The sequence below is a fragment of the Aeromonas media genome (genome assembly GCF_020423125.1).
Taxonomy (GTDB): Bacteria; Pseudomonadota; Gammaproteobacteria; order Enterobacterales; family Aeromonadaceae; genus Aeromonas; species Aeromonas media.
The window spans coordinates 1,742,959-1,800,629 of record NZ_CP075564.1 but is presented as its reverse complement, the minus strand read 5'-3'; the positions used below and the strand labels follow the sequence as shown (position 1 = coordinate 1,800,629).

Sequence of the window (57,671 nt, the reverse complement as noted above, 5' to 3'; positions counted from 1 at the left end):
AGATCCTGTCGTTGACCGCATGACGGCCAAATTCACGGCGGATCAGCGCCGTCATCTGCTCATGGGCCGGGGTGCCGACGGCGGGCGCATAGGAGGAGGAGTTGAGCCGCCCCAGCACGCCGTCCAGATCGAACAGCTGGCGGTTCTCGAAGCGATCGAGCCGATACTCCCCTTCGAAGAAGGCACGAAAATCGTGCTCGCCGAGGTTGCGATGATTGACCTCCTCGTAATCCCCCGAATAGGCGTGCAGCCCCTCCTCGTAAGCCTTGAGAAAATCGGTGTTCGTCAGCCGATCGTTCCAGATCAGGGCGACCCGGCCACCGGGTCTGAGCAGGCGCTGGCACTCCTGCCGAAAGGCCGCGCGATCGAACCAGTGAAACGCCTGGGCAACCGTGATCAGATCCACCGAGCCCGTCGGCAGGCCGGTGGCCTCCGCACTGCCGTGGGACCAACCTATGTTGCCCATATCCGCCAGCAGCCGTCTGGCGGCGCCACGCATCTCATCGTTGGGCTCTACCGCCCAGACCCGCGCCACCCGGGGGGCGAGCAGGGTAGTCAGAATGCCGGTGCCCGCCCCTATGTCGGCCACCTGGGCCTCGGGCACCATGGCAAGCTCGTCAGCCAGAAAGTCCAGCATGGCCGCCGGATAACCGGGGCGGAACTTCACATAAGCCTCGACCCGGGTCGAGAATCGCTGGGTACTGTCCATCGCGCACACCTCTCTTGTCAGTGACGGGCACCATCTGCCCGCATCCCGTTTCCCTTCCTGCCGCTTTGCACGCCAGACCGGGCGGGCCGGATCCCTATGCCACTACACTTGACGACATCATGCAACTCCCCGGCTGGCAACAGAGGGCGCCAGGTAGCAACCAATGGGGCAAGAGAAAGGGAGGGGCACAGGATGACAGCAACCGGCAGGAGCCACGAGATGATGACAACCGCAAAGAACAGGATCTGCCTCTGGTATGACGGGGATGCCGAGGAGGCGGCACGGTTTTACGCAAGCCTCTTCCCCGACTCTGCCGTCGATGCCGTGCACCGCGCCCCGGCCGACTACCCCGCCGGCAAGCGGGGGGACGTACTGACTGTCGAGTTCAGGGTGATGGGGATCCCCTGCCTCGGCCTCAACGGCGGCCCCGGGGTCAGCCACAACTGGGCCTTCTCGTTTCAAGTCGCAACGACGACCCAGGCCGAGACGGATCTCTACTGGCACGCCATCATCGAGAACGGCGGCCAGGCGAGCGAGTGCGGCTGGTGCCAGGACAGGTGGGGCATCTCCTGGCAGATCACCCCCCTGGCCCTCACCGAGGCGATCAGCGATCCCGACCCCGAGGCTGCCAAGCGCGCCTTCGAAGCCATGATGCAGATGGGCAAGATTGATATCGCCGCCATCGAGGCGGCACGCCGCGGCTGATCACGAGATCGAGGGCGCCAGAAACGACAAGGCCACCCGCAGGGGTGGCCTTGTACTTATGGGCTGTCAGCCCTTTCGGGCGCCACGATTACTTGGCGTAATCCGCGGTCGGGATGCAGGAGCAGAACACCGCCGTAAACGTCGTCGATGCGGTTGACCGACGGCCACAGCTTGGCGGCGCGCACGGCGTCGGACGGGAAGACGACTTTGGCGCGGTTGTAGCCACGGTTCCACTAGCCGTCTGTCAGGTCAACTTGGCTCTCAGCACTCAGTTACCGCGATAGGTTGAGAAGCCGTAAGGGCTGAGCAGCAACGGAATATGGTAATGTGGCACGCTACCATCGGCTTCAAAAATCACCGGCACCTCTGGAAAGAAGGTGGCCGTTGTGTGCTGCTTAAACCAGTCACCGGTCTTAAAAGTCACGCGATAAGTGCCTTTCTCCAGCTCTTTACCTGCTGGATACAGTTCAGTAATACGCCCCTGCTCATTGGTAGATCCGCTGTTTAGCGTGTTCCAAGTCTCACCGTTCTTCTTTTCCAAGGTGACGCTAACCCCTGGTGACGGCAAGCCATCTTGCAGGTTAAGCACGTGGACACTCAGCGGATTGGCTGCAGCCAGAGCAACTGTCGATATGCTGCACAAAGCAGCACCGGCGATCAGGGTTTTCAGAATGTTCATCATATTCTCCAAGTTATTTGAGGGTAGGTAACACGTGTGAGATTGCTTGCTGCGCACAACCTTCATCGAACTGAGCGCCACCAGCGCCAGCAACACCGATAGCGCCAATGACCTGATCGCCCACTTTTAGCGGAACACCGCCGCCTAGCAGCAATAACTCTGCAACTGTGTTGAGGTTTGCCGCGTCAGGATTACTGCGTGACCGTTCAGCTAACAGGCCGGTGGCCGTTTTCGTTGATAAAGCAGTGAACGCTTTACGCTGGGCTGCCAACGTATTGTGCGGTCCGACGTTGTCATCCCGCTGCAGTGCCACCAGATGACCGCCACGATCGACCACTGCTGCAACGCCGGTGCGCCCCTCTGCGTGGCAGGCAGCCAACGTCGCTTGCACCAACTGATTGGCCATCGACAAGGTCACATCTGAGCGTTGGGCAACTAGCGGGGTTTCCGCCCACACCACGCTGGAGCTCAGTGCCAACACCATGGCTGATAAGGCGTAATTTTTTCGGATAAGCATCAATCCTCCCATTGGACGCTCCCTTGAGCGGTTCTTCGCCATAGTGCATAAACGTGGCGCTCAGACTGATTGCCTTGAGATGACAAATTTGTAATGGGACGTTCGACGATATAGCTCTAAAGTAGAGGGCTGTGATGGGAGGGGATGATGCGGATATTGATTGTGGAAGATGAGGTGAAAACAGCAGATTACCTGTGCAAAGGGCTGAGCGAATCGGGCTTCTTGGTTGAGGTGGCATTGAATGGCCTCGATGGCCAACATCTGGTACAGGAAAGTGAATTTGACCTGATCATCCTTGACGTCATGCTGCCCAAGCTGGACGGTTGGCAGCTATTACAGATCATTCGGCGCAAATGGCAGACGCCGGTACTGTTTTTAACCGCTCGTGATGCTATCGAAGATAGGGTCAAGGGGTTGGAGCTCGGGGCCGATGATTATCTGGTAAAACCCTTTTCTTACGCCGAGTTGCTTGCCCGAATACGGACACTGCTACGGCGCGGCCCACCGCGTGAAGCCGAACGTTATCAGATCGCCGATTTGCATCTGGACCTGCTCACACGCAAGGTCACTCGTAATGGCGAACGCTTAACCCTGACCAACAAGGAGTTTGCGTTACTGCATCTCTTGCTCAGTCGTGAAGGTGAAGTGTTGTCACGAACCTTGATCGCCTCACATGTCTGACAGATGAATTTTGATAGCGACACCAATGTGGTTGATGTGGCAATTCGTCGCTTGCGGGCCAAGGTCGATGATCCTTACTCAAGCAAGTTGATTCACACCATCCGTGGCATTGGCTACAGGCTGGATGTTCAACCATGAGCTGGTGGCCACGCACATTGAGCCTTCGCCTGGCGATGATGTTCGCCTTGGTTAGCGTGCTGTTGCTCGGGGCGGTGGGATTTTATTTATATCAATCACTGCAACGTGAGCTTGTCTGGCGCGATGATCAAGCATTGCTAGGCCGCCTGGAGCGGATGCAGGCACTGATCCATGACAGTGCCAGTATCGATACCCTACGCACTCGCCCCCAGCTTTACGACAGCATGTTGGGCAATCGGGACAGCCTGCTCTGGATTGTCGATGACCATGACCAATTACAGATCGATATTAATCCGCTTGCCCTGCCACGTCCCATCTTGCCTGCAGCACCAGAACCGAGGCTGTCAGATAGTTCGCAGACCCCATTATTGCGTCTGGCCTGGTTGGATGTGGTCACGGCGCAACACCGCCTGACCTTGATTACGGGCAAATACCTCGGTGAACGCGAACAGATGCTCAACGCCTATCGGCTAAAAGTGCTAGCAGCGTTGGCCATCGGCGCCTTGCTAGCCTTTTTACTCGGCTGGTTGGTCAGCCTGCGCGGCTTGAAACCAGTTCGTCAACTGGCGATGCATGCTGCCGCCATTGATGTACAGCACCTGCATCTGCGCTTGTCTGAGTTTGAAGAGTTGAACGAACTGAGTGCACTCAGTCGTGCGCTGAATCAAATGCTTACACGCTTGGAACAGGGCTTCACTCAGCTATCACGTTTTTCCGAAGATCTGGCCCACGAGATGCGCACCCCGCTCAGTAATTTGACAGGGCAAACCCAGCAAGCACTGAGCCGTGACCGCTCAATAGCGGAGTATCAGAATCTGCTGGTATCGAACCAAGAAGAGTACGAACGCTTGGCCCGGATGGTCGACAGCATGTTGTTCTTGGCTCGTACCGAGCAGCCCAACAAAACGCTGCGACATGAGACGATGGCACTCCACAGCCTGGTGGAGCAACTGTGTGAATATTTCGAGGGAATGGGACAAGAGCGAGGGATTACGCTAGTAGTAATGCCTTTTGGCCACGGCGATCATGTACCTCGATATACAGATAGGTCACCTGTGTTCTGTTAATAACAAACTCGTTGCCATGGTGATCCGTATAACCACCATGTTCTATCGTCTGTGGGATCTGCCTGCAAATCTGCTTTACCATCGTGGACTTTCCACGTCCACTCAGCCCCAGCAGTAACAGGCTGTATTGAACTGACAACTCCAGTTCCAATACATGCGCAGCCTTCCACGGTTCAGCCTTATCACGATCAATCGCAGCTAATATCCGACGAACATCAGCCCCAACCGGATTGCGTCGAATATATCCGGCCTCGATCATCCGCCGCATCTGGTCGTATAAACGGTATGCCTCATCTGGAGATGTATAAACCGTCGCCAGTTGGTCAATGGCTGTACGGATAAAATATGAATGTAGCGATTCATCTACCCCGCCCAGATCTAAATCATAGTGAAAAGGGATCTCACAGTTCGCATAAAACTGTGTCGAAGAGAGTGGCAGACCTAACCCCTCAATATAGGGATTACCACGATAATTCACATTGGGGTGTACAAAGTATTTCGGTTCCGCCATGGTTATTTTTCCTGAACTGTGAATATTGTTGGATCAGTGAGATCTTGCGCTGGTACCGACTTCGCTTGAACATGAGGTATATTTGACTGAGCAATAGGAGCCAAATCAGTAACAATGGCCATCACTTCTTGGTGGCGCTGTAACTGGCCCTCTAGACGTTTGTGGGTCTTCATGCCTGGTTGTATACTTTTGGCAATGGATTTTTTTAGTCCACGATTTTCCTGACGAATCAAGTCATCACATTCACGCAGGTCCATTTCTAATTCTGCCCGCGCGTTAAATCGCTTTTCATCCAGTTCTGCCAATTGATTTTTAACGAGTTCCAAGCGGTGTATGACATTCGCCCAAATCTGATTGCGGTATGCCTCACTGCGATCCGTCAGTTCTAATTGATAAACCTCATCACTGTCATCAGCTTTGCACCACACCTGATTGGTACAAGTATCTATATATCTAACCTGTATTTTATAGCGGCCAAAATTTTTAGCCTGATCCAGCCACTGCATCTGCACAATGTGATTACTGCTGTAGTAAAGGCCCCTGAAAAATATCCCCTCAGCCCGCACCGTCGCCTCGGCCTCGGGCAACAGAGCAAAACGGAGACGATCTACCGCAACAGGAGCCACCATTACCGAATTTTCCAGCCCCCAATTCCAGACATCACGTGGAGTAAATCCCACCCCGTCACGTGACATCTCGAAATTATGTGAGCTCACCCGTTGGCGATTATTGTTTGAGTAAATAATGATAATAATCAGTCGCTTCATGAATTGCTCATAGGTTAGCAAAGGGCGACGAGATGCATGTTGATCCTCCATATGTGGGTATTTAACAACCTTACCTGCCTCAAATGGAATTGCTAGAGTCTGAATGATATCGAAGTTTTTTTCGATTGTTCCCTTCATGTCACCACGGTGATACGCATTAAAATTTCCAACAGTGACACCAATGAGCCCACGTAACAGACTGGAAATATTTTTATCTGTATTCTCAGAACCCCGGTCAAATGTCAACTCGCGGCATGGCAGTTGACAGGGCCAGTCCGCTTCTGTGATATTCACGCCATACCGCTGACAGAAGGCAACTTTACTGTTCATCGCATTAAATAATGCCTGACTGGCTCCATGCCAGCATGGCGATTCGAAACCAACATGCAAGCCGACAATCATGCCACTAAGAGTATCGATGACAAAATATATTACTGGCCGACCGGTACTCAACAATTCGTCCTTACTGTAAGGATATCGAATATAAACATCAGCAACAGTACTATCGATTTCATAACGTGATGTGGGTCCACGTAGGCCTGCACGAGCGAGTCCTGGTTTGCCTGCATGGTCACGGGCATAATTGATGGCGCCAACTCGCTTTTTTAAGAAGGTTAGGTTACTCACAAATTTTTTCAGATGCATTTTGAAACTTCTGGGTGAAATAAGCTGCATTCTGGGGAATATAATGCGTGTTGGTTCTGCAATGTCGCAATCCTCGGCACCCGTTGGACGTATCTCAACTGATGCGTATTTCATACAATAATCCAGATGCAACTCAGAAAATTTAACACCCACACCCGACCGAATGGTTTTAGAAAATTGCTCAATTTGTTTAATATCTTGTTGAGTTACGCCACGGTATGGAGTGCCATAGCGAGTTTCAGGTCCAGACTTTGATTTAATACAAACTGTCCCCTCCCGTATCACTGGCTCTATGGGCAACTGATTGTTTTTACCACATTTGAAATAATGGGGTAATAGTGAATTTTTAATACCACCAAAATAGAAATAACGATTTAATCGACTGGCAATATATTTTTTGCTCAGGCCAGAAGATTCAATGAGTTTCTGCAAAATCCCGCGCTTGTCACCAAAAAGATAGCGGTGCAGCAATTCTGGTTCCTTCAACAGGGGTCTGATGGCCTCAAGAGCTTTATCGCGAGCCTTAATCCAGCCTGGATCCAGCTGTGTATCTGGCGTCAAGAGAATTTTCGGAAAATCATGATCGACAATTTTTTGATACCCACTACGAATAGCAGCTTCTATTTCAGTAATCGATACAACAAAGGGGCGCAAGGGAACCTTAGCCAACAAATCGCTTACGGCCAAAAGGCCGGTATCCCAGCATATGGCAACAATCAATAATTCTGATTTTTCGTCAGTATTTGAAACCAGTTTTTGGTTAATCCGCATAATCCACCTCAACATATGGCACTGGCTTGTATAATTCTAGTCGTTGTGTCAGGTCGACTTTCAGTCGATTGATATAAACAGCATGTTGAAAAACTGATAACACCTGTATATCAGATAGGTTCAATTCCTGAGCCACATGCTGGATCAGCATTAGCAATGTACTGGATGGTAAAATATTAAGATGGTGTTTGATTCGGCCATACACGATGCTGTAAACATCCGAAGAGCTCTGAATAAACTCAGGCTTATCGAAACATTCACGCATAAATATTACATTGTAAATATAGTCTTCGTTGAAATTATTTTCTGTTATCAGCACATGATCGACATTTAGAGTACGCCAATATTCAAGGGCAATTTTCTCTTTTGCTCGTGTTCGATTAACGACTCGGGGATTGGTGATCGCAGGATCCAGTGCATCGGAGTATTTATAGCTGTACGCTGTCAATCGCGCGTTGTCACTATCGGATTGCCTCAACACTAAAAAATCCTGAGTCATGGTTTTGGCTGGAATACGACCACCATGATTGCCCCTCTCTTTGTAATTACCTGGATGGACAATGTTCAGAGAGGCAGAAATTTCTAGAGTTTTATGCAGGGGAAGCGGGTACTGTTCCAGAATATCGATAACCGTTGGGTCATGTTCGAAGTGAAAAAATGGGAGTCGCTCACCACGGCTGAGCAGATGGTGCTCACGTTTGGTCTTGTGACTATACACAATCTGACCCTGCCCATAGGTATGGGACTGTCGCACTGTGACCCAGGGCCGATACCCCCGAGCTTGGATGTCTCGGTTGTATCGCTCTATTTTGGCGATTTCTGCATCTGTGATAATTGGCTGCTTAACCATCTTTTGCTTCATGACCGCTCCTATCTGACTTGCATACAACCTAGTCAGCAGGCAGGGGATCGTCAACAACACGAATGAACGTAAGGTGTTGTTTTTGCTTATTTATTTTTTTAAATATTAACTAGTAATGCTGCTGTGGTGAAAACTCCACACGTATTGAATTATTGTATTTTTCATTTAAAAACAAAAACTTACTTATATGCGCATAAATACACACAACAGTGCATATTTATTTTTATAAATAATAAGTACAAGTTTTTTATTCCAATTTAGATATAAGAGGGCAGCTGATATAGAGCATGATTCTGAGGCTATCGATTGTTCTGCACAGAAAAAATGGCCTTTTCGGCCATGAGAGGGATCCTTTGAGGATCAGTAGGCGACATCAGTACTAAAGAAACAGCCCAGCAAGGGTACCCTGCCGGGCTGTGGGAGTGACTGACGATCAGATAACTTACGCCAACAATCGAGCCGCCATCCCATCCAATCGCTCTTTGGTCTTTTCCCAACCCGGCATCACCTGGCTCATCAGCCGGTAAAAGTGCTCGCTGTGGTTGTGCTCGGCGATGTGGCAGAGCTCGTGCAGGATGACGTAATCAATGCTCTCGCTGGACGCTTTGACGAGGTGCGGGTTAAGCGTGATCCGGCCATGGGGGGAACAACTCCCCCACTGGGTCTGCATAGTCAGGATACGCAGCGGCGGACGACCGGTAATCCAGATGGCTTGATCCAGCATGGCGTTGAGGCGTCTGGCAAACACCTCTTTGGCACGGGCCTTGTACCAGTCTGCCAGCAGCTCACGGACTTTCTCGGCGCTACGTTGTCGAACCGACACCTCCAGTTTGCCGCGCAGCAGCTTTACCCCCTGCATTGCATCAGGTGCCTCTATCACCTTGAGCAAGTACTGTTTGCCAAGGTAATAGTGGCTTTCACCGCTGATGTACTGGCGTGGGGTGACATGCTCCAACTGCTCACGAAAATCGCGTAACTGCTCGTAGATCCAGCGTCCGCGCTGCTTAACCGCCGAGAGCACAGCATCGTTGTCTGCCTCAAGCGGCGCAGAGACGACGACACGGCAATCGGGATGTACCTTGATCAACACCTTGCCGCAGGCCTGTGGCCGCTCTACCCGCTCGAAGGCGATCAACTCATCGCCGTAGCGAAAGTGAAAAGATGGAGCTGGAGCCTGGGCCTGAGCATCACCTTTAGCCCGAATAGGCACATTCATTCCGATCAGACTCCACTCAAGCCGACGCGGGTGATCTGCACCACCATCTCGACGATCTTCTTGGCCTGCTCCATGCCGCTGCCGATGGCCTTGCACTCCTGGAACATGCGCGGAAGCAACTGCTTGCGGATGCCTGCTTCGATGTTCTGCGGGTTGATGGAGTGCTCAGCCACCGAGGCATCCACGATAGTGTCTATCTCGAAGGCCAGCGCTATCCATTTGTCCTGTACTTGGCTGTCGGTGATGGCAAACACCTCCGGCAGCACCTTCTTGAACACCCCAAAGTAGGCTTGCGCATGGCGATGACCGGCAAAGGCATCGGGCATGTCACTCAGACGACGATCCTGCACCTGCTCTTCGAACTCACGAAACAGCATGTACTGCTTGAGCGGGTGATCGAAGAGCTTCTCCGCCTCCTCGATGGCCTGGCGCAGCAGCTTGGAGAAGGCTTCCTGGGCGTAAGGGTCGTCGCGTAGCTCCTGCTCAATCATACGGGTGACCCGAGTCTTGATGATATCGGTCTCGTTGCGGGTCTTGTTCTCGTTCCACTCTTCTGGCTGCTGCTGGCCCATCTTGCCGACTTCATAGACGCCACCCGGCTCTTTGACCTCTACACCGACCACATGCTTATCCAGCAGCTTCTTCACCTGCTCGGCATATTCGTCGTAGTCCACCTTCTCACCTGCATCCAGCTGCACCAGTTGGCGCAGGCTGGAGAGCTGTTTCACCGTCTCCTTGTAGTGACGGCGATCCGCCTCGCTAAAGGCGCTGTCCTCGAAGAAAGAGGCCGACTGCAACGCCACTTTCAGGCAACTGGCAAACGCCGTGATCGCCTCGTAGAAGTCTTCTCGCACCTTGAGGTTCACATCCACCAGTTCGCCGTCCAGATCCTCCATCTTGGGCACCAGCACTTGGCGCAGTTGCTCGATATCCTGCTTGTTCTTCACCCCGGCGAAGATACCCCACAGGGTCTGGTAGAGCTGCGGCAAGCGCTTGTACTCGGTGCCCATCTGGTTGTAGAGACCTTTGAGGTCGTCAACGTCATAGCCGCCCTGGGTGCGAGAAGCGAGATCCTGGTACTTGCCGATGGTGATATCCAGCTCGGATAAGATGCCCCGATAGTCGATAAGCAGACCAAATTTCTTCTTCGGGTGCAGCCGGTTGACCCGCGCAATCGCCTGGATCAGGTTGTGCTCTTTCAACGGCTTGTCGATATAAAGCACGGTGTTCTTTGGCTCATCGAAGCCGGTCAGCAACTTGTCTACCACGATCAGCAGCTTGAGGTCGTCATCCTGGTCGAAACGGCTCACGACCTGTTTGCTGTACTCCTGCTCATCCTGAGTGCCGACATTATCCTTCCACCACTGGGTGACCAGCGGCGTGGTCGATTCATCCACCTCGGTGTTGCCTTCACGGCTGTCGGGTGGGCTCATCACCACCGCCGATTCGAATTTTCCCACCTCGTCGAGGTACTTTTTATAAAGCACCGCCGAGGCCTTGCTGTCACAGGCCAGCTGGCCCTTGAGCCCCTCGTCGATGTTGGTGGCGAAGTGGTTGGCAATATCGAACGCGATGAGCTTAATCCGGTCTTCCGCGCTGTAAATCTCGCCCTTGCGGGCAAATTTGCGTTTCAGATCGGCCTGCTGCTGCTCGCTTAACCCCTGGGTGATGCGCTCAAACCAGCTGTCGATGGCCCGCTCGTTCACCTCCAGATCGGGGATGCGCTCCTCATAGAGCAGCGGCGTCACCGTCTTGTCCTCGACCGCCCGCTGCATGGTGTAGGCATGGACGATGGGGCCGAACTTGTTGGTGGTCTTGTCATCCTTGAGCAAGGGCGTGCCGGTAAAGGCGACGAAGGCGGCGTTGGGCAGCGCCTGTTTCATGCGGATATGATTCTCGCCCCCCTGGCTGCGGTGACCCTCATCGATCAGCACGATGAGATCCGGGCTCTTGTTGATGCACTCCGGCAGCTTGGTGGCGGTATTGAACTTCTGAATAAGCGAGAAGATGATGCGCTCGCTGCCCTTGCCGATCTGCTGCGCAAGCCGCTTGCCCGAGGTGGCCATGGCCGCCTCTTTGTCTTTCTTGCCAGCGAGCTCACCGCTGGAGGCAAAGGTCTTGCTGAGCTGGCTCTCCAGATCCACCCGGTCGGTCACCACCAGAATGCGGCACTGTTTCAAACTTTCGTGCAGGATCAGCGCCTTGCTGAGGAACACCATAGTGAACGACTTGCCCGAGCCGGTGGTGTGCCAGATCACCCCGCCCTCACGCCCGCCACCCGCATTTTTAAGGTTGATACGCTCGATCAACCGCTTGATGCCAAACACCTGCTGGTAGCGGGCCACGATCTTGCCCGCCTTCTTGTCAAACAGGGTGAACAGGCGGGTCATCTCCAACAGCCGGTCAGGTGAAAGCAGGCTTACCAACAGCCGATCCTGCTCGCTGACGGCCAGCTCCCTGGCGACCAAGGACTGATACCAGTCCAGATCGGCGGCGGGCCTATGGCTAAACAGGGCTGAAATCTGCTCGGGCAAGAGAGGCTTATTTTTGATAGCCGTCATAGCACCATCGCCGATGTCCTCCTCGCGCCAAGCGGCCCAGAACTTCTCCGGCGTGCCGCAGGTGCCGTATCGCCCCTCGATACCGTTGATGGAGAGCAGCAACTGGCTATAGGCAAACAGCAGCGGGATCTCGTCAGGCCGCTGGTTGCGCAGGCTCTGGGAGATCCCCTCCTTGATGGTTGGGCCTTTTTTGGTATGGCCATCCGGGCGCTTGGCCTCAATCACCACCAAGGGCAAGCCATTGACGAAGCAGACGATATCCGGGCGGCGCGATTCAATCCCGCCAGAACGAGTAACTCTGAATTCTTCGGTAAAGGTGAAGCGGTTGTTGTGTGGGTTATGCCAGTCGATCAGCGGGATGGTGGGGCTGACCTTCTTGCCATCGACAAACTCGGTGACCGACATGCCGTAGAGCAGGTGGTTATAGAGCCGCTCGTTGGCCGCTTGCAAACCTTCATTCAGGGCCGGACTGCACAGCTCGCTCACCAGATTGTCCACCGACTTGGGCGACAGCGGATGGGTTTTGCCCGCAAACACAAAGGTGCGCTCGGCCAACACCGAACGCAGGATCTGGCGCAGCACCACCTGATCGGGCTTGTTATCCCGCGCAGCCAGCGCCTCTTCGGGGGAGAGGAAAGTCCAGCCCAACTGGGTCAGCAGCGTCAGGGCCGGGATCTTGGCGCTGTACTCTTCTTGAAATTTCGGCAGGGCTTTCATACCGGGAGTACCTCGAACTTGTTGTCAATTTTCTGCTGAAAGCCGATCAGCTCATGAATAGTGCTCGTCGTCGGGTTGTATACCCACTCATGATCAAAGAGACTCTTTAGCCTCTGAACCATATAGGCAGAGCCGACCACCAGGGAGTAAAAGCGATTACCTTCACCACGCTGTTTCTCGATATTTGCCAAGGTAGCCGGTGGCAGATCAGCCATGATGAAGTCAGAAATGATCAGCAGGTCAGCCTTTTGATAGGTCTCTGCTGCCATGGTTTTCAATGCATGACCAAGGGCTGGCGCAGCATCAGTACCACCATGAAATGACATTTTCAGAAAGCCGATTATCGCAGCAAGGCCCCATTTTCCGGTCAACTCCAGCGTCTCGATACTCGTCGAAAAGTTAATCAGATAACAGGGGCGTTGCTCCTCTCTCGCTTTGGTCGCCAGAAACAGTGTCATCGCTTTGGCGATTGTCTCAGGCGCCCCGTTCATTGAGCCACTGGTATCAACGCAGAGGATCATGGGGCCGCGCTTATCCTCCTCGTTGACCTGTCTGTCCTCTTCTCTTGCAACATGCAGGTGTTGAGTCTGAATGCCTGCCATATCGAAGCTCATCAGTCGTGACTCGACGAATTTCAGATCAAACAGCAGCGCTGTCTCTGCATCTGCCAGCAGGGCTTTCTCGCTGGGCAATACATACTCCAGATCTCGCCCCAACCGAATACCCACAATCTCCTCTCGGGAATTGATATCAGGCAGATAGACATCCAGGGCGTGGTTGATTTTCACTCGCTCGATCTTCTCGGACAATTCAATCTGCCGGATCTTGCCGAGCAAGTCGCATAGCGCGTGCAACCCCTTGTCGTTTGCCAGATAGCTGGCCCAATGCTGGAACTGGACCAGATCCTGAGTAGCGAGGTGGCCACTGGAGAGATCAACTAATAGCCCCGGATCCAGCCCCAACCCTTCAAGTAACGGTTGCAACTGCTGCAACAGCTTGAGCATGGTCTCCAATCGTTCCATTAACTGGCGGCGCAATTGCTCGATCTTGGTCAGCTCCCAGCCAGTGCGGGCTTTATCCAGCACTTTTAGCCATTCAGCACCCAGCAGTTGGCAACTGATAGCCTTATCCTCTTTCGGCACATCCGCGTTCTGATCGAAAGTCTCTACAACCTGCTTTTGCCAAAACGGCGGATCGGCTGGATGCTGGCTGGCTTTACAGAGCGCGAGAAAATCTTTCACAGCCCCTTGAAAAGAGGCCTTGGATATCTCGCCAACCGCATTTTCTCTTAGCCAATGGTTCAACTTGTGGGCATGCTCAGCGAATGGACATTCGTTGGCCAACATTGCCTGGGCATCGCTCTTCCACCCCTCGACATACTGCGTGACCTGACTGGCCAGCGAGTCAGAGTGCTCCAGCAGCCCGGCATAGCTGTCGTGGAGCTCTCTTTGGATGAAAAGCGCAGCACTCTCCACTTGGCTTATTTGCATAAGGCTTCCAGCCGTTCGCAATCTTTGATACGCAGTTTGAGCCGATCTATCTGCTCGACAACGCCATCGATAGCCAGCGCCCGCTGCTTGGCGGGTACGAAAATGGATGCCAGTTTTTTCTCATAGCCTTGGCGCTGGGTTTCTATCTTGTCCAGAGTGGCTATAAGCTGCTCTCTGGTTTTTGCCACTGACGCAGCCAATGAGGTGATAAGCCGTTTGTTGACATGAGGTTTTTTATCGCCTTTATGGAAAAGAACTTCTGGTTTGAAATTATAATTATTGTAGCGATTTGATATTCGGCAGCTACCTTGCCCATCAAATTTGCAGTAGACACCACTAATTTCGTTACCATGTTGGTCTACCGGATGAAACTCATTATCTTTCTTAAGGTTCCCCGATGAAATAAATATGGAAGACTTAACCCTAGTGTTGTTAAATGGATTTTCTACTTCGAAAAAACCCTCCCCATTTATTGTCTCCGTATCGTAAACATCAGTGAAGTGGAAAAGTTCGTTATTTATTTCTTTATCCAAAGCTTCTTTTTCTGCATCAATTTGCGCAAGATTTACGCCACTGTCAAAACCGGTATCCTTGACTGCCTGCTCGACGATTTCGTTGACGGCAATGCGGTTATCTTCACGGGTCCACAAACAGTGCCGCAATAGCAAGGCATCGCTATGGTTGGTTTCGCTGCGGCAATTAAAGAGCGCGGCAGCCTTCATCAGCTGTACCGCACGCTGCCAGCGGCGGTCGGAAACATAGACCTTCAATTCGTCATATCTGGTGGAGAGTTCACCGCGGATCAGGTGAATAATGGTCAGTGTTTCAGGTGACAAGCGCACCTCATGCAGCTTCTCACGCCATTCAGCCCACTCATAGGCGTTCACAATAAGCGAGTCATCAACCCGGATCACCGCCTCGGTCGGTTTGCACGCCAGCAATCGTTCAAAATTATCAGACTGCGCGATAGGCCCGACCATCAGGCGGATGATAAAGCGATCGTACAGCGCCTCCAGCCCCTGACTGGCATCGGGCGTTTCATTCGATGCTGCCACCAGCGCTTTAAGCGGGGCCTGCTCGATCTGTTCACCGTTGCGAAAAGTGTGCTCATTGATGAGTGTCAGCAGGGTATTGAGGATCGCCGGGCTCGATTTCCATATCTCGTCCAGAAACGCGAAATCAGCTTGGGGCAGATAATGCTCGGTTTTACGAACATACCGATCCTCTTTGAGCGCCTTTATCGAGATGGGGCCAAAGACCTCCTCAGGGGTACTGAACCGGTTCATCAGGTACTCGAAGTAGGCAGGATTGGCAAAGGCACAGGTGATGCGACGGGAGATCAGGCTTTTGGCCGTGCCGGGTGGGCCGTAAAGAAAGGTATTCTGACCACATAAGGCACCAAGTAGCGCCACCGAGATCACCTCTTCCCGCTCGAACATTCCTTCACATACCGCTTTTACCAGCAGTTCCATCCGTTGCTGTAATTTCATGTTTATCCCTAACTGATTGTTTATTTTATTTAAATTTTTTCTGGCAATACGGATGCTGCCAATGCTCGCCATTCGCCGTGGCCGTCATGCTCCCTGAGGTGACGGCCACGGGCGAGAGCCAAATCAGTGCAGACAGCACTGCTTGAACTTCTTGCCGCTGCCACAGGGGCATGACTCATTGCGCCCGACCTTGGCGGCCGCTCTGACCGGCGTTGTTGCTGGTGCTGCTACAGGTGCCGTATTCGGCCCCCGCTGTGCCAGAAAATGAGCGTGTAGCCGCAAGGCGGCGGGGCCGACCTCGGCCACGCTCTGCTGATGTTCTTCGAGGGAGAGGCTGGCAAGCTGCGGGGCTTGGTCCTCGTTGCCATGCAGGCGAATGACTTCGAGCCAGGTATCCAGATCTTCGGGCAGGGTCGGCCAGTTGCCGAGTGCCACCCCGCGCAGATAGCCGAAACACCACTCCTCGGCGATCTCGACCGGGGGCTGGGCATAGGAATTGATCATCAGCAGTGGCTCGAAATGTTCTGGCTGATAGCATAGGGTGTGGGCCAGCAGATTCATATGACCGAGGATCAGCTCAATGGCTCGCTTCATCTCTCGATCCGATTGCCACTTTGGCTCAACACCACCGCCCCACAACGTCGGCCACCAACGGCTTATCGGCACGAGTTCGGAACCGGTGACGATGGCGGTCAGAAAGCCGTCCAGTTCCGACAGCGTCAGCACCGAATCATCATCGCCATAATCCAGCAGTCGCTGCTCCAGCCACTCGGTCTCGCTCTCGGTCAGGGGATGAATGGTGATTTTTTTCATGCCGCCACCTCTACCTTGACCCGACGCTTGCCGGTCAGCAGTTGTTGCATCAGGGCTTGCTTCTCCTGCTTTAGAGCATCGAGATTCTTTTGCAGAGCATTGATTTCCTGAGCAGCGGTGGAGAGTACAGTGGCAATTTTTTGTTGCTCGTCTATTGGTGGCAACATAAATGGAAAGCCGCACAAAGCATCGAATCCAACAGAATCACGTACAGATCCCTGCGTACTTCCTACAATTCGTTGCCTAGGGAAGGTGCGAATAAGCGGGGAAATTCTTCTCGGCTGACTCAGTCATTTCATTTTTTCAGTTTGAGCCGATCTTTTCTCCCGTAAATGCCTTGAATCAGCCTATTTAGACCGTTTCTTCGCCATTTAAGGCGTTATTCCCAGTTTTTAGTGAGATCTCTCCCACTGACGTATCATTTGGTCCGCCCGAAACAGGTTGGCCAGCGTGAATAACATCGCCAGTTGGTTATCGTTTTTCAGCAACCCCTTGTATCTGGCTTTCACGAAGCCGAACTGTCGCTTGATGATGCGAAATGGGTGCTCCACCTTGGCCCGGATGCTGGCTTTCATGTATTCGATGTTGATGGCCGTTTTGTTCTTGCGTGGATGCTGTTTCAAGGTTCTTACCTTGCCGGGGCGCTCGGCGATCAGCCAGTCCACATCCACCTCAGCCAGCTCCTCGCGCTGTGGCGCCCCTTGGTAGCCGGCATCGGCTGAGACAAATTGCTCCTCTCCATGCAGCAGATTACCCAGCTGATTGAGGTCATGCTCGTTGGCAGCGGTGGTGACTAGGCTGTGGGTCAGGCCACTCTTGGCATCGACACCAATGTGGGCCTTCATGCCAAAGTGCCACTGATTGCCTTTCTTGGTCTGATGCATCTGCGGATCGCGTTGCTGCTCTTTGTTCTTGGTCGAGCTGGGTGCCTCAATGATGGTGGCATCGACCAAGGTGCCTTGAGTCATCATGACGCCTGCTTCGGCCAGCCAGCGATTGATGGTCTTGAACAATTGGCGGGCCAGTTGATGCTGCTCCAGCAGGTGGCGGAAATTCATGATGGTGGTGCGGTCCGGCAAGGCGCTATCCAGGGATAACCGCGCAAACAGACGCATGGAGGCGATTTCGTACAGAGCATCTTCCATCGCGCCATCGCTCAGGTTGTACCAATGCTGCATGCAGTGAATGCGCAGCATGGTTTCCAGCGGATAGGGCCGACGACCATTACCGGCTTTGGGATAAAACGGCTCGATGACTTCCACCATGTTTTGCCATGGCAGAATCTGCTCCATGCGGGACAAGAAAATCTCTTTTCTGGTCTGACGGCGCTTACTGCTGAATTCACTGTCGGCGAAGGTAAGTTGATGACTCATGATGAACCCTGTTCCATGGCTCCAGATGACAAACATGATCTCATATCAGGGACTTGTTCGCACCTTCCCTAGCCTCGTTGGAACTCATCCAATTCAGAAAATAATCACTATTAAGAAGTTTTTCGTCAACGCTGAATACCACATAAATTGGACTCAGCAGACCTTCTGCATAATTATCTAGGCGAGCAAATGAACCAACATTCAAGCGTGAAGGGTTATAGCCAAATTGACCCATTTTCACTACTTTATAGTTGCTAACATCATCACTAGCTACGCGCTTTGAGAACTGTTCTTCCGGTAAAACAAAGCCACTGTGATTTGTAACGCTTAGAACCCTTGCAATAGAGTTGTTCTTGTTACGCGCCTTTTCTTCACATAATAACGCCTTTAAACGAACATCCTTCCACTTCCCACTAAATCTCACACCGTTGTTATCCAGCAGGTGCTTTTTGCCGGTAAGAAGTTGCTGCATCAGGACCATTTTGTGCTGCTGGCTATTGGCAAGTAGTTGCTCGATGGTGATGATCGCCTTATCCCAAGTGGAGAGGATTTTGGCGATTTTCTTTTGTTCGTGATAGGGAGGTATTGGCGCTACAAGTTCATGCACCTGTTTTGCAGACAAATTTGCTTGTTTAGTACCACCAGGGAATGAATATAAGCGTGAAAGAATTATTTCACTTCGCAGCAAATTGAGAAGATAGCCAGCACTTGTTTGTTTATTAGGAACAAACTTCATCACTCGCTGATTCAATAGTGAATCAGGTGCATCCAATGGTATTTCTACTGTAAATCCATAGTCTCGCTTCCCCATAGTACCCGTCATAGACATGACCAGATCACCAGGTTTCACCAGGTTTCACCAGAAATCTTGCATAGTCATCCTTGAATGACTCAGGAAGATATTCTGGATTTCGTTCAAAATCTAAAGTGTTTTGATATAAATTACCCATCCTTAGCAAGGGAATACCCGCTGGAGTAAAGTCACTACTTTTAAACGCGAACCCCATAACGGTATCTGCTAAGTCACTTAATGTACCGATCGTCCATCCCTTAGGCACCATAGCCGAGCTCCTCCAGATACTTGGCCATCTCAGTTTCCAGCTCGGTCAGCTGGGCTTTCAGTTGCTCCCGTTCGGCGCGCACCGCCAGCAGATCGATCTCCTCTTCCTCCTCGAAGGTATCCACATAGCGGGGAATATTGAGGTTGTAGTCGTTGTCCTTTATCTCTTGCAGCGAAGCGAGGTAGGCGTATTTATCGACATTGTCGCCATTGCGGTAGGTAGCAACGATGCGAGCAATGTTCTCTTCGGTCAGCAGGTTCTGGTTCTTGCCCGCCTTGAAGTCGCGGCTGGCGTCGATAAACAGCACGTTGTCGTCCAGCTTCTCCTTCTTGAAAATCAGGATGGCGGCGGGGATACCGGTGCCGTAGAACAGCTTTTCCGGCAGGCCGATCACCGCATCGAGCAGGTTTTCGTCGATCAGTTGCTGGCGGATTTTGCCCTCGCTGGACCCCCTGAACAGTACGCCGTGGGGCACCACGACCCCCATGCGACCGCTCTTGGGTTTTAGCGTCTCGATCATATGGAGAATAAAGGCGTAATCGCCCTTAGTCTTGGGCGGAATCCCGCGTTTGAAGCGGCCGAACTTATCGTGCTCGGCCTCGTCATGACCCCATTTGTCCAGGCTAAACGGCGGGTTAGCGGTGACGATATCGAAGCGCAGCAGGTTGCCGTTGCCATCGAGCAGCTTGGGGTTGCGGATGGTGTCGCCCCATTCGATCTTGTGGTTGTCTTCCCCGTGCAGAAACATGTTCATCTTGGCCAGCGACCAGGTGGAGCCGATGGCCTCCTGCCCGTAGAGGGCGTAGTGCTTCTGACCGTGGGCTTGCACCACCTTGCGACCGCACTTCATCAGCAGTGACCCCGAGCCACAGGCCGGATCGCAGATGGTGTCGCCCGGCAGCGGCTCCAGCAGCTCGGCGATGAGATCGGAGACCTCGGGCGGGGTGTAGAACTCGCCCGCCTTCTGGCCACCGCTGGCGGCGAAGTTCTTGATGAGGTACTCGTAGGCGTTGCCGATCACATCCAGGGTGCCGACCCGGCTGGGCTTGAGGTTGAGCTCGTCCTTGGCGAAGTCTTCCAAGAGGTGGCGCAGTATGGTGTTCTTCTGCTTCTCTTCGCCGAGCCGGTCGGTGTTGAAGCTGATGTCCTGGAACACGCTCTTGCCCGCGTCTTTGAGCTTGGTGCCGTTGGATTCTTCGATGGCGTGCAGGGCCTGGTCTATCCGCTCGCCGTTGCCCGGCTCGTGGCGACGCTCAAACAGTCTGTAGAAGCTGGCCTGTTTGGGCAGCACGAAGCGCTCGTTCTTCATCATCTCTTCTATTAGCTCGGGCTCGTCACCATACTCGGCCTTGTAGCCGTCGTAGTGATCCTGCCAGACATCGGAGATGTATTTCAGGAACAACATGGTGAGCACGAAGTCTTTATAGGTATCGGCGCTGATGGTACCCCGGAAGGTATCGCAAGCGGACCAGAGTGCTTTATTGATGTCGTCCTGGCTTATCGGGTCGGTCATGAATCGTTATTCCTTGAGTTTGAAATTGTCAGTGAGCTTGTCTAGCTGGCAAGTCGGATTATTCGAGCAGACTGGCGGCAATGCTATGCATCATCTGCTCGCCGTTGCGTTGCAGTTGCTGCATCAAATGCCGCTCTTCACGCAGGCTGTGAGCCATGTTCATGATGGCGGCTTGTCTCGCCAGGGATGGGATGCCGATGGGGGTCTCCTCCAACACCTGACGGCGAATACTTTTCGCTGCGCTGCCTTCGGCGTGCAGCTCGAAGTAACGTTGGCAGGGGGGCTGGTTGAGCTGCCAGACCAGAAATTCGGGGCTGAGCGCCTCGCTGTGCAAGCGCACCACATAGAAGTGGGGCGCTGCCACGGCGGGCAACGGGGTGCTGCTGGTATCGACCAATACGGCGTAATTCTGGTTGCCACGGGCAGCTACCAGAATGTCACCCGTTTGCAGCCAGTCGGGCTCCTTCTTGCTCGTCGGCTCAGTGCGAAGGCAAATAGACCAGTCAACCCCCCCTTCCGGCGTGGTGTCTCTCATCTGCACCACGGCCAGGCTGCCGGAATCTACCTCCGGGATCTTGCCTCGAAACGGATGTCCCGCGCTGATGGTGGCAATCTGGTTTAGGGTCACAAAAAAATCTCTTCATCGCTAATGATGCTATATCGGCAGTGTGTTACATCTGACGCTACTGAGTCAATATCAACGCTCAGTATTTTTCGCATCAATCTAAATGATGCTTTTCATGTGCCATTGGCTGAATGCCGACCCTGACCTACCTAAAAGATCCAAATAGGATCATTTTTTTGTAATTAAATTACAGTTAATCTCCGTGAAAAATGAAAAGGCCCTGCTTATGCAGGGCCTTTTAGTTTCCAACTCAATTGTCGGTTTCCAACTCCAATGTCACGGTTTCCAACTTAGTTGTCCGTGATCAGCCCCGCTATTACTTGGCGTAATCCTCGGTCGGAACGCAGGAGCAGAACAGGTTGCGATCCCCGTAAACGTCGTCGATGCGGTTCACCGAGGGCCACAGCTTGCTGGCGCGCACGGCGTCGGACGGGAAGACCGCCTCGGCGCGGGTGTAACCGCGGCTCCACTGCTCGTCCATGACGTCATCCTGGGTGTGCGGTGCATGGACCAAGGGGTTGTCGGTCAGGCTCCAGTGGCCGTCCTGCACCCGGGCAATCTCGGCGCGGATGGCGGTCATGGCCTCCACGAAGCGATCCAGCTCGCGCTTGGATTCGGATTCGGTCGGCTCAACCATCAGGGTACCCGCTACCGGGAAGCTCATGGTCGGCGCGTGGAAGCCGTAGTCCATCAGGCGCTTGGCCACGTCCATCTCGCTGATGCCGGAGGCCTCTTTGAGCGGACGTATGTCCAGGATGCACTCGTGGGCCACCCGGCCGTTGCGCCCGGTGTAGAGCACGGGGAAGGACTCGCCGAGCTTCTTGGCCAGGTAGTTGGCGTTGAGGATGGCGACCTGAGTGGATTTCTTGAGCCCCTCGTCCCCCAGCATGGCGATGTACATCCAGCTGATGGGCAGTATGCTGGCCGAGCCGAACGGGGCGGCAGACACGGCGCCGTTGTCACGGCTCTCTTTCTCTGTCTTGACCACGGCGTGACCGGCCACGAAGGGCGCCAAGTGTTTCTTCACGCCGATGGGACCCATGCCCGGGCCGCCACCGCCATGAGGAATGGCGAAGGTCTTGTGCAGGTTGAGGTGAGAGACGTCAGCACCGATAAAGCCTGGCGCCGTCAGCCCGACCTGTGCGTTCATGTTGGCGCCGTCCAGATAGACCTGACCGCCATACTGGTGAACGATGTCGCACACCTCCTTGATGGTCTCCTCGTACACCCCGTGGGTGGAGGGGTAGGTCACCATCAGGCAGGAGAGCTGGTCCCCCACCTCCGCAGCCTTGGCGCGCAGGTCGTCCAGATCCACGTTGCCGGACTTGTCGCAGGCGGTGACGATGACTTTGAGGCCCGCCATCTGGGCGGAGGCCGGGTTGGTGCCGTGGGCCGAGGCCGGGATCAGGCAGACGTCGCGATGCCCCTCGCCGCGGGACTCGTGGTACTTCTTGATGGCCAAGAGGCCCGCGTATTCCCCCTGAGCGCCGGAGTTCGGCTGCATGCAGACGGCGTCATAACCTGTCACCTTCACCAGCCAGTCCTCGAGGTCTGCCAGCAGCAGCTGGTAACCCTGGGTCTGAGCCAGCGGCGCGAAGGGGTGCAGCTTGCCGAACTCGGGCCAGGTCACCGGGATCATCTCGGCGGTGGCGTTGAGCTTCATGGTGCAGGAGCCCAAGGAGATCATGGCGTAGTTCAGGGCCAGATCTTTCGCTTCGAGACGGTGGATGTAGCGCAGCATCTCGGTCTCGGAGTGGTACTTGTTGAACACCTCGTGGGTCAGCACGGCGTCGGTGCGCAGCAGATCCTGCGGGATGGCGTGGTGAGCCTGGGCCTTGGCATCCAGGGCCGCGACATCGAGCCCGTGGCCTTGGCCGAGGAACAGATCAAACAGCTCGGCCACGTCATCACGGGTGGTGGTCTCGGAGAGAGACACACCGACCGCACCGTCCAGATCCGCGCGCAGGTTGATGCCCAGCCCTTCGGCCTTGGCGACCAGCTCTGATTTGCCTGCGGTCAGCACGGTGAGGGTGTCGAACCAGCTGTCGTGCTTGAGGGTCACGCCCTTGGCCTTGAGACCGAGTGCCAGGATGCTGGTCAGGCGATGGACGCGGGAGGCGATGGTCTTCAGCCCCACAGGGCCGTGGTAGACGGCGTAGAAGCTCGCCATGTTGGCCAGCAGCACCTGGGCGGTACAGATGTTGGAGTTCGCCTTCTCGCGGCGGATGTGCTGCTCGCGGGTCTGCATCGCCATGCGCAGGGCATTCTTGCCACGGGCATCCTTGGAGACGCCGATGATGCGGCCCGGCATGGAGCGCTTGTAGGCATCGCGGGTGGCGAAGAAGGCCGCGTGGGGGCCACCGTAACCCATGGGCACGCCGAAGCGCTGGGCAGAGCCGAACACCACGTCGGCCCCCAGTTCACCCGGGGATTTGAGCAGCAGCAGGGCGAGCATGTCGGTCCCGACGCAGGCCAGCCCCTTCTGGGCCTGGACCGCAGCGATCAGGGAACGCAGATCGGTCACGTTGCCGGTGGTGCCCGGGTGCTGGAACATGGCACCGAACACCTCTTCGCTCACCGCGTCAGAGGCCGGGCCCACGGCCACGTCGAAACCGAAGTGCACCGCGCGCTCCTTGACCACGTCGATCACCTGGGGGTGAACATCGTCGGCCACGAAGAAGAGGTTGGACTTGGACTTGGCCATGCGCTTGGCCAGCGCCATGGCTTCGGCGGCGGCGGTAGCCTCATCCAGCAGGGAGGCGCTTGCCAGATCCATGCCGGTGAGATCCAACGTCAGCTGCTGGAAGTTCAGCAGAGCTTCGAGGCGGCCCTGGGCCAGCTCCGGCTGATAGGGGGTATAGGCGGTATACCAGCCCGGGTTTTCCAAGACGTTGCGCAAGATGACGTGGGGCACGTGGGTGTCGTGATAGCCCATGCCGATGTAGCTCTTGGCGACCTGGTTCTTGGCCGCATAGCCCTTGAGCTTGGCCAGGGCTTCCACTTCGGTCATGGGGGCGCCGATGCCGAGCGGGCCCGGGCGACGGATGGCGGCGGGGACCGTCTGCTCAATCAGATCGTCCAGGCTCTCGGCCCCCACGGTGGCGAGCAGGGCCCGCACTTCTTCCTCACCCGGGCCGATGTGACGGCGGATGAAATCGGTTTTTTGCTCGAGTTCAAACAGTGACTGGGTCATTTCCCTATTCCTGGTATTAAGTCCTGATAGCCAGGACCTGATGTTCCTGATAGCCGGCGAATACCGGCTCCACTCATGTTCTGTGTCCGCCGCAGGCAGACGGGGAATGCGGCAAGGGCATCCCGAAGGCGCAAAGGCTGCACCCTTCCTGCAACCGCCATGGCCGCAGGATGGCAGTCATACAAAAGGGCCCTGCTGTGTTGGCAGGGCCCGGGGGCATTACTCTTCGTCCACCACGTTCTGGTAGCCTTCGGCATCCAGCAGGTTGGCGAGCTCGCCCGCATCGTCCAGCTTGATGCGGAACAGCCAGCCGGCACCGTAGGGGTCGGAGTTGACCAGCTCGGGGCTGCCTTCCAGCTCTTCGTTGATGGCCAGGATCTCGCCGCTCACCGGGCTGTAGATGTCGGAGGCGGCCTTGACCGACTCTGCCACGGCGCAATCTTCGCCGGCACTCACCTGTTTGCCCACTTCCGGCAGGTCGACGAACACCATGTCTCCCAGCAGATCCTGGGCGTGCTCGGTGATGCCGACCACGGCTTCGCCGTTGGCTTCAACACGGACCCACTCGTGGGAGGTGGCATATTTCAGTTCGCTCGGGATATGGCTCATTTGTGCTTCCTTTATGCTCTTGGATCGCTTCAACAAAAATGGGTCGGCGAAGGGGCTCCACTTCGCCGCAATCAATCATTACACCAGGGGCTGGCCGTTGCGCACGAAAGCCGGCTTGGTGACCTTCACGGTGACCAGCTTCTTGCGGATCTCGACCTGGGCTTCAGAGCCAATGTCACGGGGTACCCGCGCCAGGGCGATGCTGTAACCCAGAGTCGGCGAGAAGGAGCCGGAGGTGATCACCCCTTCACGCTGCTCACCGCTCTCGCTGGTGAAGGTAACCGGCATGCCGGCACGCAGCACCCCTTTCTCTTCCATCACCAGACCCACCAGCTTGGGTTGGGTGCCGGCGGCCTTCTGGGCTTCCAGGGCGGCGCGACCGATGAACTGGCGATCGCTGGGCTCCCAGGCCAGAGTCCAGGCCATGTTGGCGGCCAGGGGCGAGATTGACTCGTCCATGTCCTGACCGTAGAGGTTCATGCCCGCTTCCAGGCGCAGGGTGTCACGGGCACCGAGGCCGCAAGGGGCCACGCCGTTGTCCAGCAGGGACTGCCACAGGGCGCAGGCCTGGGGCTCGGGCACCACGATTTCATAACCGTCTTCGCCGGTGTAGCCAGTGGTGGCGATGAAGAGATCCCCGGCCTGCACGCCGAAGAAGGGCTTCATGCCCTCGACCGCTGCATTTTGCTCAGGGGTGAACACCTTGGCCGCCTTGGCCTTGGCGTGGGGCCCCTGCACCGCGATCATGGCAAGCTCCGGGCGCTCGGTCACGCTCACAGAGAAGTCGATGGCGTGATGGCGGATCCAGGCCAGATCCTTCTCGCGGGTGGCGGAGTTCACCACCAGGCGGTAGAAGGTATCGGTCAGGTAATAGGTAATGAGGTCGTCGATGACGCCGCCTTCCGGGTTCAGCATGCCGCTGTAGAGGGCCTTGCCGGGGACGGTGAGCTTGGCCACGTCGTTGGCCAGCAGGTGTTGCAGGAAGGCTTTGACTCGCTCGCCGGTCAAATCGACGATGGTCATGTGGGAGACATCGAACATGCCCGCATAGCTGCGCACCGCGTGGTGCTCTTCCAGCTGGGAGCCGTAGTTGATGGGCATTTCCCAACCGTGGAAGTCCACCATCTTGGCGCCAGCTTCCAGGTGTTTGGGATGCAGTACAGTAGTCTGGATCATCGCTGTGTTTCCTTAAGCGTTCGCGACAACGCTCGCAATCCGCTCCGGCTCCCTTGCACAGCGGGAGGGCGAACCGCAAGGTCTGTGCTCGTTCCCACCCGTGGGGCAGGAGTGATTCCTTGAACGGAGCGGATTATATGACAAGAGCGCCGGTGTGCCGCTCAAAAAAAACTAATCCCGCCCCGACAAACTGACACCAGACACTAAGACAAAAACAGTGATAAAAACAGTACAAGCCCGGGATGTGCGAGATTTAATGTTGATTTTTACCGTTACGTCACAATTTACAGAAAAACGTTTCGCTTCCCGCCAACATTAAAGGCTGACACCCCGGAGGGGCATTCAGCCTTGTCAGATTAGTTTTATTGTTAAAACTAGCGAGTAAGATTAGATTTTTTCACCCTTGGCAAGGGCAGGCAGCTCACCGTCCAGCCCCATGGCGGCCCGGATCATCCTCTTACTTCGGCCGGGTCGGCAAATTGTTCCCCTTGGCCAAGGCCGGCAACTCACCCTCTAACCCCATGGCGGCCCGGATCACGCTTTGCTTGAGCGGCGCCAAGCCATCGACGGCCCGCAATCCCACTCCGCGCACCAGCTTCTTGAGGGGGTGGTTACCACCAAATAGCCGCTTGAGCCCTTCCATCGCCGCCAGCATGCGGGCGGCCTCGCTCTTGCGCCAGCGCTCATAGCCGCGCAGGTTGGCCAGCAGGCCGATATCCGCCCCCGCGCTCTGGCTCTTGAGGAGCTGTTCGGCCAGGGCCGCCGCATCCAGCAGGCCGAGATTGACCCCCTGCCCCGCCAGCGGGTGTATGGTGTGGGCCGCGTCCCCCACCAGCACCAGCCGCTCGCGGGCAAAGTCCCGGGCGTAGCGGGCGGTGAGCGGAATGGCGCTGCGGGCCCCCTCCACCCTGCACAGCCCCAGCCGTCCATCAAAGGCGGTGGTGAGTTGGCGATTGAAGCCTTCATCATCCAAGGCGCACAGTGCCTCGGCCCGCGTGGCGGGCACAGACCAGACGATGGAGCAGAGGTTGGGCTCCCACAGGGGCAGGAAGGCGAGCGGGCCTTCGGGGGTGAAGATCTGGCGGGCCACCGCCTCGTGGGGCTCGGCACTGCGCACCGTCGCCACCAGGGCGTGGTGGCCATAGTCCCAGCTGGTGAGCGGGATATCCGCCTGGCGGCGCACCCAGGAGTGGGCACCGTCGGCGGCCACCACCACGCGAGCCGAGAGGGCGCGGCCATCTTCCAGCAGCAACAGGGCGCCCGCCGCACTGCTCTGCAGGCTGGCGGCCCGGGCAGGGGTGAGCAGGCTGATGTTGTTCGCCCCCGCAATGGCATCGAGCAGCGCCAGCTGGATGACCCGGTTCTCGACGATATGGCCGAGCGCCGGTTGGCGCAGGCTGGCGGCATCAAAACCGATATGGCCGAAGCTGTCCTGCTCCCACACCGCCATGCTGTCGTAGGCTTGCAGGCGCCGCGCCACTATGCCGTCCCAGGCGCCGACCCCCTGCAAGATGCGCTGACTGGCGAGGCTCAGGGCGCTGACCCTGTTGTCCGGTGCCTCCCCGAGTTGGGTGTCGGGCAGCTGCCCCTCGACGATGGCGATCGTGAGCGCACTGTTCTTGAGGGCGGCGGCGAGCCCCAGGCCCACCATACCGCCCCCCACGATCACCACATCCACATTTTGCATCTGCATCATCTCTATCCTTTCGTGGCTGATCGCCAGGATCAGCAGGAGGACGCCCGCTGGCATCCCCTCATCAAGTTGTTCGGTGTGGCCTCTTCTCGGCACACCTCATTCACGGCACAGGTCGGCGACAAACCCCAGAGTGCGGGAGGCGAGCGGCGCCTGCAGCCAGGGCAGTCGCCCCATCAGGGAGAGCGCCAGATTGCGACCGGCCACCAGGGGGGCATGGCCGTTGGAGAAGAGCTGGGCCAGAGAGGAGGTGAGCCAGATGGTCTGCTCCTGATCCCCCTTGCGCCGCTGCCAGTAAGCGCTCAGCACCTCGAAACTGCCGATGTCCTCCCCGGCCGAGAGGGCCCGGGCCACCGCCTGGGTGAGCAAGTCCAGGTCGCGCATGCCGAGATTGAAGCCCTGGCCGGCGATGGGGTGCAACAGGTGGGCGGCATTGCCCACCAGCACGGTGCGCTGGGCCAGGGGATAGTCGGCCACCGTCAGCACCAGGGGGTAGAGGTTGCGCGCCCCTGTGCGCACGAAGCGCCCGAGCCGCCAGCCAAAGGCCTGCTGCAGACGGGCCAGGAAGGCGGCATCATCCAGCGCCATCAGGGCCTGCGCCTCGTCCCGCGGGACGCTCCACACCAGGGAGGAGAGCCCCTCCTGCATGGGCAGCAGCGCCAGCGGCCCCCCTTCGGTGAAGCGCTCGAAGGCCCGACCGGCGGGATCCTCGGCGGTCTTGACCGTGGCGATGATGGCGCTCTGTTCATAGTCATGGCGACTGACCGGCAGCTTGAAGTGCTGGCGCACGAAGGAGTTGCCCCCATCGGCCGCCACCAGCAGCCGGGTCTGGTAGCGCTCGCCGCTGGCAAGCGTCAGCGTCACCCCCTCCTCCTGTGGCGCTATGGTGGAGAGCTGGGCCGGGCAGCACAGCCTGATGTTCGCGATGGCGTCCATTCCCTGCTGCAGCGCGATGCCGGCGGCGGAGAGTTCGATCACCTGGCCGAGGGCGGGCAGACCAAACTGCGCCGCCGTGAGCCGGGTCTGGCCGCAGTGGCCCCGATCCGAGACATGGATATGGGTGATGGGAGCGCAGTGAGGAGCAAAACGGGACCAGAGCCCGTGCCGGGCCAGTGCCTCGCAGGTGCCGGCGGACAGCGCGATGGCGCGGGCATCGAAGCCGGGGTGGGCATTGAGTTCGGGGGCGCTCGCCTCCAGCAGCAGGATCTGCAGGGGGGCACCGCTCGGCCCTTTCAGGGCGGCGAGGGAGAGGGCCAGCACGGCGCCGCTCATACCACCGCCGACGATAGCCACGTCGACGTGAACCGGATCAGAATGAGACATGAGAAGAGGGCATAGGCTAAAAACGTGGGCCAATGCTATCACAAAGGCGGGGGGCGGGATGCGAGGCCACGGGCAAAAAACCGATTTGGCACCGACAGTTGGCTCGCCAGAGCCCGCCCGGCACTCCCCTCCTCCGCGCAGAATCATCACGGAAAAAGAGCGCCATCAGGCGCTCTTTTCTATCTCCGTTCGGGCACTCTTGCGGGATTCAGTGCAGGGTCGGCGGGGTGCTCGGAGCATCCGGGCGCTTGCCGAACTCCTCGAACGCCATCATGACCCCGAGGCGCACGTGTTCGTAGAGCACCAGGAAGGAGGCTTCGTTCTCGTCATCCTCCTGATCGAACTCCGCAGAGACCTGGGTGATGCTGGCGATGTCCTGGATCATCTCCTGCAGCTCCTCGGAAGCCCTGGAGAGCTCCTGCTGCACCACACCGAAACCGGCCAGGAAGGCCTGGGACCAGTCCACCAGGGCATCGATGCGCTCGTCGAGCGGCGCCTCGTCACTTGGCAACAGCAGCTCGACCCCTTTTTGTGCCATCAGGCTCTCGATGACGCCCTGATAGAGCTCGGTCATCACCTGGCGCACCGGCGCCGGCAAGCCGAAACCATCGTTGATCAGATCGTTGAAAGGAGGCAGCCAGCTCTTGTCGTCCAGTACCACGCCACCGCACACCAGGCCGCAGATCACGCCATGGGCCTCGACAGCCGTCGCCATCAGCTCGTGCTGCTCCATCAGGTCGGCCACGGCCGCGTATTTCAGGGGGTTCGTTTTGCTCATCGAAGATCCGCTCAAAGTTCAGGCAAATATGCAAAAATTATGGCCGAGATCCTAGCATTCTCCCCCTCCCAGAGCCAGCAAGGCCTTGAAACTTCTGCATCTGCGCTATATAGTCCCGCCCAGTTGTCCACGTGGATAAAAGCGGGAATCAGCCCCGCCGTATTGAGGAAGGCATGAGCATAGAGGCCGTAGAAATCGTCATTTTGGGACGTCCCTACAAGGTATCCTGTCCCTTGGGACAACAGGATGCCCTGCGCCAGGCCGCCGACCAGCTGAGTGACAAGCTTATCGAGCTGCGTCAACGCTCCAAGGTCTCCAGCAATGAACAGCTTGCCATCATGGCGGCGCTCAATTTCTGTCATGAGCTCTGCCTTGAAAAAGAGAAGAACCACCAATACTCTGAGACCATGGACAAGCGGATCAAGATGCTGCAGCGCACCATAGAAGCGGCCTTGATCGAGCACGGTCAATATGGTGATTCCAGCGAGGAGGGCCGTCAGCCCTAACCGCGACCCGTTTTAAAATTCCCTGGGGTGTGCGTCAGCCGGTTCAAGTCCCCGAGCCGATAATCATACCCAACAGGAGTTCTATCTTCTGACTATTGCGCATGCTCGGCCCGACCGAGAAGCCTGCGGCCAGTTTAGAATTCCGCCTTGAACTCACGGTTCAAGGGCCCAAACCGGCAACGGCATCTCCGGGGTACCTAGCACAAGAGCCCGTCATTGATATGACGGGCTCTTTCTTTTTCTGCACACTGTCATGCGGTCATCCTCCATGAACCAGGCGCAATAACAAGCCAGCCGACGAGGGCGGGTTCTGCACCTGACCTGGATGCACTCAGACGGCCATCTGCTCGTGGGGCAAGCCATGGTGGCGCAGCCAGAGGAAGCTCAGGGCCACGATCAGCACCATCACCACCATGATGGCCCCCAGGGTCACCTGCCCTTCCATCGGGAAGCTGGCGGCCAGCAAGGTCACGATACCTGCCCCCAGGTTCTGCATACCCCCCAGGATGGCCCCGGCGGTGCCCGCCTGACCCGGGAAGGGCTCGATGGCGCAGGAGGTGGCGGTCGGGTAGAGAATGCCGCTGCCGATGAAGTAGACAGCCGCGCCCCCGACCAGGGAGGCCGCACTCACCACCCCGAACAGCCCGGGCACCAGAATGATGAGGGCCCCCAGCCCCAGGAAGGCAATACCAAGGCGCATCAGCTTGCCCTGGCTCAGGCGAAAGCTCAGACGGGCCGAGAGCCAGGCGCCGAACAGGTAGCCGGGCAGCGGCAGCACGAACAGCACGCTCACGGTGCGGGCGCTCAGTTTGAGCACGTCGCCGAGCAGCACCCCGGCCGCCGCTTCGAATACCGCGAGTCCCGCGAAGGTCGCCATCAGGCAGAGCAGGTTGCCCTGAAAGCGCGGGTTGCCGAGCACGTGGCGGTAGGCGGCGCCAACCCTCAATGGCTGCTGCCGGGCCGCCTCGGGCAGGGTCTCACCAAACCAGGCCAGCAGGGCCAAAGTGGTCAGGGCGCCGAAGCCGAACAGGAACCAGTAGCCGGCGCGCCAGTTGAACAGCTCGGTCAGCCAGCCCCCCAGCACGGGTGCCAGCAGGGGGGAGAAGATCACCCCCATGCTCACCAGGCTGTTGGCGCGGTTGAGCTCGGCGCCGCTGTAGCGATCCCGCATCACGGTCCGGCTCATGGCACCACCGGCCCCCGTGCCCAACCCCTGGATGAAGCTGCCAGCCAGCAGGGCGGCAAAGTGCGGGATCAGCTGAATGGTCAGGGTGCCCACCAGAAACACCATCATGCCGATGAGCAGCACGGGGCGACGACCTATGCGATCCGACAGCGGACCGTAGACGAACTGGGAGAGGCCGTACGGGATCAGGTAGCAGGCCATCACCGCCTGCAACTGGCCGGAAGCCACATGAAAGTCCCCCGCCATCATGGGAATGGAGGGCACATAGAGGGTCTGGGTCATCTGGCCCACGGCGACCATCAGAATGGTCAGGAAAAACAGCGGATAAAAACTGTGCCGATACATATCTCAGTCCCGAAGAATCATCGAAAAGCTGCCCGCCTCTGGCAGAGAACCGCAGAGGGGATCCAATAAACAGGGTCAATCAAAGGTGAAACGCAAGGCGGAGGACCCGCACCCGCCAGGAGCAGGACGCTCTTTGGCTTGCGGTGATCTTAGTGATTCATGTCACAAAAAACGAACGAATCTTTATAATCTGCTTTCCCAAGTTTTTCTAATGTGACGGGGCCAGCGGCCCTGTCGAACTGACATCGAACGGGATCGAGGCGCCTGTGTCCAGGCGCCCCGCTCCCCTTAGCCCACCCGTCCCAACTCGGCGGGCGCCAGCCTCTGCTCAGCTGTGCCCGCCGCCCCCAATCGCAGGCAGCGCCCAGCCACCTTGCCCGCCAGCGCCTCGTCATGGGTCACCAGCAGCAGGGCGCAGCCTATCTCCGCCAGCTCCCCCATCAGGCAGGCGATGGTCTGCTGCTGGCTCAGGGGATCGAGCCGGGAACTGGGCTCGTCGGCAAACAGCAGCACGGGGCGCAGCAGCAGGGCCCGGATCAGGGACAGCCGTTGCAGCTCTCCCCCCGACACCTGGCTCGGCAGCCGGCTCAGCAGCCGCTCATCGAGGCCGAGCCTCGCCAGATAGTCGGTGAGGGGCTGGCGGGGCAGCCTGTGCAGGCGCAGCAGGTCGTCAAACTGGGTGGCGAGACGCACCCGGCTGGCGAAGGCCTGCACCGGATCCTGATAGAGCTTCTGCCAGCGGTGAGAGGCTATGCCCCCTTGGCGCAATACCCGCCCTCGCAGCGGGCGCTGCAACCCCAGCAGCACATTGCCGAGGGTACTCTTGCCCGCACCGCTCGGCGCCATGATGGCGAGCCGCTCCCCCCGGGCCAGTGGCAGGTCGAGCCCCTCGAACAGGGTCTGCTCCCCGTAGCCCATGGCGAGCCCCTCCCCCCTGAGCAGCCAGTCACCGGTCGGGGGATGCACGGCCTCGGGCCAGGCCGAGGGTTCCGCCGCCAGCAGGGCGCGGGTGTAGGCATGGGAAGGCGCCCGCAGCACCTGCTCGGCGGGCCCCTGCTCCACTATCTCACCCCCCTTGACCACCAGCACCCTGCCCCCCAGCGCCCGGGCCAGGGAGAGATCATGGGTGATGGTCAGCAGGTGGCGCCCCTCGGTCAGATAGCCCTGCAGCAATGTCTGCAACCTGGCACTGGCCCGGCTGTCGAGCCCCTTGGTGGGCTCGTCGGCGATGAGCAGGCGCGCCTGCCCCAGGGTGGCGGCGGCAAAGGCGGCGCGTTGGGCCATACCCCCGGAGAGCTGGTGCGGGAAGTGGCGCTCCCGCCCGGCAAGCCCGAGCCGCTCGAGGGCGTCCCGCGCCCGCGAGCGCGCCTCCTTGCCTCCCGCCAGCCAACCCTCCTCCACCTGGGGCAGCAGCCCCATGGTGGGGTCCAGCGCCAGCACCGGCTCCTGGGGCAGCATGGCCAGCTCCCGCCCCCAGAGGGCGCGCAGGGCCTGGGGGTCCGCCAGGCTGTGGCACAGGCCGCCTATCGCCATCTCACCCCGGCCGCGCAGGGGGGCAGGCAGGGTCCCCATCAGGGCATGGGCCAGCAGGGATTTGCCCGAACCGCTCTCCCCTATCAGGGTCAAGGCGCTGCCAGGGAGCAGGGTGAGATCCAGCGCCTGCAGCAGGGTCTGTCGGCCGTCATCGACCTGCAGGCCCTTGATATGAATGGTCGTCATGGGGTGACTCCTTGTGCGGGTCCAGGATGATATGTGCCCTTCTGATTGAGCAGCACCAGGGCCAGCAGCATCACTCCCATCACCAATATGGGGGCCAGCAGCAGGCGGGGTGCCTCCTGATAGTGGGGCAGCGCCTCCGTCATCATCAGGCCGAGCTCAGGGGTGGGTGGCTGGATGCCCACCCCGACGAAGCCCAGGGTCGAGAGGGTCAGGATGGCCCCCGCGAGGCCAAAGGCCATCATGGTGAGCAGCTGGGGAGCCAGCTCGGGCCAGAGGTGGCGCCGCAGGATGTGGGCGTTGCCAAAGCCCAGCAGCCGGGACGCCTCCACCTGGGGCGAGGCAAGCAGCGCCCGGCTGCGGGCCCGCACCACCCGGTAGTACTCCACCCACTGGGCCATGGCCAACCCGAGATAGAGGATGGCGAAGCCTCCCTGGGCCATGGCGGAGAAGAGCAGCACCAGCAGCAGGCTCGGCAGGGCCAGCACGCCGTCGGCCAGGCTGCGCAACAGGCCGTCGACCCAGCCGCCGCGCCAGGCTGAGAGCCAGCCCAGCAGCGATCCCAGCAGGGCCGCCGTTAGGACGCACAGCATCCCCAGCAGCAGGGAGAGCCGGGTCGCCGCCGCGAGCCGCGCCATCATACTGCGGCCCATCTGATCCCGCCCGAGCGGCTCCTGCCAGGAGGGATCGGCCAGGAACAGCACCAGATCCTGGGCGGCGGGATCGGGCCAGAGCACGGGGCCCAGCAGGGCGAACAGCACCACCAGCAGGAGCAGGCTTGCTCCCGCCTTGACAGAGAAAGACATGATCAGGACTCCTTGGGACCGCGGGGATCGATGGCGAGGCAGAGCAGATCCGTCAGGGTATTGAGCAGCACGAAGAGCGCCGCCAGCACCAGCACGGTTCCCTGCACCATGGGGATGTCGCGCCAGAAGAGGGCATGCACCAGGGCATGGCCGATGCCGGGCCAGGCGAACAGGCTCTCGACCACCACGACCCCTTCGATCAGCAGCACCAGCTGAACCCCTGTGTAGGCGATGACGCTGACCCCGGTATTGCGCAACCCGTGACGCCAGAAGACCCGGGCGGGAGAGAGCCCCTTGGTGAGGGCGAAGCGGTAATAACCGGACTGCACCACGGTGAGCACGCTCTCGCGCACCACCCGGGAGAGCACACCCGAGAGCCCCAGCCCCAGGGTGAGGGCGGGCAACAGCAGGTTGCTCCCCTCCCCGTGACCGGCGGCGCTGACCCAGCCCAGCTCCACCGAGAGCAGCACCATGAGCACCAGGCCGAGCAGGAAGGGAGGCAGCGCGCGCATCAGCACGCTCCAGCCCAGGGTCAGGCGATCGCACCATCCCCCCGGACGCAGGGAGCTCAGGCTGCCGAGCGGCAGCGCCAGCAGCAGGGCCAGGGCCACGGCGGCCACCGCCAGGGACAGGGTGGCCCCCAGGTGGTGGCCCACCTCGCTTGCCACAGGTGCGCCCGTCACCAGGGAGCTGCCGAGATCCCCCTGCTGCAGGGCGCCCAGCCAGTCCCCGAAACGGGAGAGCGCCGAGCCGGCCAGCCCCAGCTCGCTTCGTACCGCGTTGGCGGCCTCGGCAGTGACATAGTCATAGCCGTAGCGACCCGCGGCGATGCGAAAGGCGATATCCCCGGGCAGGGATTGCACCATCAGAAAGCAGAGTCCTGCCACCAGCAGAGCCACCATCAGCGCCTGCACCAGCCGCTGACCCAGTATTCCCATGACGGCAGAGAAGGGCGCCGCTGTCATTGTGCGCTCCATGTCAGCTTGTCCAGACGGTAGCTGCGCTCCTGGGGATCCAGCTCAAAGCCCTTCAGCTCACGGCTGACCGCCGCGCTCTGGCGATACCAGGCGATGGGCAGGAGGGGCAACTCCTGCTGCAGGGTGGTGGCGATCTCACGGCGCAGTGCCGCGGCCTCCCCAGCGGGCAGGGTCTCCTTGCCAAGGCGGGCCAGTGTTTGCTCCATGGCCGGGGATTGCCAGTTCATCACCCCCCAGTCGGCACCGGCGGGCGCCAGATCCCCCAGCAGGGTAACCAGGGGATCCGGCACCAGGGCATAGTTGCGGGCATAGAGGCCGAGCTGGAGCGAGCCATCCTGATGACCGGCCGGGATCTCGCTCGAGTTGCCCACCGCCACCTTGAGGTCCACCCCCACCGCCTTCCACTGCGCCTGCAGTGCCGTGGCCAGCAGGGGCAATTCCGGGCGATCCGGGAAGGTGCGCAGGGTCAGGGCGAAGCGTTCCTCTCCCTTGTGCAGCACGCCATCCGCCCCCAACAACCAGCCTGCCGCCGCCAAGGCCGCCTGAGCTGTCTTGACGTCATAGGCGAGCGGGGTCAGCCCGGGTTGATGCCACTCCCCCAGGGTGGGAGGGAAGAGCTGGGTCGCCGCCATCTCGGGATCCCGCAGCAGGGCCGCCGCCATACCACGGCGATCGATGGCGAGGCTGAGGGCGCGGCGCACCGCCGGATCCTTCAGAAGAGGATCGGCCCCATTGAGCTTGAGCTGTATGGTGCGCGGCAGGGTAACGGAGACGATGGAGACCCGGGGCGCCTGCTGCAAGCGGCGGATGCTGACCGGATCCAGCCCCCAGGCGATGTCGGCCTGACCGCTCTCTGCCATCAGGGTGCGGCTCTCGGCGCGGCCCACCGTCAGGTAGCTCACCTGCGAGATGGCAGGCTGGGGGCCCTGCCAGCCGTCGAAGCGCTCGGTCTCGACTCGCTGGGGCTGCTGCAACCGGGTGATGCGATAGGGGCCAGAGCCGATGACCTGGGTCACCTCCCCCTTGGCATCATAGGCCCCCTTCGCCAGGATCTGGGTGCTGGGGTGCGCCAGCACGGCGGCCAGGGGCGCGAAGGGGCCGGTGAGGGTGACCAGCAGGGCCCCCTCATGGGCCTGGATGGACGCGATGGGGGCGCTGGTCATGACACCGGGCTTGCGCCATGCCTGCTGCAGGGCAAAGGCGACCTGCTCGGCGCTCACCTCGCTGCCATCGTGGAAGCGGGCCCCGGGGCGCAGGGTGAATCGCCATTGCAGACCATCCTCGGAGTGAGACCACTGGCTCGCGAGCCCGGGTTGCAGATTGCCCTGGCTGTCGACCTCCACCAGGGTCTCCGCCACCTGCATGCGGGTAAAAAAGACCCCGTTGCTGGCAGGGTCGACACTGTGGATCTCCCAGGGCCCCACCATGGCCAGCGGCTTGCCGTGAGCAACATTCATTCCGGCCATCAACACCAGGGCGCACCACCCCGAACAGGCGTGTATTTTTGTCATCCATCCCATCCAAACGATAATGATTACCAACCAATAACTGGCGTTATAACATAACAATTAATCAAGATGAATGACTTTTCATTTTTGATAGATGGCTTATTTGCAGCGGGAAAGGGGGAGCTAGTGAGCGGCCCAGCAGGCCGGCAATGGGGCGGCAATCATAAAAAGAGATGGCCCGTCATCGGGCCATCGTCATCATCCTAGCGGGTCACCATCTGCTGCGCCCGCTTGACCTGATCCTCAGGGCTCTCGTTGCGGGGCGGAATGGTGATGCCCTTCTGGCAGGCGGGTTTGGCCTCCATGCGCGCCATCCAGGCCTGCAGATGGGGCAGACCCTCGATGGAGATGCCGCTCCAGTCATGGATCCGCACCCAGGGCCAGGTGGCGATGTCGGCAATGCTGTACTCGTCGGCCAGGTACTCATGGTGCGCCAGGTGACCGTCGAGCACCTCGAACAGACGGCGCCCCTCCTTCTGGTAGCGCTCTATGGCCGCCGGGATCTTCTCGGGGAAGTAGCGGTAGAAGACGTTGGCCTGCCCCATCATGGGGCCGACGCCGCCCATCTGGAACATCAGCCACTGGATGGCCTGGGAGCGGCGCTTGGGATCTTGCGGCAACAGCTTGCCGGTTTTCTCCGCCAGATAGAGCAGGATAGCGCCGGATTCGAACACGGCGAAATCATCGTTATCCCGATCGACGATCGCCGGAATGCGGCCATTGGGGTTGATGGCCAGAAACTCGGGCTTCTTCTGCTCCATGGTCGAGAAATCCAGCGGGATCACCCTGTAAGGCAACCCCAGCTCCTCGAGGGCGATCGACACCTTGAACCCATTGGGCGTGGCGGCAGTGTACAAATCTATCATCTTGGACTCCTTGGTCGTTCAAACGTAATGATCAGGCCTGGGCGCAGGGACGGGCACTCACCCGCTCATGCCAAGCCTGCAAGTGATGCTGGTGCGGGGCGATGCGAAGACCGACGACCTTGCCAAAGTCGATGGTGTACAGCAAAGAGGCTTAGCTCTTCACCGTAACGCTAGATAGTCATCGTCTCACTGAGCATCGAGCTCAAGCACCGGGGTGTGCCCTGCCGGGTTCTTGACCAGAAACGCGAGCTCGAGGTTCTCTCCTGCTCCCAGATCTACCTGCTGATAAGTCATCTCGATGCCCTTCCCCGCCAGAAACATCCTGAACCGGCGGGCATTGGGGACACGCTTCAACTCATAGATCTTCATCTCGCCTGCGTGGGAATGAAGACCGCTGGCCGCTTCCCATCCCCACGGGGAACCATGGCCAGCGGCACAACATCGGTCTGTTATGACAAATATTGCACCGCTTGAACAGCCCGAATACAGGGGAAACAGTTAGCCGCACAGAGTGAGGGGTTGACGTTGACGCAGCAGGATGAGGCGGGAGAGGAGCGGAAAATAGGACTCGAGTTTGCTCTGCAAGACCAGGCTGCAGGCGGGATCAGCAAGCTCAGTCTCATCCAGCACTATGCCATTGGAGACAAAGTAAAAGCGCGGGTCCCTGATATCCGGTCCCTGGGGAGCACAGTCATATTGCCGATGAACCAACAGTGGCAAAACGGGCAATCCCAACGTAGTGCCGCTGGCGGACCAGCGCGACTCCGGCCATGGTGCATCATCGTCTTCCAGCAGCAGGATGGCCGCCTCCTCCTTCGACGGTTGCCACCTATCCGGTTGTGCGACCGTGATCTCGGTGAAGTAATGCCCATCACCACTGGCGGCACGCAGTGCGGCCAGCACACCCAATGTCGTCGCTGCCGACGGTTTTTGACTGACTAATGACAGATTCATGGCTCATGTCCCTATGCTCACCACAGCCTGTTAGCCGGCTGTCGCGATAAGACTAGCCGATAACAGGCCTTTATTGGAGCCGTCAGATCTGGCAGTCAATGCCGTGACAGCGCCCGCGGATAACGGTTGCCATTCCAGAATATCTTGGTAAGATACCGCGTCCTTTTATCCCCCGTTCTTTAACATCCAGTGGTGAACCTATGCATCCGATGCTGAATATCGCCGTGCGCGCTGCGCGCAACGCCGGTCAAGTTGTAGTAAAAGCCTTCTCCCAGCCCGAGAACATCGAGGCTATCCAAAAAGGCAGCCACGACTTCGTGACCAACGTTGACCGTGAAGCCGAAGCGGCCATCATTCACACCATCAAGAAGTCTTACCCGGAACACAGCATCGTGGCTGAAGAGTCTGGTGAGATTGCCGGTACCAATCCGGATTACCAATGGATCATCGACCCACTGGATGGCACGACCAACCTGGTCAAGGGCATTCCGCACTTTGCCGTCTCCATCGCCCTGCGCGTCAAGGGCAAGACCGAACAAGCCGTTGTCTACGATCCCATTCGTGACGAGCTGTTTACCAGCACCCGTGGTAACGGCGCCCAGCTGAACGGCTACCGCATCCGCGTCGGCAAGGCCAAAGAGATGGCTGGCACCGTGCTGGCGACCGGTTTCCCGTTCAAGCAGAAGCACCACATCGAACCCTACCTGAAGATGTTCCAGAGCATGTTCATCGAGTGTGCCGACATCCGCCGTGCTGGCGCCCCTGCGCTGGACCTGGCCTATGTGGCCGCCGGTCGCATCGACGGCTACTGGGAAATCGGCCTGAAGCCCTGGGAAACGGCCGCCGGTGAGCTGCTGGCCAAGGAAGCTGGCGCCATCGTCACCGACTTCGTGGGTGGTCACAACTACGAAAACTCCGGCAACATCGTGGTCGCCAACCCGCGCGTCCTGAAAGAGATGCTCGGCAAGATCCGCGAAAACCTGCCGGATTCTTTGGCTAAATAAGCTGGCCAAGTAAATCGCGAACCCTTGAAAAAATGCCAGTCGGCCCAGCCGACTGGCATTTTTTATCTCTGATATCGGGAAACTAAGCCGCTGAAGCGTGGAACTGACCCTGCCCCGTTCCAGATGATCAGAATAAGCGGTCGGGCACAAGCCAGAGCTGGGTTTCCTCGATCAGCTCGATCAGATGGTGCCGTTGCGCCCCATGTTGATCACGACCCGCCGGTTCTTGGCTCTGCCCGCATCCGTCTCGTTGGAGGCCACGTGCTGTTTCTCGCCGTGCCCCTCCACCGAGATCTTGCCCTCCTCGATGCCGAGATCCACAAACACCTGCTTGATGGCATCTGCCCGCTTCTCGGAGAGCTTCTGATTGGGCCAACGCCCGCCGTAGCTGTCGCTGTAGGCGTCGATCACCACCACGTCTATGCTCTTGTCCGCCTTCACATAGTCGCCGATCAGCGCCAGCCGCCGCTTGGAGGCGGGCGACAGCTGATCGCTGTTCTTGTCATAGGAGAGCACGCTGAAGGCGATGTCGTTGAAGCTGTAGGGCAGCAGGCCGCTCAGGCAATCCATGAAGGCCTGGTATTTGACCCTGAAGTTGACCGAGGAGAGCGACACCCGCACCGGCCTGTCCTGGCGATACCAGTCTCTGTACTGGAAGGTGGGCATACGCCCCCCCTCCAGCTCGTCCAGCATGGTCCAGGCGGTTTGCCCCGCCACCAGGCCGTCGAACTGCTGATAGAACTGCAGCTGGCTTATCTGGCGTCCGGAGACACCGGGGCGCCAGCTGGGAGGCATGATCCCGAGGCTCACCGTCTGGGTCCTGGCCTGCGGCCGCTGTCCCTTCAGCTCGAAGTCCAGGTTGATCTTGCGACCGGCCCGGCTGACGAAGGCGCCCGTGCCCCAGCGGGGAATAGGGTGTTCGAGACGGCACTCCACCTGAGTATCCGAGGTCAACCGCCAGACGGATTGATCCAGGCCGGCACCGAACTCGGTCACTCCCGCCTGCAACTGCATACTCACGGATATGCTGATCAACCCTAACACCCAAGCATTCAACGGCTTGCCCTCCACACGATCTCGGATTAACTATCGGCAGCGGCAAGCCAAGCTTTAGGGCAAAACCTCAATGGGGAGCGGGGCGCTCCATCAGTTTGAAGCTGGCGATGCGGGCCGTCAGATCCCGGGCCAGCTGATCCAGCTCGACACTGTTTTGTTGCAGGGTCTCCGAGTGCAGGCGGTGGGCCTCATAGACCTCCCGAATGGTCAGCACGTTGTGCTGGATGTCGTCGGTCACATAACGTTGCTCCTCGGTGGCGGTCGCCACCTGAGCGGTCATGTCGTTCACCTTGCGCACCTCCTTGACGATATCGGTCAGCTCGCTGCCTGCCCGTTTGGCTTCGGTCACACTCAGCCCCGCCTGCTCGGTGCCCAGGTGCATGGCCGTCACCGCCTGACTGGCGCCCTGGCGCAGACGGGCCAGCATCTGCGCGATGTCATCCGCCGCCTGCTGAGTGCGCGAGGCCAGCGCCCTCACCTCCTCCGCCACCACCGCAAAACCGCGACCGGACTCACCGGCGCGGGCCGCCTCAATGGCGGCGTTGAGGGCCAGCAGATTGGTTCTGTCCGAGATCTGCTTGATGAGGTTGAGCGCCTCGCCGACCGACTCCGTTTCCCGATGCAGGTTGTCCACCAACTGCTGGGTATCGACCAGGGTACCCGCCACCTGCTGGATGGCGTCTATGGTCTGGTCTACCTCCTTGTCACCCTGATGGGCACGTCCGATGGCCTGCTGGGTCGCCAGCGAGGTCTGGGTGGCATTGCGGGCAATCTCCGCCACCGTCGAGGCCATCTCGGTCGCGGCAGTCGCCACCAGATCCACCTGACCAACCCCCTTGACCACACCGGCGTTGACCTGGGCAATCACCTCTGCCGAGGCTGCGGCGCTGCGAGCCAGCACGTCACAGGAGCGGCGTACCGCCAGCAACAGCCCTTCCAGATGTTCGAGGAAGCGGTTCAGATCCTGCGCCAACGCACCCAGCTCATCGCCGGATCGCCAGTTGACCCGCACCGTCAGGTCGTTCTCCTGCACCAGCCGTTTGAAGGTCTGATGCAGCGCCAGGAACCCCAGATGCAGGTCGCGCACCACCCGCCAGCAGATGGCACTGGTCAGGACCACGCACAACAGTACACCGACGGCGGCCCACCAGAAGTCGCTGGCACTGCGGGCCCGCATCTGCTCAACCCGATCATCCAACTGTTGATAGAGGCGATCCTCGCTCTCCTTGAGCAGGCCTATCTTGTCGGTACTCAAGGCAAACCAGGCTTCGGGATCGACACCAAAACCGCCGCTGGACGCCTTGTCCAACGCCAGTTTTTCCATGGCGGCCACGTCGGCCACCACGGGAGAAGCCAGGCTCTCGGCCAGCAACTGGCGCTGGGACGGACTCGCCACCGCCTGGAAACGCTCGAGATAGGTGTTCTGGGCGGCAAGGAGGGAGATGAACTGCTGCAACAGCGCCGGGGTGAAGCTGTCTCGTGCGAACACGTTGCTCAGGGTCGCCCGCTCCAACCCCATGCGTTCCTTGCTCTGCAAGAAGGCGGCGTAGGCATTGGTCTGCAGCGCTATGGTGGCATCCTGACTGCGGATGCTGACCTGATCCACCACGGCCAGCAGCTGGGTGATGAGACGGGTATAGAAGCCAACCTGCTCCGCCACCTCGACTCCCAGCGCACTGACCCGCTCGCGCATGGCGGTGAGCCCCACCAGCTCCTGCTGCACCTCGGACAAGGCCAGCAAGGCAGGATCCTGATGAAAACCCGCCAGCAGGGTGTCGACCACCTTGCGCTGGGCAGGCAGGGCATCACGAAACTTGTTGCCACCGGAGCCGAGGAAGCCGGCCGACATGCCACGCTCCTTTTGCAGCTCATGGGCGAGCTGCGCCGCCTCCCGCACCACTCCAAGTGCAGCCTGTGCCTGACTCATCTCCTGCTCGACCCGATAACGCTCATAGACGTATCGACCGGAAAAAAACAGCAGGGCCAACAGTGGCAGACAGACCACCAGCAACATCTTGTGCGCCAATCCCAGCTTCTTCATCGCCTCTCCCCTCCATGGTTGAAGTGGCCAATTATAAGCGCAACTGCTTTTAATAGAACCAGTTGGCGTGCGCATGGCGGCCCAGGAGGGACAAGGGCCGGCTTTTTTGCCATAATGCCGCCTTCTTTCACGCCGACCGAGATACCATGACCGACGCCGTTCACACCCTCAAGGGCCGTTTTCGTGGCTTTTACCCCGTCGTCATCGATGTTGAAACCGCCGGATTCAATGCCAAGACCGATGCCCTGCTGGAGATCGCCGCCTATACCCTCAAGATGGATGAGCAGGGCTGGCTCATGCCCGATCAGATCTTCCATTTTCATGTGGCGCCATTCGAAGGGGCCAATCTGGAGAAAGCCGCGCTGGAGTTCACCGGCATAGACCCCTTCAATCCACTGCGCGGTGCCGTGGACGAAAAGGAGGCGCTCACCGAGATCTTCAAGGGGGTGCGCAAGGGCATGAAGGAGAGCGACTGCGGCCGGGCCATCATAGTGGCCCACAACGCCACCTTCGATCACGGCTTCGTGATGGCCGCCGCCGAGCGAGCAGGCCTCAAGCGCAATCCGTTCCATCCCTTCGCCACCTTCGACACCGCGGCCCTCTCCGGCCTGGCACTGGGGCAGACGGTGCTGGCCAAGGCCTGTCAGAGCGCGAACATCCCCTTTGACAATAAAGAGGCCCACTCCGCCCTCTACGACACCGAGCGCACCACCGAGTTGTTCTGCCATATCGTCAACCGTTGGAAGAGCCTGGGGGGTTGGCCACTGGCCACACCGGACGAAACGCCCGCCGATGACAACCCCCAGTAGTTCCACCTGGGCATGAGAAAGAGGCTGCCTTGGCAGCCTCTTTCCATGAGGTTGCTGGGGACTCGACGCCTGGCAGCTGGTTTGACCAGAGTGGCATAAACAGGGTCATACAGCACCGTTTTCAGCATTCCATCCCGGTTGATCCGAATTTGCTCGGCAGGAATGCCGTGAAGAGGCCATTTTGCCGTTTTTTTTCTCGACTTTTGTCACGTTTTTCGCAAACTAGCTGGCTTTCACACGACTGACAGCAACACAATCCATAAGGAAATCAAATGAATCCTGTTGTTATCGCGGTGGCGCTGATGCTGGTGCTCAGCCTGCTGCGGATCAATGTGGTGGTCTCCCTCGCCATCGGTGCCATCGTGGGTGGCTTGCTCGGCGGCCTCTCCCTCGAGCAGACCCTCAGCACCTTCACTGGCGGGCTGGGTGGCGGTGCAGAAATCGCCCTCTCCTACGCCATGCTGGGGGCCTTCGCGGTAGCCATCTCCCGCTCCGGCATCACCGATCTGCTGGCCCGCAAGGTCATCAACCAGCTCGGCAAGGATGCCAGCAGCACCCGCATTCTCTGGGTCAAGAGCCTGCTGCTCACCTCGGTGCTCGCGGTCTCCGTCTCCTCCCAGAACCTGATCCCGGTGCACATCGCCTTCATTCCCATCCTGATCCCGCCGTTGCTGCATGTCATGGCCCAGATGCAGATCGACCGCCGTCAGGTGGCCTGCGTCATCACCTTCGGCCTGACCGCTACCTACATGCTGCTGCCGGTGGGCTTTGGCGGCATCTTCCTGAACAACATCCTGGCCAAGAATCTCGTCGACAACGGCGTACCGGTGGAATTCAGCCAGTTGCCCCTGGCGATGGCCATCCCGGTATTCGGCATGTTCCTCGGCCTGCTCATCGCCGTCTTCTTCAGCTACCGTAAGCCGCGTCAGTATGATCTGGAGAAGATCCTGGCCGCCGAACCGGAGACGGTCGAGCTCAATCTCAACCACATCTGGGTCGCCCTGCTGGCCATCGCCGTGGCACTCGGCCTGCAACTGATGACCAACAGCATCGTGCTGGGGGCGCTCGCAGGCTTCATCATCTTCACCTGCGGCGGCGTCATCAAATTCCGCGAGAGCCAGGATGCCTTCACCCAGGGTGTGCGTATGATGTCCCTCATCGGCTTCATCATGATCTCCGCCGCAGGCTTCGCCGCCGTCATGAAGGAGACCCACGGGGTGGAGAGTCTGGTGCAGTCCGTCTCCAGCATGATGGCAGGTCACAAGGGATTGGCGGCCTTCCTGATGCTGCTGGTGGGCCTGCTCATCACCATGGGGATCGGCTCCTCCTTCTCCACCGTGCCCATCATCGCCACCATCTATGTGCCCCTGTGCATCCACCTCGGCTTCTCGCCCATGGCGACCATCGCCCTGGTGGGCACCGCGGGCGCGCTGGGGGACGCGGGTTCCCCCGCATCCGACTCGACGCTCGGTCCCACCTCTGGCCTCAACGCCGACGGTCAGCACGACCACATCTGGGACAGCGTGGTGCCAACCTTCATCCACTACAACATCCCCCTGGTGATCTTCGGCTGGATTGCCGCCATGGTGCTCTGAGACCATCCCGAGCAGACAGACAAAAGGCGACCCCGAGGTCGCCTTTCTTGTCTTGCACATACCTCAGATGGCCGGTTGCAGCCCCCGCCTGCCGGCCAGGGCGCAGAGACAGGCCACCAGGGCCAACCCCATGCCGGCTGCTCCCACCCCGAGCCAATGTCCCTGTTGCCAGACCAGCATCCCCAGGCTGGAGCCGAGGGTTCCCCCCAGGAACATGCCGGTCATGAAGAGGGTATTGATACGCCCCCTGGCCTCAGGTCTCAGACCATAGATGCGCTGCTGATGTGCGATGAGTGCGCTCTGCACTCCGAGATCCAGCAAGATGACCCCGCACGCCAGCCCGGCCAGAGAGAGCCACAGCTCGAAGCAGATCCAGGCAAGCACCACCAGCACGGCACCGGCCAATACCACTGGTCTGGCCCCCAACCGATCCGCCATCCGGCCTGCCAGAGGGGCCGCCACCACCCCAGCCACCCCGATGACGCCGAACAGACCCGCCATGTCGGCCCCCAACCCATAGGCAGGTTCGGCCAGGTAGAACGCCAGCACGGTCCAGAAGGCGCTGAAGGAGGCAAACAGCAAGGCCTGGGTCAGGGTCGCGCGGCGCAAGGCGGGCTCCTCGCGCCACAGACCGACCAGAGAGTGAAGCAGACGGCCATAACCGAGGGGAGAGCGCGGCAATCCGGACGGTATCATCCTGGCCATCAGCAGGGCCCCCGACAGGGCCAGGGGAATGGCCAGCCAGAACATGGCGCGCCAACTGCCATAGGCGGTGACCAGACCGGCGACGGTGCGGCTGAGCAGTATCCCGGCCAGCAGGCCGCTCATCACGCTACCGACCACGGCACCACGGCGGGCAGGATCTGCCAGGGTTGCCGCCAGCAGGGAAGCCAGCGCGATCAGTGCAAACTGCCCCGGAATGAGCCCGCGGCGCTCGACCACATCGCCAAGCGGCACCAGCAAAAGCAGACCCATGGCATAGCCAAGCTGGGTCAGCATGGCGATCAATGGCATGCCCGAGTGCCCGGGAAAGTCCTGCGCCATCACCGCCAGCATGGGCTGGTTGTAGTAGATGTTGGCAACTGCCAGGCCGCATGACAGGGCCATGGCGAAGAGCAGGGAGGGGCCGGGGGTTGCGGCCCCTCCGGCAGAAGGCGATGTACTCATGATCTTCTCCTCGTGTTAGAAGGGCTCCCGCCAGGATACGGGCCCCATGCGCACAGCCTACCCGGGGAGCGTCGCCACCAGTAGAGCGGTGGGGACCATAACAGTTATTCCGCTGGCGTATGCCCCACGCCGGGCAGGCCGGTCACGAATGCCAGAAAGGCGCTCGCCTTGGCACCAGGCTGGCGACCTGCCGGGAGCAGGGTCCAGAGCTCCTGCATGGGCAGTTGCCACTCGGGCAGCACCGCCACCACCTCGCCGCGGGCAAGCTCGGGAGCAAACATCCACTCCGAGGCGATACCGAGCCCCAGGCCTGCCAGCACGGCTGCGCGCATGCCTTCGGCCGCCGAGACCGTCAGCCTGCCTTCTCCGGAAACCACTTTCTCTTCGACGCCGCGGCGAAATCGCCACTGCTGCCCCACTCCGGGCCGTGGACTGTAAAGCACCAGATCATGCTGTTGCAGAGCCTGAGGGGTCTCAGGCTCTCCTTTGGCGGCCAGATAGGCCGGCGTCGCCAGCACCCGCACGTCGCTTCGGGCGAGGCAGCGGGCGACCAGCGACGAGTCAGCCTGTTTGCCGATCCGCAGAGCCACCTCGATGCCCGCCGAAATGAGATCCACATTGCCGTCATCCAGCAGGATCTCCAGATCCAGTCCCGGGTGAGCCGCCAGAAAACCGGCAAGATGGGGAATGATATGCAGGCGGGCGAAGGTGACGGGAGCGCTCACCCGCAGACGCCCGCTCAGCCCGGCCCGGCATTGCTGCACCATGGCATCGGCCTCGTTGACCTGGGCCAGGATCTCTCTCGCCCGCAGATAGTAGGCCTCTCCGGCCTCCGTGGGCGCCAGCCCCCGGGTCGAACGCAGCAACAGGCGGCTGCCAAGGTGCGCCTCAAGCTGGGCAATCAATCTGGAAACCGTGGGTTGCCCCATCCCCAGTCGGCGGGCCACCGCCGAAAACGAGCCGGTCTCCACCGCCAGCACGAACACCTCCATCACCCCCAAGCGATCCATTTATGGCTCCTCTGCCCTGTGGCACTGTTCGTGGCACTGTTCGTGGCACTGTTCGTGGCACAAGGTAGCACCGGGCCTGCCCTCTCGCACCCTCGTTCTGGCAGGAGGCACAAGAAAACCGCGTCAAGGGCGGTCCTGCCATGGAAGAAAGGTGTCGGGATGAAATATCAACCAGGAACAATCGAACAGAGGGACTCGAAGACAAGGCTACAGGGGCTCGATTGCCCCAAGGCTACCCCAGTGCCACTTCCTGAATAGCGGCGCTGTGGGCGAAATAGCGGTGACAGAACTGCATGAACTCCGGCAGCGGCAAGGGACGCGAGTAGAAATAACCCTGGATCTCATCCACCCCTATGGTTAGCACCGCCTTGAGCTCATCGCTGTTTTCCACCCCTTCTGCCACGACACGCACCCCCAACTGATGAGAGAGGGTGGTGATGGTCTCGACGAACAGCGCCTGACGGGGATCCTTGTCGATGGCGGTGATGAAGGAGCGGTCGATCTTGAGCTTGTCGAAAGAGAGTTCACGCAGGTAAGAGAGCGAGGACCAGCCGGTCCCGAAGTCATCGAGGGCCACCCGCACCCCTATCTGGCGCAGGGAGTGAATGATCTGCTTGCTGAGGGCGATGTCATCGAGGGCGATGGTTTCGGTCAGCTCCACTATCAACTGGTGCAGCCCCAACGGCCCATCTTCCATCTTCTCTTCAATCTCCCTGGCCAACCCCATGTTGAACATGGAGTTGGAAAGGTTGATGGAGATCTCGAGCGGTGCTAGCACCTCCTCCGGGAAGCCGGACAGATCGAGCTGCATGCGCCGGATGATCCAGCCCCCGAGCGCCTCGCCCAACCCGTTCTCTTCTGCCAGCGAGATGATGTCGAGGGGGGCAATAAAGCCATATTCCGGATGATGCCAGCGGATCAGCGCCTCGGCCCCCAGCCTCACTACACTCTGGCCGCGCACGATGGGCTGATAGTAAAGGGCCAGTTGCGGGCATTGCGGGCAGTGGATAAGCTCCCGCAGCTCGGTCGACAGCCGGCGTTTGCGCTGATAGTGCTGATACATGCTGCTGGAGAAGAGCACATTGTCATTCAGCCGTTTGCGCTTGGCGCTGTCGAGGGCGATATCGGCAAACAACAGCATCTCTTCCGGTGAATGATCCGGTTTCACGTACTGGCTGGTGCCCATGAAGACCCGCACCCGGTGCGCCGGATCGGCGGCAAACACCAGATCCGCCAGCTCGCTGCGCAGTTGCTCCAGAAACGGGAAGCGCAGATAGGTGGGCATGGTGCCGGTGATGATGAGGGTGAACTCGTCACTGCCGGTTCGGGCAACGAAGATCCCCTGGCCAGAGGCGGCCTTGATCCGCGCCGCAAGCCGTTTGAGCAAGGCGTCCCCCACTTCGTAACCCAGACTGTTATTGACCTCCCTGAAATGCCCCAGATCCATGAGGCAGACGGTGATGCTGCTGCGCCGCCCGGGGTGGCTGGTCCACTGCTGGAGGTGCTTGATGAGCGCCGCCCGGTTAGGGAGACGGGTGAGAGGGTCGTTCCACGCCAGAAAATACTGGCGACGCACTTCGCGAAACAGCACCATCAACATCACCATAGTCGCCAGCATCAGAAACCCCAGGATGAAGAAGTTCTGGGTTCTCGACTCGTTGAGCAGCTCACGCTGGGCGATGGCAGAAGGCCCGGTAAAGTTTTTCACCATCACGTCCCGCACCCCGCGCATCTCGTCATCGAGTGCGGCCGTGAACATCTTGAGTGCGGGGGAATCCGGCTCCCCTTGCACCACATCCTGCTCATAGCGTTCGAAGAGAGCGAGGATCTTGCCGACCGCCTTGTCCGCACCGAATCGGGCCCTGACCGACTTTGCCTCCTTCCCGTGCAGGAAGACATCGAGCCGGTTCCAGGCAATGTCAAAGCGTTTGTTCATCTCCTCCCGGCTGACGGCACCGGCACGATAGAGCTGCAAGCCCTTCTCGAAGTCGTGGATCTCCAGCTCGAGCTGGGCCAGTGCCCAGGCGGAGAGCTGGGTGTAGCGCGTCACCTCATTGAACGCGCGGTCATAGTTCCAGACCGACCAGAGGGTCACCCCCAAAAAGGTGGTCACCATCAGGATCAGGCTCAAGAACTTGCTGCTCAGCATCTTATTTGCTCTCCAGCGCCGTCAGCTGCCACACCATCCGGCTGTGATAGATCTCCTTGTTGAGTTCGGGATGGTCGGTGAGGGGATAAATGACCCAGAGCGGCCCCTTGTTGCGCAGGGTCAGAGCCTTGCCATCCTGCTTCTCGGCCACCAGCACCGGGTACTTCTCCCCGTCTTCCTGCGGCAGTGCGGCCCAGTATTCATTGACCGCGAGGGCCTTGACCTCCTGGCTCTTGAGACCGTAGATCCTGACCAGGTCCCGCAGCAACACCCCGCGATAGAGGTGCTCCCCCTCGGTCCAGGGCGTCCCCGTCTTAACTTCCGTCTGCGGCAAGGCCTCAAACTCGGCACGGGTCAGCACCACCTCCCCCTTGCCATTGCAGCACCCCGCCCCCGCAATTCTGAAGAAGGGCTCCTCCGCCAACACCATACCCGACACGAGCCATCCAGATATCAGCAACACCTTGCCAAGCCACTTGCCCATCACGCACCTCCCTGTCATACGGTTTATTTATTCATCTCACTCTGCTGACTCATATGCAAACAACAGAATGCACCTTCAGACCAAAGTCGCAGTCGTTTGCAACCAGCAACGATTGTGCGTCTTCCAAAAGTATCCAATCGCTTCCCAAAGAATGACACCAGGCGCCACCCCCAGGCAAATGGATTGCACCATTTTTCTTTCACTGGCTCCTCATCAAACCGGATGCCCACCACGGCCGGAAAAAGGTGACAATCTTCGCTACGCATCTGAAAAACAGACACAAAAAGGGCCACTCCATGGAGCGGCCTTCTCATCAGTGCAGTCAGGGTTTAGCTGTCGCGGCGCTTGTTGCCACCGAACTTGCGATCCTTGTTGAAGCCACCTTCACGGCGCTCCCCGCTCTTGTTGAACGGACGGTCACCGCTGGGGCGGCGATCCTTGTTGAAGGGACGATCGCTGCGGGGCGGACGGGGGGCAGTGTTGCTGCCGGCCGGCACCTCGGTGTAGCGAGTGATCATCAGCGGACGCTGACAGACACGGGCCTTCTTGATCACTTCCAGCACGTCGGCGGTCATGCCCTTGGGCAGGTCGACGGTGGAAAAGTCATCGGCGATGTCGATGTTGCCGATGAAACGGCTCTCGATGTTCGCTTCGTTGGCGATGGCGCCGACGATCTGGCCCGGCTTGACGCCGTGATGGGCACCCACGTCTACGCGGTAACGCTCCATCTCCACGTCAGGATTGTCTTTCAGCGGACGCGGCTCGAGGGACGGCATGCGACGGGCAGGACGATCGCCACGGTCACCGAAATCACGGGGAGCACGATCACCGAAGTCACGGCGCTCGAACTCACGGCCAGCACGGTCGCTTGCCGGTTCAGTGACGGAGTCATCCAGCAGCAGCGGTTGGTCACCCTGCACCAGCTTGGCCAGGGCGGCAGCCAGCTCCAGCGGATCGGCAGAATCTTCTTCGATCAGCTCGTTCACCAGGTTTACGTAGATCTCAAGCTCTTCGCCCATCATGGTTTCCCGGATGCGCTCCTTGAACTTGGTCATACGGTGCTGGTTGATGTCCTCGGTGCTCGGCATCTTCATCGGCTCGATGGCCTGACGAGTGGCGTGCTCAATGGCGCGCAGCATGCGGCGCTCGCGGGGAGCCACGAACAGGATGGCCTCGCCCTTGCGACCGGCACGGCCGGTACGGCCGATACGGTGAACGTAGGATTCGGTATCGTACGGAATGTCGTAGTTCACCACGTGGGTGATGCGCTCGACGTCCAGACCACGGGCGACGACGTCGGTGGCGATCAGGATGTCCAGCTGGCCTTGACGCAGCTTGTCGACGGTACGCTCACGTAGCTTCTGCGGGATGTCACCGTGCAGGGCTTCACAGGCGTGACCACGGGCGGCCAGCTTGCCAGCCAGCTCTTCGGCGGCGTTCTTGGTGCGCACGAAGACCAGTACGGCTTCGTACGGCTCGACTTCCAGCAGACGGGTCATGGCGTCCAGCTTGTGCAGACCGGTTACCTGCCAGTAGCGCTGGCGGATGGTCGGTGCGGTGGACGTCTTGGTGATGATCTTGATCTCTTTTGGCTGCTTCAGGTGCTTCTGGGCAACACGACGGATCTGGTCCGGCATGGTGGCAGAGAACAGGGCAACCTGACGGGTGGCCGGGCACTGCTCCATGATCCAGTCCACGTCGTCGATGAAGCCCATACGCAGCATTTCATCGGCTTCGTCCAGTACCAGGGCTTTCAGGCCGGAGAGGTCCAGGTTCTTGCGACGGATCAGATCCATCACGCGGCCAGGGGTACCGACGACCACCTGGGCACCACGGCGCAGGGCGCGGGTCTGGGTTTCGTAAGAGGAGCCACCGTAGATGGGCAGGACATGGAAGTCAGGCATGTGCTTGGCGTAACGTTGGCACGCCTCGGCAACTTGCAGCGCCAGCTCACGGGTCGGTGCCAGCACCAAAATCTGGGTGTTACGGTTACCAGCTTCCAGACGAGACAACAGAGGCAAGGCAAAAGCAGCGGTCTTCCCCGTACCGGTTTGCGCCTGCCCCAGCAGATCGTGTCCCGCCATCAGGTGGGGAATTGCTGCGGCCTGGATCGGTGACGGGCGCTCATAGCCCACGTCTTGCAGCGCTTTCAATACAGGCGCGGCCAGTCCAAGCTCACTAAAAAGGGGCATTTGTTCGGTATGGGTATCAGACATAGATTCTTCCAGAGTAAGGCAGGCGGCTAAGCACCGCGGAATAGCAAAAAGGCGGCGATTATAGCGCCACTTTGTTCTGCTGTCTTGAAAAATGTGATAAGCGTCTCAAGACGTTGGCAATTATAGAGGGATCTTGCGACTATGGCTTGCTTATTTTGCACTACTGGTGCGTTATTGCTTGTCACGCCCCGCTGGAGTCCTTGTCCCGCTTGTGTTTGAGCACCGCCATGGTCAATCGACTGGTGCACAATAAACGCCCACGTTCATCCCGAATGTCAATCTGCCACACCTGGGTCGTCGCTCCCAGATGCAGCGGCGAGCAACGCCCTGTCACCACCCCTTCCCGTTTGGCACGCAGGTGGTTGGCGTTCACCTCCAGTCCCACGCAGTAGCTCTCCTCCCCTACCGCCATGTTGGCGGCCAGCGACCCCAAAGTCTCCGCCAACACCACGGAGGCACCACCGTGCAGCATGCCAAGGGGCTGATGGGTACGGTGATCCACCGGCATGCTGGCCTCGAGCCAGTCGGGCCCAAAGGCGGTATAGAGGATGCCAAGGTGGGCCATCAGGGTGTTGCGGGAGCTGGCATTGAGCCCTTCGAGGCTCATGGGTTTGCGCCAGATGGGGGCGCTTTCTTGACTCATGGCGAGCAGACTCCTTATGTGATCAATGAGTTGGACACGATCAGTGCCGGCGAAAAAAGATGCCCCGATCCGGGGCATCTTGACAAGTACCTTGCGTCACCAGGGATAGGTCACCCCGGGCCACTCGGCCCAGGGGAGCTCGCGCCCCGGCAGGCGCGGGTGATGCCAGTGCCACACCTTGCCCAGCCAGGCACGGAGTTCGGCCTCCAGCACGACGTCATCAAGGGGGGCCTCGGCCACCTTCCAGAAGAAGAGCTCCACCTCCACCTCAGGCAACACCGAGGGGTAGAGATAGACCCCGCCCCAGAACTCGGGCTCCCGCTCCGGGCTCCAGAGGCCATAGGCGAAGGAGCGCTTGGCGAGAAACTCCGAGCGCTGCCACTCCAGATCGGCCTCGTGCTGGCTCAGGCTGAACTGAGCCGAGGGCCAGACGTCATCCGGGCGAAACAGCTGATGAAGCTGCTCCCGCTCGCGCAGCATGGCGACAAACTCCACCACCGCCTGAGTTGGGCTGGCAGGCAGCAGCAGAAAGCTCGGGTGCCGATAGGCTTGCGGCACCCGAAACCGCTTGGGGAAGCGCAGCATCAGAGCAGTTCCAGCAGCGCCTGCAGCGGATGCTTGAGTTTCTCCCCCTCCATCCGCTTGACCTGGCTACGGCACGAATAACCCGTGGCCAGACAGCGATCCTTGGGCAGGCGAGCGAGCGGCTCGGCCCAGCTCAAGGAGTAGATCCCCTTGGAGTTGTCCACCTGCTTGGCGTCGTGACCATAGGTGCCGGCCATGCCGCAGCAGCCGACCGACACCGGCTGCAACGTGGCGCCGAAGCGGCCAAACAGGGTACCCCAGTCACCGTGAGTCGAGGGCTTGGCAGTCTTCTCGGTGCAGTGGGCAAACAGATACCAGGGCTCGGCTTCTCCCGGCTCTTTCGCTGCGGCACTGACTTGTGGGGCAGGAAGAGAGAGCAGCCACTCCTGGGGCAGCAGCACCTGGAAGTCGCCGCGGGCAGGGCCCAGCGCCTTCACGTATTCATCGCGATAGCAGAGTACCAGGGAGGGATCGACTCCCACCATGGGGATGCCCAGCGCCGCCATCTTGTTGAGGAACTGGGCACTGCTGGCTGCGGTGCGGGCGAAGGCGCGCAGGAAGCCCTTCACGTGCTGGGGCTTGCCGTTGGGCTTGAAGGGCAGCAGGTAGGGCTGATAGCCCAGCTTGCTGGCGAGCTTCACCAGGTCGCGCACCACGGGGGCGTCGTAATAGCTGGTGAAGGGATCCTGCACGATGAGCACGACCTTCTTGCGCTGCTCGGGGCTCATGGCCTCCAGCCCCGGCAGGTCGAAGTAGCGGGCCTTGTGATCACGCAGCTCCTCGGCCAGGGTGGGAATACTCAAGAGCGGCACATCCACCATGCCGATGCTCTTCTCGGTCGCCTTCTGGGCCCACTCTTTTTCCAGGAAGAAGTTGACCAGCTTGGGCGCCCTGGCGAGCAGGGGCGCATAAGCTTCGACGGTGCCGACGAAGTAATCCTTGGGGCCGCGCAGATAACGGCTGTGGTAGAGCTGCATGAAGCGGGCGCGGAAGGTGGGCACGTCCACCTTGATGGGGCACTGGCTGGTGCAGGCCTTGCAGGCCAGGCACCCCTCCATCGCCTCCATCACCTCGTGAGAGAAGTCGTACTCGCCGCGGGCGCGGGCCAGGGTATTACGGAACTTGTCGACAATCTGCTTGAAACGCAGACCGCCGCTTTGCAGCGCCACTTCTTCGGCCAGGGGATCGTAGCCCTGCTCCGCCAACTGACGCAGCCATTCGCGCATCAGCCCGGCCCGCCCCTTGGGGGAGTGGCGGCGGTCGCGGCTTATCTTGACCGAGGGACACATGGGGGAGTCGGTCTCGAAGGTGAAGCAGAGGCCGTTGCCGTTGCAATCCATGGCGCGGGTGTAGCTTTCGCGCACCGCAATCGGGATCTGGCGGTCAAACTTGCCGCGCTTGGGACCGTCCACCGACACCAGTTCGGCACCGCTGCCATAAGGGATGCAGATCTTGCCCGGGTTGATGCGGTTAGCCGGATCGAACGCCCCCTTGACCCGCTGCAGCTCCTCCCACAGCTCGCCGAAGAAGGCGGGGCTGTATTCGGAGCGAAAGCCCTTGCCGTGCTCCCCCCACATCAGACCGCCATATTTGGCGGTGAGGGCCACCACCTGATCCGAGATGCGGCGCAGCAGCACCTCCTGTTCAGGGTCGCATAAGTCCAGTGCCGGGCGCACGTGCAGCACACCCGCATCGACGTGGCCGAACATGCCGTAGTCGAGGCCATGGCCATCGAGCAGGGCGCGAAATTCCATGATGAAATCGGCCAGGGACTCCGGTGGCACGGCGGTGTCTTCGGTGAAGGCTACCGGCTTCTTTCGCCCCTCGGCATTGCCGAGCAGCCCCACCGACTTCTTGCGCATACCGTAGATGGTCTCGATGCTCGGCAAGTGACTGCACACCTGATAGCCGATGATCCCCGCCTCCTCCTTGGCCAGCAGGGCGTCGATGCGGCGGCACAGCTCGGCCACCTTGGCCTGGTGTTCAGCCTCGTCGGTGTCGGCGAATTCGACGATGTTGAGCCCCTGCAGATCCTTGCCGGGCACGTCCTGAATGAACTCTTTGACCGAATGCCAGATGATGTCGGCGCGAGCCAGCCCCAGCACACGGGAGTCCACCGTCTCCACCGACAGGGCGTGAGCCTCCACCATAAAGGGGGCGTTTCTGAGCGCCGACGGGAAGCTGTCGTACTTGACGTTGACGAGCGTCCGGTAGCGCGGAATGGGGGTGATGTTGAGGCGAGCCTCGGTGATGAAGCCCAGCGACCCTTCCGAGCCGCACAGCACCCGGCTCACATCCAGGGTGTCGGTGTCAGGGGCATAGAGGTGCTTGAGATCGTAACCGGTCAGGAAGCGGTTGAGCTTGGGGAAGGTGGCCTCTATGTCGGCGCGCCGCTCGCGGCCGATGCGATAGAGGGTGCGGTAGATCTCCCCCTCGCGGCTCTCCAGCGCCAGCTTGTCTGCCAGGCGCTGGCCGTTCACCGGCTCGGTCGCCATGATGTCACCGTTCTCCAGCACGGCCTTGAGCCCCAGCACGTGATCCGAGGTCTTGCCGTACACCAGCGACCCCTGCCCCGAGGCATCTGTGTTGACCATGCCCCCCAGGGTGGCGCGGTTGGAGGTGGAGAGATCCGGCGAGAAGAAGTAGCCGTGGGGTTTGAGGTAGGCGTTGAGCTGATCCTTCACCACCCCGGCCTGGGCCCGCACCCAGCCCTGCTCCAGATTAATTTCCAGGATCTGGTTCATATGGCGCGAGAGATCGACGATAATGCCGCCGCCCAAGGATTGACCATTGGTGCCGGTACCGCCGCCGCGAGGGAAGAAACTCAAGGCCGCGTACTCGGGCCCCTGGGCCAGCTTGAGCATCACCGCTATGTCATCCGCGCTACGCGGATAGAGCACCGCCTGAGGTACGACCTGATAGACGCTGTTATCCGTCGCCATCGCCAACCGGCTTGCATAAGACTTTTCGATATCACCACGAAATGCTGAGCGCGCCAGCAACTCAAGAAACTGCAGGGTTGTAGGTGACAAACTGTCCTGGTAATCGAGTCTCGGGATCATGAATCCTTGTTCCCATCCTTTGCTTGATGCCGGAACTCCGGCGACAACGACCGTTCGGGCCAGCCTCTTCGCGGGCCCCCGAACCAGTCCGCTCACATGTGAGCGGGCAGTATATCAGCTAGAAAACCGCTTGCGCGTGCAATCTTCACCATTTGAAAGGAGGACTTTTATGGCTCATCACAGCCATGTTATCAGTACGCTGGTTCGCACCGAGAAACAGGCGCTGACCCTGTCGCTGTTCGGCTGCATCAGCTTCGCCATCTTCGGGATCGGCTACGGCCTGTTCGTCGGTTCCAACGCCATCATGCTCGATGGCATCTTCACCCTGTTCAGCATGGGCATGACGGGACTCGGACTCATCACCGCCTACCTGGTGACTCGCCCCTCCGACTCACGCTTCCAGTACGGCTATGCCCACTTCGAGCCCATCACCAACGTCATCAACGGCACCGTCATCCTGCTGCTCTGCCTCGGCGCCCTCTATAGCGGCATCACCTCCCTGCTCGAAGGGGGACGGGAGATAGACCTCGGCCACGCTCTCATCTACGCCGCCGTCTGTACCTTCTTCTGCGCCATTATCTACCGGATCGAGGCGGGCGTTGCCGAGCGGCTCAACTCCGAGCTGGTACGGGTCGACGCCAAGGAATGGTTGGTCGACACCCTGCTCAGCGCCACCCTGCTCATCGGCTTCGTGGTCGCCATCGGCCTCGACGCCCTCGGCTACGGCCACTACAACCGCTACATAGACCCGGTGCTGGTTACCCTGCTCGCCCTGTGCGCCACCCTGATCCCCATCAAGGTACTCGGCCGCAACCTGCGGGAAGTGTTGAAAATCGCTCCCAAGGGGGATGTTTCGGCGCGGGTCGAGAGCGAGATAGATGCCCTGCGCCAGCGCCATGGCATCGAGTGCTACAGCCATCTGGCGAAAAGCGGCCGCCGCTTCGATCTCGAACTCAACATTCTGGTGGCCCCCGGCCAGGAATGGCCCGTCGAGCGCCAGGATGCCCTGCGCCAGGAGCTCTGGTCCCGCCTCGGCGATACCCTGGGAGATGCCTGGCTCTCGGTATGCTTCACCCGCGAGAAGCGCTGGCTGTAGTAAGCAGCAAGGCGGAGCCTGCCCGGTAAGCTCCGCCCGCCCCTGTCCCCCACAGTGGGCGGCATGCCTCTCCCCCTCGCGCTTCCTTGGGTGTCCTCTTGCCAAACGCGGGATTCCCGTTATCATCAGGGCTCACTTTTGACCCGAGGTTTTATTGCCCATCATGGACAACCCCCGAAGTAGCCCTTCGTTTTTCCCCATCAAAGC

48 protein-coding genes, 1 other RNA gene and 1 pseudogene (1 of these 50 running past the window's edge) are annotated in these 57,671 nt (G+C 59.4%); 9 read left to right on the top strand and 41 right to left on the bottom strand.

Going from position 1 to position 57,671, the window contains the following annotated elements:
• Positions 1-709 carry the 5' portion of a class I SAM-dependent methyltransferase gene (locus KI797_RS08300; RefSeq protein WP_226172535.1) on the bottom strand. Its footprint begins 47 nt before the window's first position, so only the first 709 of its 756 coding nucleotides appear in the window; the start codon lies at positions 707-709; the stop codon falls past the left edge of the window.
• A 219-nt stretch (positions 710-928) separates the two neighbouring features.
• Between KI797_RS08300 and KI797_RS08295 the strand changes: the two genes are divergently transcribed.
• Positions 929-1,414, top strand: a complete 486-nt coding sequence (locus KI797_RS08295; RefSeq protein WP_226172533.1) for a VOC family protein — start codon at positions 929-931, stop codon at positions 1,412-1,414.
• 268 nt (positions 1,415-1,682) lie between these two features.
• Here KI797_RS08295 and uraH read toward each other — a convergent pair whose 3' ends face one another.
• A complete protein-coding gene (uraH, locus tag KI797_RS08290) occupies positions 1,683-2,096 on the bottom strand; it encodes a hydroxyisourate hydrolase (RefSeq protein WP_226172530.1) in 414 nt (137 codons plus the stop codon).
• Positions 2,097-2,106: 10 nt separating this feature from the next.
• The gene (locus tag KI797_RS08285; protein ID WP_226172526.1) at positions 2,107-2,622 is read right to left on the bottom strand and encodes a GlcG/HbpS family heme-binding protein; all 516 of its coding nucleotides are present in this window, start codon (positions 2,620-2,622) and stop codon (positions 2,107-2,109) included.
• 132 nt (positions 2,623-2,754) lie between these two features.
• On the opposite strand from KI797_RS08285, the pseudogene KI797_RS08280 reads away from it, so the two are divergent.
• Together KI797_RS08280 and KI797_RS08275 are read left to right on the top strand one after the other, a co-directional pair.
• Positions 2,755-3,429 (top strand): annotated as a pseudogene (locus KI797_RS08280) (heavy metal response regulator transcription factor).
• Entirely contained in the window at positions 3,426-4,496 is a 1,071-nt protein-coding gene (locus KI797_RS08275; protein ID WP_226172521.1) for a histidine kinase dimerization/phospho-acceptor domain-containing protein, read from the top strand. The pseudogene KI797_RS08280 and the gene KI797_RS08275 overlap by 4 nt, the downstream one beginning before the upstream one ends.
• Here the strand turns inward: KI797_RS08275 and KI797_RS08270 are convergent.
• From KI797_RS08270 to KI797_RS08175, 20 genes are all read right to left on the bottom strand, one after another.
• Entirely contained in the window at positions 4,420-5,007 is a 588-nt protein-coding gene (locus KI797_RS08270) for a hypothetical protein (protein ID WP_226172518.1), read from the bottom strand. The genes KI797_RS08275 and KI797_RS08270 overlap by 77 nt on opposite strands.
• A gap of 2 nt (positions 5,008-5,009) precedes the next feature.
• Entirely contained in the window at positions 5,010-7,190 is a 2,181-nt protein-coding gene (locus KI797_RS08265) for a transposase (RefSeq protein WP_226172515.1), read from the bottom strand.
• The gene (locus tag KI797_RS08260; protein WP_226172512.1) at positions 7,180-8,052 is read right to left on the bottom strand and encodes a TnsA endonuclease N-terminal domain-containing protein; all 873 of its coding nucleotides are present in this window, start codon (positions 8,050-8,052) and stop codon (positions 7,180-7,182) included. Before KI797_RS08260 ends, KI797_RS08265 begins: the two co-directional genes overlap by 11 nt.
• 442 nt (positions 8,053-8,494) lie before the next feature.
• Entirely contained in the window at positions 8,495-9,268 is a 774-nt protein-coding gene (locus tag KI797_RS08255; RefSeq protein ID WP_226172509.1) for a M48 family metallopeptidase, read from the bottom strand.
• 5 nt (positions 9,269-9,273) lie between these two features.
• A complete protein-coding gene (locus KI797_RS08250) occupies positions 9,274-12,546 on the bottom strand; it encodes a type I restriction endonuclease subunit R (protein WP_226172506.1) in 3,273 nt (1,090 codons plus the stop codon).
• Entirely contained in the window at positions 12,543-14,036 is a 1,494-nt protein-coding gene (locus KI797_RS08245; protein WP_226172503.1) for a VWA domain-containing protein, read from the bottom strand. Before KI797_RS08245 ends, KI797_RS08250 begins: the two co-directional genes overlap by 4 nt.
• A complete protein-coding gene (locus tag KI797_RS08240) occupies positions 14,027-15,526 on the bottom strand; it encodes an AAA family ATPase (RefSeq protein WP_226172501.1) in 1,500 nt (499 codons plus the stop codon). Before KI797_RS08240 ends, KI797_RS08245 begins: the two co-directional genes overlap by 10 nt.
• A 123-nt stretch (positions 15,527-15,649) precedes the next feature.
• The gene (locus KI797_RS08235) at positions 15,650-16,339 is read right to left on the bottom strand and encodes a UPF0149 family protein (RefSeq protein WP_226172499.1); all 690 of its coding nucleotides are present in this window, start codon (positions 16,337-16,339) and stop codon (positions 15,650-15,652) included.
• A complete protein-coding gene (locus KI797_RS08230; RefSeq protein ID WP_226173051.1) occupies positions 16,336-16,575 on the bottom strand; it encodes a restriction endonuclease subunit S in 240 nt (79 codons plus the stop codon). The genes KI797_RS08235 and KI797_RS08230 overlap by 4 nt, the downstream gene beginning before the upstream one ends.
• Positions 16,576-16,731: 156 nt before the next feature.
• On the bottom strand, positions 16,732-17,712 hold the full coding sequence (locus KI797_RS08225) for an IS5-like element IS5 family transposase (RefSeq protein WP_026141915.1): 981 nt from the start codon (positions 17,710-17,712) through the stop codon (positions 16,732-16,734).
• 40 nt (positions 17,713-17,752) lie between these two features.
• A complete protein-coding gene (locus tag KI797_RS08220; RefSeq protein ID WP_319003258.1) occupies positions 17,753-18,523 on the bottom strand; it encodes a restriction endonuclease subunit S in 771 nt (256 codons plus the stop codon).
• A 25-nt stretch (positions 18,524-18,548) separates the two neighbouring features.
• Entirely contained in the window at positions 18,549-18,773 is a 225-nt protein-coding gene (locus tag KI797_RS08215) for a restriction endonuclease subunit S domain-containing protein (RefSeq protein WP_226172494.1), read from the bottom strand.
• Positions 18,763-20,286 carry a type I restriction-modification system subunit M gene (locus KI797_RS08210; protein WP_226172492.1) on the bottom strand — a complete coding sequence of 508 codons (1,524 nt, stop codon included), beginning with the start codon at positions 20,284-20,286 and terminating at the stop codon, positions 18,763-18,765. Before KI797_RS08210 ends, KI797_RS08215 begins: the two co-directional genes overlap by 11 nt.
• 58 nt (positions 20,287-20,344) lie before the next feature.
• Positions 20,345-20,914 carry a restriction endonuclease subunit S domain-containing protein gene (locus KI797_RS08205; protein WP_226172490.1) on the bottom strand — a complete coding sequence of 190 codons (570 nt, stop codon included), beginning with the start codon at positions 20,912-20,914 and terminating at the stop codon, positions 20,345-20,347.
• Between the two features lie 313 nt (positions 20,915-21,227).
• On the bottom strand, positions 21,228-24,104 hold the full coding sequence (gene gcvP / locus KI797_RS08200; RefSeq protein WP_005329290.1) for an aminomethyl-transferring glycine dehydrogenase: 2,877 nt from the start codon (positions 24,102-24,104) through the stop codon (positions 21,228-21,230).
• A gap of 219 nt (positions 24,105-24,323) precedes the next feature.
• Positions 24,324-24,713, bottom strand: coding sequence for a glycine cleavage system protein GcvH (gene gcvH, locus KI797_RS08195; RefSeq protein ID WP_005329287.1), 390 nt, complete (start codon positions 24,711-24,713; stop codon positions 24,324-24,326).
• 78 nt (positions 24,714-24,791) lie between these two features.
• Positions 24,792-25,889: a glycine cleavage system aminomethyltransferase GcvT gene (gene gcvT / locus KI797_RS08190; RefSeq protein ID WP_226172489.1), complete on the bottom strand. Its 1,098-nt coding sequence runs from the start codon at positions 25,887-25,889 to the stop codon at positions 24,792-24,794.
• Between the two features lie 457 nt (positions 25,890-26,346).
• Positions 26,347-27,582 carry an FAD-dependent 2-octaprenylphenol hydroxylase gene (locus KI797_RS08185; RefSeq protein WP_226173049.1) on the bottom strand — a complete coding sequence of 412 codons (1,236 nt, stop codon included), beginning with the start codon at positions 27,580-27,582 and terminating at the stop codon, positions 26,347-26,349.
• A gap of 99 nt (positions 27,583-27,681) precedes the next feature.
• Positions 27,682-28,905, bottom strand: coding sequence for a 2-octaprenyl-6-methoxyphenyl hydroxylase (gene ubiH, locus KI797_RS08180; protein ID WP_226172488.1), 1,224 nt, complete (start codon positions 28,903-28,905; stop codon positions 27,682-27,684).
• A 208-nt stretch (positions 28,906-29,113) separates the two neighbouring features.
• Positions 29,114-29,683 (bottom strand): UPF0149 family protein, encoded by a 570-nt coding sequence (locus KI797_RS08175; RefSeq protein ID WP_226172486.1) that lies wholly within the window; start codon positions 29,681-29,683, stop codon positions 29,114-29,116.
• Positions 29,684-29,856: 173 nt separating this feature from the next.
• On the opposite strand from KI797_RS08175, the gene zapA reads away from it, so the two are divergent.
• Together zapA and ssrS are read left to right on the top strand one after the other, a co-directional pair.
• A complete protein-coding gene (gene zapA, locus KI797_RS08170; protein ID WP_041205956.1) occupies positions 29,857-30,189 on the top strand; it encodes a cell division protein ZapA in 333 nt (110 codons plus the stop codon).
• Between the two features lie 16 nt (positions 30,190-30,205).
• Positions 30,206-30,388, top strand: a non-coding RNA gene (ssrS, locus tag KI797_RS08165) — 6S RNA.
• Between the two features lie 132 nt (positions 30,389-30,520).
• Here ssrS and emrD read toward each other — a convergent pair.
• The 8 genes from emrD to KI797_RS08125 all read right to left on the bottom strand — a co-directional run bounded on the left by emrD (position 30,521) and on the right by KI797_RS08125 (position 38,547).
• A complete protein-coding gene (emrD, locus tag KI797_RS08160; RefSeq protein ID WP_226172485.1) occupies positions 30,521-31,720 on the bottom strand; it encodes a multidrug efflux MFS transporter EmrD in 1,200 nt (399 codons plus the stop codon).
• A gap of 288 nt (positions 31,721-32,008) precedes the next feature.
• Positions 32,009-33,439: an ABC transporter ATP-binding protein gene (locus tag KI797_RS08155; protein ID WP_226172484.1), complete on the bottom strand. Its 1,431-nt coding sequence runs from the start codon at positions 33,437-33,439 to the stop codon at positions 32,009-32,011.
• A complete protein-coding gene (locus KI797_RS08150) occupies positions 33,436-34,242 on the bottom strand; it encodes an ABC transporter permease (protein WP_226172483.1) in 807 nt (268 codons plus the stop codon). Before KI797_RS08150 ends, KI797_RS08155 begins: the two co-directional genes overlap by 4 nt.
• 2 nt (positions 34,243-34,244) lie before the next feature.
• Entirely contained in the window at positions 34,245-35,207 is a 963-nt protein-coding gene (locus KI797_RS08145) for an ABC transporter permease (RefSeq protein ID WP_226172482.1), read from the bottom strand.
• Positions 35,204-36,730 carry an ABC transporter substrate-binding protein gene (locus KI797_RS08140; RefSeq protein ID WP_226172481.1) on the bottom strand — a complete coding sequence of 509 codons (1,527 nt, stop codon included), beginning with the start codon at positions 36,728-36,730 and terminating at the stop codon, positions 35,204-35,206. The genes KI797_RS08145 and KI797_RS08140 overlap by 4 nt, the downstream gene beginning before the upstream one ends.
• A gap of 200 nt (positions 36,731-36,930) precedes the next feature.
• Positions 36,931-37,593: a glutathione S-transferase family protein gene (locus KI797_RS08135; RefSeq protein WP_005326750.1), complete on the bottom strand. Its 663-nt coding sequence runs from the start codon at positions 37,591-37,593 to the stop codon at positions 36,931-36,933.
• A gap of 186 nt (positions 37,594-37,779) precedes the next feature.
• On the bottom strand, positions 37,780-37,962 hold the full coding sequence (locus KI797_RS08130; RefSeq protein WP_005326753.1) for a glutathione S-transferase N-terminal domain-containing protein: 183 nt from the start codon (positions 37,960-37,962) through the stop codon (positions 37,780-37,782).
• 129 nt (positions 37,963-38,091) lie between these two features.
• On the bottom strand, positions 38,092-38,547 hold the full coding sequence (locus tag KI797_RS08125) for a hypothetical protein (protein ID WP_041205961.1): 456 nt from the start codon (positions 38,545-38,547) through the stop codon (positions 38,092-38,094).
• Between the two features lie 200 nt (positions 38,548-38,747).
• Between KI797_RS08125 and suhB the strand changes: the two genes are divergently transcribed.
• On the top strand, positions 38,748-39,551 hold the full coding sequence (gene suhB / locus KI797_RS08120) for an inositol-1-monophosphatase (protein WP_005326757.1): 804 nt from the start codon (positions 38,748-38,750) through the stop codon (positions 39,549-39,551).
• 180 nt (positions 39,552-39,731) lie between these two features.
• Here suhB and KI797_RS08115 read toward each other — a convergent pair whose 3' ends face one another.
• Positions 39,732-40,607 (bottom strand): flagellar protein MotY, encoded by an 876-nt coding sequence (locus KI797_RS08115; protein WP_041205962.1) that lies wholly within the window; start codon positions 40,605-40,607, stop codon positions 39,732-39,734.
• 67 nt (positions 40,608-40,674) lie between these two features.
• Positions 40,675-42,648 (bottom strand): methyl-accepting chemotaxis protein, encoded by a 1,974-nt coding sequence (locus KI797_RS08110; protein WP_042649310.1) that lies wholly within the window; start codon positions 42,646-42,648, stop codon positions 40,675-40,677.
• A gap of 146 nt (positions 42,649-42,794) precedes the next feature.
• Here KI797_RS08110 and rnt point away from each other — a divergent pair, with 146 nt between their 5' ends.
• Both rnt and KI797_RS08100 read left to right on the top strand, forming a co-directional pair.
• A complete protein-coding gene (gene rnt / locus KI797_RS08105; RefSeq protein WP_005330208.1) occupies positions 42,795-43,457 on the top strand; it encodes a ribonuclease T in 663 nt (220 codons plus the stop codon).
• A gap of 272 nt (positions 43,458-43,729) precedes the next feature.
• A complete protein-coding gene (locus tag KI797_RS08100; RefSeq protein ID WP_042649311.1) occupies positions 43,730-45,052 on the top strand; it encodes a Na+/H+ antiporter family protein in 1,323 nt (440 codons plus the stop codon).
• 63 nt (positions 45,053-45,115) lie between these two features.
• Here the strand turns inward: KI797_RS08100 and KI797_RS08095 are convergent, their stop codons facing one another.
• The 8 genes from KI797_RS08095 to ydiJ all read right to left on the bottom strand — a co-directional run bounded on the left by KI797_RS08095 (position 45,116) and on the right by ydiJ (position 56,368).
• On the bottom strand, positions 45,116-46,219 hold the full coding sequence (locus tag KI797_RS08095) for an MFS transporter (protein ID WP_042649312.1): 1,104 nt from the start codon (positions 46,217-46,219) through the stop codon (positions 45,116-45,118).
• A gap of 104 nt (positions 46,220-46,323) precedes the next feature.
• Positions 46,324-47,229 (bottom strand): LysR family transcriptional regulator, encoded by a 906-nt coding sequence (locus KI797_RS08090; protein WP_042649313.1) that lies wholly within the window; start codon positions 47,227-47,229, stop codon positions 46,324-46,326.
• 232 nt (positions 47,230-47,461) lie between these two features.
• Complete coding sequence (locus tag KI797_RS08085) at positions 47,462-49,378, bottom strand: putative bifunctional diguanylate cyclase/phosphodiesterase (RefSeq protein WP_042649314.1); 1,917 nt, start codon at positions 49,376-49,378, stop codon at positions 47,462-47,464.
• Position 49,379: 1 nt separating this feature from the next.
• A complete protein-coding gene (locus tag KI797_RS08080) occupies positions 49,380-49,862 on the bottom strand; it encodes a molybdopterin-binding oxidoreductase (protein WP_226172479.1) in 483 nt (160 codons plus the stop codon).
• A 329-nt stretch (positions 49,863-50,191) separates the two neighbouring features.
• Positions 50,192-52,078 carry a DEAD/DEAH box helicase gene (locus KI797_RS08075; RefSeq protein WP_041205964.1) on the bottom strand — a complete coding sequence of 629 codons (1,887 nt, stop codon included), beginning with the start codon at positions 52,076-52,078 and terminating at the stop codon, positions 50,192-50,194.
• A 181-nt stretch (positions 52,079-52,259) separates the two neighbouring features.
• On the bottom strand, positions 52,260-52,721 hold the full coding sequence (locus KI797_RS08070) for a hotdog fold thioesterase (protein ID WP_042649316.1): 462 nt from the start codon (positions 52,719-52,721) through the stop codon (positions 52,260-52,262).
• 96 nt (positions 52,722-52,817) lie between these two features.
• The gene (locus KI797_RS08065) at positions 52,818-53,306 is read right to left on the bottom strand and encodes a hypothetical protein (protein ID WP_042649317.1); all 489 of its coding nucleotides are present in this window, start codon (positions 53,304-53,306) and stop codon (positions 52,818-52,820) included.
• Entirely contained in the window at positions 53,306-56,368 is a 3,063-nt protein-coding gene (gene ydiJ / locus KI797_RS08060; RefSeq protein WP_042649318.1) for a D-2-hydroxyglutarate dehydrogenase YdiJ, read from the bottom strand. The genes KI797_RS08065 and ydiJ overlap by 1 nt, the downstream gene beginning before the upstream one ends.
• A gap of 169 nt (positions 56,369-56,537) precedes the next feature.
• Between ydiJ and KI797_RS08055 the strand changes: the two genes are divergently transcribed.
• Positions 56,538-57,464 carry a cation diffusion facilitator family transporter gene (locus KI797_RS08055; RefSeq protein WP_005330229.1) on the top strand — a complete coding sequence of 309 codons (927 nt, stop codon included), beginning with the start codon at positions 56,538-56,540 and terminating at the stop codon, positions 57,462-57,464.
• Positions 57,465-57,671: the final 207 nt, after the last annotated feature.

Bases quoted from the DNA above. Each gene is read 5' to 3' on its own strand.
- KI797_RS08145 (WP_226172482.1), bottom strand. From the start codon at position 35,207: ATGACAGCGGCGCCCTTCTCTGCCGTCATGGGAATACTGGGTCAGCGG.
- KI797_RS08090 (WP_042649313.1), bottom strand. From the start codon at position 47,229: ATGGATCGCTTGGGGGTGATGGAGGTGTTCGTGCTGGCGGTGGAGACC.
- KI797_RS08210 (WP_226172492.1), bottom strand. From the start codon at position 20,286: ATGACCGACCCGATAAGCCAGGACGACATCAATAAAGCACTCTGGTCC.
- uraH (WP_226172530.1), bottom strand. From the start codon at position 2,096: ATGATGAACATTCTGAAAACCCTGATCGCCGGTGCTGCTTTGTGCAGC.
- KI797_RS08080 (WP_226172479.1), bottom strand. From the start codon at position 49,862: ATGGGCAAGTGGCTTGGCAAGGTGTTGCTGATATCTGGATGGCTCGTG.
- KI797_RS08270 (WP_226172518.1), bottom strand. From the start codon at position 5,007: ATGGCGGAACCGAAATACTTTGTACACCCCAATGTGAATTATCGTGGT.
- KI797_RS08140 (WP_226172481.1), bottom strand. From the start codon at position 36,730: ATGACAAAAATACACGCCTGTTCGGGGTGGTGCGCCCTGGTGTTGATG.
- KI797_RS08295 (WP_226172533.1), top strand. From the start codon at position 929: ATGATGACAACCGCAAAGAACAGGATCTGCCTCTGGTATGACGGGGAT.
- KI797_RS08135 (WP_005326750.1), bottom strand. From the start codon at position 37,593: ATGATAGATTTGTACACTGCCGCCACGCCCAATGGGTTCAAGGTGTCG.
- KI797_RS08185 (WP_226173049.1), bottom strand. From the start codon at position 27,582: ATGCAGATGCAAAATGTGGATGTGGTGATCGTGGGGGGCGGTATGGTG.
- zapA (WP_041205956.1), top strand. From the start codon at position 29,857: ATGAGCATAGAGGCCGTAGAAATCGTCATTTTGGGACGTCCCTACAAG.
- KI797_RS08130 (WP_005326753.1), bottom strand. From the start codon at position 37,962: ATGAAGATCTATGAGTTGAAGCGTGTCCCCAATGCCCGCCGGTTCAGG.
- KI797_RS08275 (WP_226172521.1), top strand. From the start codon at position 3,426: ATGAGCTGGTGGCCACGCACATTGAGCCTTCGCCTGGCGATGATGTTC.
- suhB (WP_005326757.1), top strand. From the start codon at position 38,748: ATGCATCCGATGCTGAATATCGCCGTGCGCGCTGCGCGCAACGCCGGT.
- KI797_RS08125 (WP_041205961.1), bottom strand. From the start codon at position 38,547: ATGAATCTGTCATTAGTCAGTCAAAAACCGTCGGCAGCGACGACATTG.
- KI797_RS08240 (WP_226172501.1), bottom strand. From the start codon at position 15,526: ATGAAATTACAGCAACGGATGGAACTGCTGGTAAAAGCGGTATGTGAA.
- KI797_RS08065 (WP_042649317.1), bottom strand. From the start codon at position 53,306: ATGCTGCGCTTCCCCAAGCGGTTTCGGGTGCCGCAAGCCTATCGGCAC.
- KI797_RS08085 (WP_042649314.1), bottom strand. From the start codon at position 49,378: ATGCTGAGCAGCAAGTTCTTGAGCCTGATCCTGATGGTGACCACCTTT.
- KI797_RS08215 (WP_226172494.1), bottom strand. From the start codon at position 18,773: ATGGTGCCTAAGGGATGGACGATCGGTACATTAAGTGACTTAGCAGAT.
- gcvT (WP_226172489.1), bottom strand. From the start codon at position 25,889: ATGATCCAGACTACTGTACTGCATCCCAAACACCTGGAAGCTGGCGCC.
- KI797_RS08250 (WP_226172506.1), bottom strand. From the start codon at position 12,546: ATGAAAGCCCTGCCGAAATTTCAAGAAGAGTACAGCGCCAAGATCCCG.
- KI797_RS08220 (WP_319003258.1), bottom strand. From the start codon at position 18,523: ATGGGGAAGCGAGACTATGGATTTACAGTAGAAATACCATTGGATGCA.
- gcvP (WP_005329290.1), bottom strand. From the start codon at position 24,104: ATGACCCAGTCACTGTTTGAACTCGAGCAAAAAACCGATTTCATCCGC.
- KI797_RS08150 (WP_226172483.1), bottom strand. From the start codon at position 34,242: ATGTCTTTCTCTGTCAAGGCGGGAGCAAGCCTGCTCCTGCTGGTGGTG.
- ydiJ (WP_042649318.1), bottom strand. From the start codon at position 56,368: ATGATCCCGAGACTCGATTACCAGGACAGTTTGTCACCTACAACCCTG.
- KI797_RS08245 (WP_226172503.1), bottom strand. From the start codon at position 14,036: ATGCAAATAAGCCAAGTGGAGAGTGCTGCGCTTTTCATCCAAAGAGAG.
- ubiH (WP_226172488.1), bottom strand. From the start codon at position 28,905: ATGTCTCATTCTGATCCGGTTCACGTCGACGTGGCTATCGTCGGCGGT.
- KI797_RS08225 (WP_026141915.1), bottom strand. From the start codon at position 17,712: ATGAGTCATCAACTTACCTTCGCCGACAGTGAATTCAGCAGTAAGCGC.
- KI797_RS08110 (WP_042649310.1), bottom strand. From the start codon at position 42,648: ATGAAGAAGCTGGGATTGGCGCACAAGATGTTGCTGGTGGTCTGTCTG.
- KI797_RS08255 (WP_226172509.1), bottom strand. From the start codon at position 9,268: ATGAATGTGCCTATTCGGGCTAAAGGTGATGCTCAGGCCCAGGCTCCA.
- KI797_RS08155 (WP_226172484.1), bottom strand. From the start codon at position 33,439: ATGACGACCATTCATATCAAGGGCCTGCAGGTCGATGACGGCCGACAG.
- KI797_RS08055 (WP_005330229.1), top strand. From the start codon at position 56,538: ATGGCTCATCACAGCCATGTTATCAGTACGCTGGTTCGCACCGAGAAA.
- emrD (WP_226172485.1), bottom strand. From the start codon at position 31,720: ATGTATCGGCACAGTTTTTATCCGCTGTTTTTCCTGACCATTCTGATG.
- KI797_RS08095 (WP_042649312.1), bottom strand. From the start codon at position 46,219: ATGAGTACATCGCCTTCTGCCGGAGGGGCCGCAACCCCCGGCCCCTCC.
- KI797_RS08260 (WP_226172512.1), bottom strand. From the start codon at position 8,052: ATGAAGCAAAAGATGGTTAAGCAGCCAATTATCACAGATGCAGAAATC.
- KI797_RS08285 (WP_226172526.1), bottom strand. From the start codon at position 2,622: ATGGGAGGATTGATGCTTATCCGAAAAAATTACGCCTTATCAGCCATG.
- KI797_RS08175 (WP_226172486.1), bottom strand. From the start codon at position 29,683: ATGAGCAAAACGAACCCCCTGAAATACGCGGCCGTGGCCGACCTGATG.
- gcvH (WP_005329287.1), bottom strand. From the start codon at position 24,713: ATGAGCCATATCCCGAGCGAACTGAAATATGCCACCTCCCACGAGTGG.
- KI797_RS08070 (WP_042649316.1), bottom strand. From the start codon at position 52,721: ATGAGTCAAGAAAGCGCCCCCATCTGGCGCAAACCCATGAGCCTCGAA.
- KI797_RS08265 (WP_226172515.1), bottom strand. From the start codon at position 7,190: ATGCGGATTAACCAAAAACTGGTTTCAAATACTGACGAAAAATCAGAA.
- KI797_RS08235 (WP_226172499.1), bottom strand. From the start codon at position 16,339: ATGAAAAAAATCACCATTCATCCCCTGACCGAGAGCGAGACCGAGTGG.
- rnt (WP_005330208.1), top strand. From the start codon at position 42,795: ATGACCGACGCCGTTCACACCCTCAAGGGCCGTTTTCGTGGCTTTTAC.
- KI797_RS08100 (WP_042649311.1), top strand. From the start codon at position 43,730: ATGAATCCTGTTGTTATCGCGGTGGCGCTGATGCTGGTGCTCAGCCTG.
- KI797_RS08075 (WP_041205964.1), bottom strand. From the start codon at position 52,078: ATGTCTGATACCCATACCGAACAAATGCCCCTTTTTAGTGAGCTTGGA.